This is a genomic window from Methanobrevibacter thaueri (assembly GCF_015062905.1).
Taxonomy (GTDB): Archaea; Methanobacteriota; Methanobacteria; order Methanobacteriales; family Methanobacteriaceae; genus Methanocatella; species Methanocatella thaueri_A.
Genome location: NZ_SUTK01000010.1, coordinates 1 through 45,719, shown reverse-complemented (window position 1 = coordinate 45,719; position 45,719 = coordinate 1). Strand labels below are relative to the sequence as shown.

29 protein-coding genes and 1 tRNA gene are annotated in these 45,719 nt (G+C 37.4%); 22 read left to right on the top strand and 8 right to left on the bottom strand.

Features of this window, described 5'->3' with window-relative positions; genetic code table 11:
• From E7Z79_RS03495 to E7Z79_RS03480, 4 genes are all read left to right on the top strand, one after another.
• Nucleotides 1-4,369: Ig-like domain-containing protein (locus tag E7Z79_RS03495; RefSeq protein ID WP_303738590.1), on the top strand; the 4,369-nt coding region annotated here is incomplete at its 5' end.
• 340 nt (nt 4,370-4,709) lie between these two features.
• Nucleotides 4,710-6,533 carry a threonine--tRNA ligase gene (locus E7Z79_RS03490; RefSeq protein WP_303738589.1) on the top strand — a complete coding sequence of 608 codons (1,824 nt, stop codon included), beginning with the start codon at nt 4,710-4,712 and terminating at the stop codon, nt 6,531-6,533.
• Nucleotides 6,534-6,585: 52 nt separating this feature from the next.
• On the top strand, nt 6,586-7,830 hold the full coding sequence (locus tag E7Z79_RS03485) for a bifunctional 5,6,7,8-tetrahydromethanopterin hydro-lyase/3-hexulose-6-phosphate synthase (RefSeq protein ID WP_303738591.1): 1,245 nt from the start codon (nt 6,586-6,588) through the stop codon (nt 7,828-7,830).
• 50 nt (nt 7,831-7,880) lie between these two features.
• Nucleotides 7,881-8,162: a zinc ribbon domain-containing protein gene (locus E7Z79_RS03480; RefSeq protein ID WP_303738588.1), complete on the top strand. Its 282-nt coding sequence runs from the start codon at nt 7,881-7,883 to the stop codon at nt 8,160-8,162.
• On the opposite strand, the gene E7Z79_RS03475 is transcribed toward E7Z79_RS03480, so the two are convergent.
• Nucleotides 8,159-9,010 carry a phosphoserine phosphatase gene (locus E7Z79_RS03475; protein WP_303738587.1) on the bottom strand — a complete coding sequence of 284 codons (852 nt, stop codon included), beginning with the start codon at nt 9,008-9,010 and terminating at the stop codon, nt 8,159-8,161. The two genes, E7Z79_RS03480 and E7Z79_RS03475, sit on opposite strands and share 4 nt — an antisense overlap.
• 174 nt (nt 9,011-9,184) lie before the next feature.
• Here E7Z79_RS03475 and E7Z79_RS03470 point away from each other — a divergent pair, with 174 nt between their 5' ends.
• The 11 genes from E7Z79_RS03470 (at nt 9,185) to hisB (ending at nt 31,492) form a co-directional block, all read left to right on the top strand.
• Complete coding sequence (locus E7Z79_RS03470; protein ID WP_303738586.1) at nt 9,185-14,329, top strand: cobaltochelatase subunit CobN; 5,145 nt, start codon at nt 9,185-9,187, stop codon at nt 14,327-14,329.
• 9 nt (nt 14,330-14,338) lie between these two features.
• A complete protein-coding gene (locus tag E7Z79_RS03465) occupies nt 14,339-15,046 on the top strand; it encodes a DUF2162 domain-containing protein (RefSeq protein WP_303738585.1) in 708 nt (235 codons plus the stop codon).
• A gap of 7 nt (nt 15,047-15,053) precedes the next feature.
• Entirely contained in the window at nt 15,054-15,695 is a 642-nt protein-coding gene (locus E7Z79_RS03460) for a MotA/TolQ/ExbB proton channel family protein (protein ID WP_303738584.1), read from the top strand.
• A gap of 8 nt (nt 15,696-15,703) precedes the next feature.
• Nucleotides 15,704-16,036: a DUF2149 domain-containing protein gene (locus E7Z79_RS03455; protein ID WP_303738583.1), complete on the top strand. Its 333-nt coding sequence runs from the start codon at nt 15,704-15,706 to the stop codon at nt 16,034-16,036.
• Nucleotides 16,037-16,272: 236 nt separating this feature from the next.
• Nucleotides 16,273-23,478 carry a DUF3344 domain-containing protein gene (locus tag E7Z79_RS03450; protein WP_303738582.1) on the top strand — a complete coding sequence of 2,402 codons (7,206 nt, stop codon included), beginning with the start codon at nt 16,273-16,275 and terminating at the stop codon, nt 23,476-23,478.
• Between the two features lie 140 nt (nt 23,479-23,618).
• Nucleotides 23,619-27,620: a DUF3344 domain-containing protein gene (locus tag E7Z79_RS03445; protein ID WP_303738581.1), complete on the top strand. Its 4,002-nt coding sequence runs from the start codon at nt 23,619-23,621 to the stop codon at nt 27,618-27,620.
• 91 nt (nt 27,621-27,711) lie between these two features.
• Entirely contained in the window at nt 27,712-28,296 is a 585-nt protein-coding gene (locus E7Z79_RS03440; RefSeq protein WP_303738580.1) for a flavodoxin family protein, read from the top strand.
• Nucleotides 28,297-28,347: 51 nt separating this feature from the next.
• Complete coding sequence (locus E7Z79_RS03435; protein WP_303738579.1) at nt 28,348-29,904, top strand: flippase; 1,557 nt, start codon at nt 28,348-28,350, stop codon at nt 29,902-29,904.
• A gap of 64 nt (nt 29,905-29,968) precedes the next feature.
• Nucleotides 29,969-30,661, top strand: a complete 693-nt coding sequence (locus tag E7Z79_RS03430) for a TOBE domain-containing protein (protein ID WP_303738578.1) — start codon at nt 29,969-29,971, stop codon at nt 30,659-30,661.
• Between the two features lie 9 nt (nt 30,662-30,670).
• Nucleotides 30,671-30,874 carry a 4Fe-4S binding protein gene (locus tag E7Z79_RS03425; RefSeq protein WP_292600098.1) on the top strand — a complete coding sequence of 68 codons (204 nt, stop codon included), beginning with the start codon at nt 30,671-30,673 and terminating at the stop codon, nt 30,872-30,874.
• A gap of 39 nt (nt 30,875-30,913) precedes the next feature.
• Nucleotides 30,914-31,492, top strand: a complete 579-nt coding sequence (gene hisB / locus E7Z79_RS03420; RefSeq protein ID WP_303738577.1) for an imidazoleglycerol-phosphate dehydratase HisB — start codon at nt 30,914-30,916, stop codon at nt 31,490-31,492.
• A 21-nt stretch (nt 31,493-31,513) separates the two neighbouring features.
• Here hisB and E7Z79_RS03415 read toward each other — a convergent pair whose 3' ends face one another.
• The 3 genes from E7Z79_RS03415 to E7Z79_RS03405 all read right to left on the bottom strand — a co-directional run bounded on the left by E7Z79_RS03415 (nt 31,514) and on the right by E7Z79_RS03405 (nt 36,182).
• Nucleotides 31,514-34,840 (bottom strand): collagen binding domain-containing protein, encoded by a 3,327-nt coding sequence (locus E7Z79_RS03415; protein WP_303738576.1) that lies wholly within the window; start codon nt 34,838-34,840, stop codon nt 31,514-31,516.
• 175 nt (nt 34,841-35,015) lie between these two features.
• Nucleotides 35,016-35,843 carry a F420-dependent methylenetetrahydromethanopterin dehydrogenase gene (locus E7Z79_RS03410; RefSeq protein WP_296786059.1) on the bottom strand — a complete coding sequence of 276 codons (828 nt, stop codon included), beginning with the start codon at nt 35,841-35,843 and terminating at the stop codon, nt 35,016-35,018.
• 267 nt (nt 35,844-36,110) lie between these two features.
• A tRNA-Val gene (locus E7Z79_RS03405) sits at nt 36,111-36,182 on the bottom strand.
• 124 nt (nt 36,183-36,306) lie between these two features.
• Between E7Z79_RS03405 and E7Z79_RS03400 the strand changes: the two genes are divergently transcribed.
• The gene (locus E7Z79_RS03400; protein ID WP_296786062.1) at nt 36,307-37,230 is read left to right on the top strand and encodes a branched-chain amino acid transaminase; all 924 of its coding nucleotides are present in this window, start codon (nt 36,307-36,309) and stop codon (nt 37,228-37,230) included.
• 13 nt (nt 37,231-37,243) lie between these two features.
• Nucleotides 37,244-38,077 carry an undecaprenyl-diphosphate phosphatase gene (locus tag E7Z79_RS03395; RefSeq protein WP_303738575.1) on the top strand — a complete coding sequence of 278 codons (834 nt, stop codon included), beginning with the start codon at nt 37,244-37,246 and terminating at the stop codon, nt 38,075-38,077.
• 32 nt (nt 38,078-38,109) lie between these two features.
• Here E7Z79_RS03395 and cobT read toward each other — a convergent pair whose 3' ends face one another.
• Together cobT and E7Z79_RS03385 are read right to left on the bottom strand one after the other, a co-directional pair.
• On the bottom strand, nt 38,110-39,174 hold the full coding sequence (cobT, locus tag E7Z79_RS03390; protein WP_303738574.1) for a nicotinate mononucleotide-dependent phosphoribosyltransferase CobT: 1,065 nt from the start codon (nt 39,172-39,174) through the stop codon (nt 38,110-38,112).
• Complete coding sequence (locus E7Z79_RS03385; protein ID WP_303738573.1) at nt 39,167-39,670, bottom strand: hypothetical protein; 504 nt, start codon at nt 39,668-39,670, stop codon at nt 39,167-39,169. The genes cobT and E7Z79_RS03385 overlap by 8 nt, the downstream gene beginning before the upstream one ends.
• An 81-nt stretch (nt 39,671-39,751) precedes the next feature.
• Here E7Z79_RS03385 and E7Z79_RS03380 point away from each other — a divergent pair, with 81 nt between their 5' ends.
• From E7Z79_RS03380 to E7Z79_RS03360, 5 genes are all read left to right on the top strand, one after another.
• On the top strand, nt 39,752-41,350 hold the full coding sequence (locus E7Z79_RS03380) for a bifunctional N(6)-L-threonylcarbamoyladenine synthase/serine/threonine protein kinase (RefSeq protein WP_303738572.1): 1,599 nt from the start codon (nt 39,752-39,754) through the stop codon (nt 41,348-41,350).
• 138 nt (nt 41,351-41,488) lie between these two features.
• A complete protein-coding gene (locus tag E7Z79_RS03375) occupies nt 41,489-42,040 on the top strand; it encodes an XTP/dITP diphosphatase (protein WP_303738571.1) in 552 nt (183 codons plus the stop codon).
• A 59-nt stretch (nt 42,041-42,099) separates the two neighbouring features.
• Nucleotides 42,100-42,498 carry a 30S ribosomal protein S15 gene (locus tag E7Z79_RS03370; protein ID WP_303738570.1) on the top strand — a complete coding sequence of 133 codons (399 nt, stop codon included), beginning with the start codon at nt 42,100-42,102 and terminating at the stop codon, nt 42,496-42,498.
• Complete coding sequence (locus E7Z79_RS03365) at nt 42,488-43,822, top strand: DHH family phosphoesterase (protein WP_303738569.1); 1,335 nt, start codon at nt 42,488-42,490, stop codon at nt 43,820-43,822. Before E7Z79_RS03370 ends, E7Z79_RS03365 begins: the two co-directional genes overlap by 11 nt.
• Nucleotide 43,823: 1 nt before the next feature.
• On the top strand, nt 43,824-45,011 hold the full coding sequence (locus E7Z79_RS03360; protein ID WP_303738568.1) for an aconitase X catalytic domain-containing protein: 1,188 nt from the start codon (nt 43,824-43,826) through the stop codon (nt 45,009-45,011).
• 193 nt (nt 45,012-45,204) lie between these two features.
• Here E7Z79_RS03360 and E7Z79_RS03355 read toward each other — a convergent pair whose 3' ends face one another.
• Together E7Z79_RS03355 and E7Z79_RS03350 are read right to left on the bottom strand one after the other, a co-directional pair.
• Nucleotides 45,205-45,540 carry a translation initiation factor IF-2 N-terminal domain-containing protein gene (locus E7Z79_RS03355; RefSeq protein WP_303738567.1) on the bottom strand — a complete coding sequence of 112 codons (336 nt, stop codon included), beginning with the start codon at nt 45,538-45,540 and terminating at the stop codon, nt 45,205-45,207.
• Nucleotides 45,441-45,719: hypothetical protein (locus E7Z79_RS03350; protein ID WP_303738566.1), on the bottom strand; the 279-nt coding region annotated here is incomplete at its 5' end. The genes E7Z79_RS03350 and E7Z79_RS03355, both read right to left, overlap by 100 nt.

The following is a 45,719-nucleotide window of genomic DNA, read 5'->3' as shown; positions in this document are numbered from 1 at the left end:
CATAGCCGGTTATGATGATGACGCTACTATTTCCAATTGTAACTTCTCCGATGACAATACCGCTGAAATTGGAGGTTCTCTCTATAATGGCGGTAATTTAAAATTAACTGGCAACACTGTTGAAGGTGATGCTTCAGGAATTTATTCTTCCGGCGCTGGTAAAATCGATACTCATGTATGGGTAATTGTTAATGATAATCAAGATGTTACTGTTGAGTATTATGATACCATTCCTATTGTTGTAAAAATCACTGATGATAATGGAAACTTGATTAGAATTGATGAACCTACTTTAACAATTGATTTAGGCGATTCCTGGACTCGTTATACTTTAACTCTTGATGAAGCAACAGGATTCTATACTATGGACAATTATCTTGTTAATCAAAAATCTGGTTTGCTTACTCCTTCTAGGACCACTATAGGAAAATACTTCGCTAGTTATAATGCAAATACTAACCTTAACTCTTCATATATTACTATGATTAAGGCAGATGCTTCATTGGAAGTTACCTATCAGAATGTTTCCAGACCTGATGATGTGGTTATAACTATTAATCTAACTGGTAAGCAAGGGGCTCCTAAGATTTCCTGGGCGGCCACTAGTGCTACTCCATTTAAAGTAACAGTTAATGATGTAGAATATAAGGTTAAAATTACAAATGGTATTGGTACTTTAACCATTCCTGATTTACCTGCTGGAGAGTATGTTGTTAATGCATCTTGGGACGGAAATACAAAATATAATCCTATAGAACCAACAACATTTATCTTAAAAGTTTCAAATTTAAACGTAACAGAATTCACAGTTAATACTAAAGGTAAATTTTTATCCGACGAAAATGTCACTATAAATGTAACCTTATTAGGTGTCAACGGTGAAGGATTAAACGAAACATTTAATGTAATCGTAAACAACGCTGAATACACTGTAACAGTTTCTAACGGAACCGGTTCATTCAACGTATCCGGATTGGCTCCTGGTCATTACTCCGCTTTAGGAATTTTCCCTGGAAATGACAATTACAATGGCGCTTACGCTACTGGATTGTTCACTGTATTATATCCTCTCCCAATCTTGAATGTGACTGTTGAGGACATTACCTACGGTGAAGATGCAGTCATCAATATTACTTTAACAGAAGCCGACGGCACTCCATTGGATGGCAGAATCGGCCTTAGTGTTGGTGGAATATTCTCATTGGACACTACTATTCTTGGTTTTGCCTCAATAAAAGTTCCTAATTTGCCTGCTAATGAAAACGGTTGGGCTATTACAGTATACTATCTGCCCGATGAAGAACATATAAATACAATGAATGACACTGAAATAGTTAAAGTGGCTAAAGCAGCTTCTACAATCGATCTTACCGGTCCGGATGACATTAACATCGGTGAAAATGCTGAATTTACCGCCACTATTGGTGCTAAATCTGATGTATTTGTTTTAAACATTTGGGTTGATGGCAAAGAATATATTTTAATGGGTCCTGCCGAATGGGATTCAAACGTTGCAAGCTTTATGATAACTCCAGAGTGGTTACCTGAAGCACGTGACTACAATATTACAGTTCAATTCAAAGGTAATGAAAACTACACTGCATCCGAAAACATTTCACAAATACTCACTGTAAACAAAATCGATGCGGGTAATGTTATCCAAATTTCAGGAAGCACCGTTATCTATGGCGAAAACGCTACTGTAACTGTTGAACTTCCAATGGATGCAGAAGGTAATGTGACCGTAACTATTCCAGGTGTAGGAACATTCAACGAAACTGTTGAAGGCGGAATTGCTGTTGTAGAAATCCCAGGATTAGGCGCGGGTCTTTATGAGTTGTTCGCTGTAGAATACTCCGGTGATAACAGATATACTTCTCACACTGGCATGGCCACTGTTGAAGTAAAAAAAGCCAAATCATCCGTTGAAATTAAACCTATTGCTGAAGTTACCTACGGAAATAATGTAACTATTGGATACACAGTTTTAAACGCAACTACTATAAAAATTAATGTTGCTTATGGAGGATTAGTACCAGTTTATTATGTTACTTTTGACGCTAATGTCAGTAAATACGATGGTTCCCTTGTATTGCCTAACTTAGCCGCTGGCGAATATTTTGTTGTAGTCGAAAATGATGTTAATGATAACTACACTTTCAGTGCTGCTCCTGCAGAATTCACTATCAATAAGGCAGAACCTACAATGCAAACCGAAATCAGCCCAAATATTAAGGCCGGTGATGCAAATGTTGTAGTTCAAGTGGTTTTACCTGAAAATGCTACCGGTAAAGTAATGCTTTTAATCGATGGCGAACCGACTAACCAAATGGGTTACGATTTAATCAATGGTACCGTAAACATTACCGTGCCTGCTGATTTTGTCAATGCTGGTAAACGCTCCTACTATGTAATCTACGATGGTGATAATAATTATACTTCAGCTTATGATCTCAAATCATTTGAAGTAAGCAAAGCTGATCCTATGGTTTTTATTGCGGTTATTCCAGATATAAATAATAAAGAACCTGCTGCTGTTTCAATTTTCGTAGGCAATATCACTGGAGGCCTAACAGTTGCTAGAGCAACCGGTCAAATCTTGATTGAAGGTTATGGTGTTGCACGCTTAGAAAATCTTGAAGATGGTATCAGCAATTTAAATTTAACCGATATCGTTCCTGGAGATTATGAAATCAAGGTAACCTACTTAGGTGATGATAACTTCAACAATGCAAGCAACAGTATCAAATTCACTGTGCCTAAACGTGCAGCAACTGTTGAAATCACTGATGTCACTGAAAACATTTTAGTCGGAGAGAACGCTACAATCACAGTTAATATGAATCCTGATTCCGCAAACGGTAATGTAACCATCTATATTGATGGTACTGAATATGCAACTGTCGTGCTTGATGATGAATACGCTAATGCAACAGTAAGCATCCCTGATTTAGGTGAAGGCGAACACAAAATTGGCGTAAAATACAATGGTAACGACCATTATAACGCATCTGAAGTTGTAAACACAACCGTAACTGTTGATAAAGCGGGTTCAAAAGTCACTATTGACCCTATTACCAATGTAACTTTCGGACACACAGTTGAAATTTCATACACAGTTGAAAATGAAACTACTGTAACATATTCTGTAGTGAATGAAAGCGGAGTTAAACAAACATATCAAATCAAAGACGGCAAACTTGTCTTATCAGGATTAAGTGTCGGCAACTACACCGTCACTATTACAAATGCTGAAAATAACATGTTTACCGGAGATTCAGCAACTGCCAAATTTACAGTATCTGAAAACCCAACATTTGATTTCAATGTCAACTTCCCAGAAAACAGTACTGATACCGTATTCTCAATCAGCGTGCCTGAAGATGCTGGCGGATATCTGTTAGTTGATATTGACGGTCAACATTATTACGCTCCAGTTAAAAACGGTACTGCAACCGTCGTTGTTCCTGGATTGGCTCCTGGAAACTACACTGCAACCGTTTCATACACTGGTGATGACAAATACGTCAACGCAACAACAACCAAGGAAGTTTCCATACCTTCAAATCTGCCTGAAGATGCATTGGCTATTCCTGAAAGCGGAGATACCGAAACACCTTCTACCTATTCAATTAGCCTGCCGGCAGATGCTGATGGTTTCCTCATAGTGGATGTTGACGGAACAAAATATGTTGCAGCTTTACAAAACGGATCCGCTAGTGTAACAGTACCTGCTTTGTCTGAAGGCGAACACAATGTAACTGTTACTTACACCGGTGACGGTAAATACTCCAGTGCTTCCAAATCAAGCAATTTTACTGTCAAAAAACCTGTTTACAAGATTACAAGCAACAAGAATGTAAATGTTATTTACTCATCCAATGCGTACTACAAAGTTCTTGTAACAAGAGACGGTAAGGCAGTTGGCGCTGGTGAAAAGGTTACTGTCAAATACAACGGCAAAACATACACAGTTACAACAGATAAGAATGGTTATGCAACCTTGAAACTTGACACTAAAGTGAAAGTTAAAAAATATGCTATCACAGCCAGTTACAAAGGCGTAACAGTTAAAAATACTGTTAATGTGAAACATTTGATTAAGGCTAAATACATAAAAGTTAAAAAATCTAAAGTCAATAAGATTAAAGTTAAAACCAATAAAGTGAATGGCAAATTCCTTAAAGGTAAAAAATTAACTTTAAAAGTCAATGGCAAAAAGATTAAAGCCAAAATCAATAAAAAAGGTGTTGCAACATTCAAAATCAAAAAGTATGTTCTCAAAAACCTTAAAGCAGGTAAAAAATACAAATACAGCATAAGCTACGGTAAAGACAAAATTACCAAAAGAATGAAAGTTAAAAAATAGGGATTTTTAATCTCTATTACTTTTTTTATTTTTTTCATATATACTTGCCAAAACGAAACACCGAATTACAACACACCAACCAATTAAAATTAAGATACGATTAATAATTCACCACACTACTGACATAACTATTTATTTAATCAGTCACATTTTTCATTAAATTGTAGTTGTATTCAATGCATTTTTTCCAATTCATGTGCAAGTCTTAAGCAGGGAGATCTCATTCTAGATGAAGTTCGAAAATCGAAATTTGAAATAAATTTCCAATAATTTTTTTAAAATTAACTATTTTTATATAATATTAAAATCAAAAATTTAATCACTAATATATGGTGATTAAATGAGAATACTTCTTATTCATTCTGATTATTTAAACTACAATGTGAAAAAAGAGACACCTGTAGCCGAGGATATTGAAGAAGCCAAAAAAGAAGGCTCCTTTGATGATTCTTTAGTAGTATTTACAGCTGTTGAAAAAGATGACGAAGATAATCCAGAAGGTATTGTTAAAAATCTAGTTAAAGAAGTCATAAAAACTAATGATCAAGTTAAAGCTGAAAACATAGTGTTATATCCATATGCTCACTTATCTTCTTCATTAGGTTCTCCAAAAGTCGCTGTTCAAATTTTGAAAGATGCAGAAGAAGCGCTTTTGGCTGAAAACTTGACCGTAAAAAGAGTACCTTTCGGATGGTATAAGGCGTTTGAAATCTCCTGTAAAGGACACCCTTTAAGTGAACTTTCAAGAACAATCACAGCCGATGCTGAAGAGGAAAAGGTTGAAAGAGAACCTTCCAAATGGCAAATTCTTGAAGGAAACAAAATTACTCAAATCGAAGATTTCGACTTCCAGAACAGGGCTTTCAAACAGCTTGTAGACTATGAGCTCGGATGCGGAGCATCTGATGAAGGCGAACCTCCTCACGTCAAACTGATGAGGGAAAAGGAAATCTGTGACTATGAACCTGCTTCCGATGTAGGTAACCTTAGATGGTACCCTAAAGGTAAACTGATCAGGGACCTTTTAGCCGATTACGTTTATGACCTTACCGTTGAACGTGGTGCAATGCCTGTTGAAACTCCGATCTTTTACGATTTGGACAATCAGGCAATATATGAGCATGCATACAAGTTTGGTGAAAGACAGTACAGGACAGACACCAAAAAGAAACTGATGCTCAGGTTTGCAGCATGTTTCGGAGCATTCAGACTGATGTCCGATTCATATCTCACATGGAAAAATTTCCCTGCAAAAATCTTCGAACTGACCAGATACAGTTTCCGTTACGAGAAAAAAGGGGAAGTTGTCGGACTTAAAAGATTAAGGGCATTCACAATGCCTGATTGCCACTCATTCTGTACCGACGTTCAGGCATCCCTTGAGGAATTCTCCCAACAGACCGACATGTGTATGCAAACCGGTGTGGACTTGAACTTGGACTTTGAAGTCATTTTCAGGGCAACCCAGGACTTCTTTGATGAAAACGAAGAATGGATGTATGAGATTGCCGACAAGTTCAAAAAACCGATTCTATTGGAGATTTTACCTGAAAGACACCATTACTGGGTATGTAAAATCGACCTTGCAAACATCGATGCATTAGGCCGTCCTATTGAAAACCCTACTGTTCAAATCGATGTTGAAAGCGGTAAAAGATTTGACATCACCTACCTCGGTGAAGACGGCGAGCAGCACAATCCTACAATATTGCACACCTCCCCAACCGGAAGTATCGAAAGGGTATTATGTGCAATGCTTGAAAAGACTGCACTGGAGATTAATGAACGCGCACCAATGCTTCCAACATGGTTAAGCCCTATTCAGGCAAGAATATTGACAGTCGGAGAGAATCACAAGGAATTTGCAGAAGAGCTATACTCAAAAATCAACGCTTCCAACATTCGTGTCGACATTGATGACAGGGATGAAAGCGTAGGTAAAAAGATCCGTAACGCTTCAAAAGAATGGATTCCATACATTTTTGTCGTTGGTGACAAGGAAGCTGAAACCGGTAAATTCCAGGTGACCGTACGTGAAACCGGTGAAAAAGTCGACATGACAGTTGACGAATTAATTGATGAAATTAATGCTAAATGTGAAGGAAAACCTTTCAGAAGATTGCCTTTACCTAAGGACATCTCAAGAAGGATTAACTTCCAATAGTTTATTAAAAATAAAAATTATAGTATAATATGGAGGAAATTTAATGGACCCAATGTATAAAATAGGAGAAGCTCTTATTGGAGATGGCCCTGAATTAGCACATATTGATTTATTAATTGGAGATAAGCAAGGACCAGTCGGTCAAGCATTTGCAAACGGTTTATCCAATTTATCTGTAGGCCACACTCCACTAACAAGTGTAATCAGACCTAACTTAATGACCAAACCAGCTACTTTAATCATTCCTAAAGTAACTGTTGGAGATTTAGATGATGCAAGCAAAATATTTGGACCTGCACAAACTGCAGTTGCAAGAGCAGTTGCTGATGCAGTAGAAGATGGATACATTCCAAAAGACATCGTTGAGGACATTGTAATCAACGTAAGCGTATTCATTGACCCTTCCGCAAAAGACTTCAGAAAAATCTATCAATACAACTATGGAGCAACTAAACTCGCAATCAGAAGAGCAATGGAAGGATATCCAGACATTGATAAAGTTCTTGCAGAAAAAGACCGTGGAACTCACCCAATCATGGGATTCAAAGTCAAAAAATTATGGAGTCCGCCATACCTGCAAGTTGCACTTGACCTCGACAATGAAGCTGCAATGGAAAGAATCATCAACGACTTGCCTGACAACGACAGAATCCTTTTAGAGGCTGGAACACCTTTAGTCAAAAAATTCGGTGTTGGAATCATCGGCAAAATCCGTGCTTTACGCCCAGATGCATTCATCATTGCTGATTTGAAAACTTTAGACGTTGGTCGTGTTGAAGTTAAAATGGCAGCAGATGAAACCGCTGACGCAGTGGCAATTTCAGGCCTCGGTACAATCGAATCAATTGCAAAAGCAATTCACGAAACCCAAAAACAAGGTATCTATTCCATCCTTGATATGATGAACGTCAAAGGATTTGAAGAAAAATTAGCACAACTTCCTGATGATTTAAAACCAGATATCGTTTTATTACACAGAAATGTTGACATGGAATCATACAGAGCCGAACACGGTGAAGATGTAAGTGACATGACTGAATGGGGTAATATTAAGGATATCAAAGCAATCCTCGGCAATAAAGGTCTTATCGCTGTTGCTGGTGGTATCAAACCTAATAATGTTGAAGAAGCTATCCAAAAAGGCGCAAACATCATTATTGCAGGCAGATACATTATCGGTTCAAGAGATGTAAGAAGAGCTGCACAAGACTTCTTAGAACACTTTGACCCAGATCCAGACAACATGAGACTTGCAATGGATGAGGATGAAAACATTGAAGTGAAAGACAAAGAGTAAATTAGATTCATTCTAATTTACAACTATTTTTTTTTTAAAGGAGTTTTTTTATGGGATTTTGTAATTCTTGCGGACAACCTATTGTAAAAGAAGATTACGGTACAAATAAGGACGGCAGTCTAAACCCTGAATTTTGTAAGGACTGCTATCAAAACGGTGAGTATACAGAACCGGACATAACTTTAGAAGAGATGATTGTTCGAAAAACAAAAGAGATGATGGAAAAAAATCCTAGACTTGCGGAAACTCAAGCGACTGGAATCACTGCATTTTTCATTCCAAGTCTAAAAAGGTGGAATCCAGAGTTTCAAGATGACTATAAAACTCTTTAGGATCTGTTTAGCATAAATTCTTTAACTCTGCTTGCGATATAGTCATCGCGGGATTGATGGGTTTTGAGGTTATACAGCTCATCCTGCACGTCATTGAATTTATCAACCAAATCGTTGTATTCATCTAAAAGTGAATCATAATCTTTTTCTAAACTTTCATTTATTTCATATATTTCAGCGTAGCTGGTTTTGGTGTTGAGATTTTCTTGTTTTAAATGGTCATATTTTATGGAAACCTGATTATAGCTTTCACGAATTGAGGAGTGCTCTTCTTTTAAATTGGAACATTTGGTTTTCAGGTTTTTATTTTCTTCCTTGATGCTGGAATATTTGGTTTTCAGGTTTTCATTTTCGGTTTTGATGTTGACAAACTTGGTTTTGAGGTTTTCGTTTTCGACGATTAATTTGGAATGTTTGTCTTTGATGTTTTCATTTTCTTTTTTAAGTGAATCAATATTGTCCTGATGTAAATTTTGGTATTTATTTTCCATTTCACTTAACGCTTCATCTTTACGTGCAATTTCAGCTTTAAGTTCATTAATTTCCTTTTCAAATTCCAAAGTAGGCGCCTGATTAGTATTTTTAAGTTGTTCTTCCAATTTTTTCACTTCCTCAACATGTAAATAATTAGCTATTCTCAATACTATTATCTCTTCCTCTCTACTTTTGAATTTTTCAATTTCTGAATTTGGGATAATAAGAACTTCTTCCTTGTTTTCATAGATGTCTTCATTTTTCGGCACTGTAATTTGTATCTGCTCTGTGGTATATTTCTTCCGTTCACCATTTTTCAGTGTTCGGTTATACTCTCTAGAATACTTTTTTACGATACCATTCCCTACTTTCATATTATCCCCTATTTCTGATAATATACTTTTGTTTTTTTGATTTAATAAATATTTTGTAGGCCTTAAATTTTTTGTATTACTTTTTTATATAAAATTCTCAAATTAGTAATACTTTAATAACATTTATTAATAAAATTAATGAAATATAATTATTATTAAAAGTAGGGGATTAAAATGTTTAAAAATAAAAGATTTTATTTGGCAATATTTGCAATTTTAATCATTATTTTATCTTCTCAAGTTGTTTTTGCTCTAGAAAATGATACAGATACAAGTATTGAGGACAACCAATTTATTGGAAGCGATAATGATTTAATTGATGATGATATTGTTGTTGAAGATTGTACTGAAAGCGGGGGTCATACTTCAGATGGGTTAAATTCAGATAATCTCCTCGAATCCACATCCGAGAACACAGTTTCTTCACAAAAAAATTATACATTGTTTTTTATTAGTGACAACCCCGGCACTAATATTTTAGATGCCGCCAGTCAGGAACTTTTCAATGGGAGCGATTTTAAAAATGTAAATATAATCGTCAGAAGTGGTGAACAGATAAAGACAATGGATGAATTGGAACTGGTAAATTTACTTTATAAATCTGATGCATTCATCGGTGAATGGATTAGTACCGATGTTGATGCAGTTTTGACAAGTGCTGTAGAGAAATATCCTGACGTTGCACAAAAGCAAGTGTTTTTAATATTGGAGCCACCTTCAGGAAATCTTAATTCCGGATCTTCTTCCATTAACTTGATTAAGCAAAATACAATTAATTACAATAAGATTTTTTCCTCATTCACAACAGAAGACATCATAACATATTTTTCAAATACCCAAAGAGGAACAAGTTATGAAGACATTGAAAGATATATAAGGGGCGATGGTGCAGTATTCAATAAGATGTTAAATGATTTGGTATTGTATAAGGATATCAATGACAAGAACAGCATGAAAAATCAAATTTTATATCTTTTGAATTATCTTGGGGCGGATGTTAATTATGAGGGACCGAATTTCACTGGTTCTTACCTATATGGAATCTACAGGGAAAGGTGGTTTTCCTTAGATGAATATATTGCGACTTATTTCAACTCTTCAAATACCCGCACGGTAGGAATATTGGAAAGTACGATGTATGTTTCATCCCAACAGCTGCATCCGACATATGCAATAATTAAATCATTGGAAGACAAGGGATATAATGTCATTCCAGTGTTTGCTGCAGGTGGTACTGCTGAACAGTTAAGGGTCATGGTTGAGTCTTTCACAAGTGCCGGCAGCAATATTTCAGGATTCTTAGCGAATTCCTCAAATTATGAAATGTATGTGGATGCCATTATCTCTATGGTGGCATATGGTGTTGGAGGAGAGAATTTCACTAAAACAATAGACTTTTTTGAAGAGCTTAATGTTCCAGTTTTCAGGGCGGTTCATTCAGATTATGTTTCTAATGAACAGTGGGAGCTTGGAAGCACAGGTTTGACTACAGAAAAAAGTGACAAATGGTGGCATGTTGCCATTGCAGAAGCTCAGGGTATCATTGACGCGACTTTCATCGGAGGAATATCATCATATATCTCTAATTTGACAGGTGCAAGAATCGTTACATATATTCCCCATGAAAGAAACATTGACCTGTTAACCGATAGGGTCGATTCATGGGTGGATTTGAAATATGCCGAAAATGGTGAAAAGGTATTGTCCATCATCTATTATAACTATCCTCCGGGAAAACAGAATATTGGATCAAGTTATTTGGATACAATTACCAGTATTTATAATATACTCTATACTTTAAAGGCCGCAGGCTACACTGTCGAAGACTTGCCGAACAACGTTTCAGAACTTGAAGACATGATTTTAAGATGTGGAATCAATGTCGCTAATTGGGCGCCTGGTGAACTTGAAAAACTGGCCAACCAATCTGGCGTAACATTGCTTCCTGTCAGTGAATACACAGAATGGTTCAATTCACTGGAGGACATCATTAAGCTTCAGGTTCGTGAAGGTCCGGTCGCATACATTGGAGAGCTGGCAAGAAGGTCAGTCGAGTTAAACTATACCGTGACTATCGGAGACACAATCGATGATTGGCTAAATCAGGTTACCTCATTGCTTCCGGATGATAAGGCGGCCGATGCGAAAATAGTTTTAAATAAGATTGTAGGGGCCCTGAAAAACTATACTAACACTCATGATATTAAATACTTCCAACTGTTCCAACAGTACTTTGCTGAATTCAAACAGTTGAATGTTTCAGGACTTAACGGATGGGGCGATTCACCGGGCACTGTAATGGTTGTCAACAGAAATGGAGTAGACTACTTTGTTATTCCGGGTTTGACATTTGGAAATATTTTCATTGCTCCAGAACCTCAGAGAGGTTGGGAAGCGGACATTTCAAATCTCTATCACTGTACAGCTGTCGCTCCAACACACCAGTATCTTGCTGCATATTACTATATGCAAAAATATTACTCAAATGCAATGGTTTTTGTTGGAAGACACGCAACTCATGAATGGTTGCCTGGAAAAGAAATCCTATTGTCAGCAACCGATTACGGATCTGTTGTTGTTGGAGATGTGCCTCAATTGTATTTCTACATTTCCGATGGTTTGGGAGAAGCTATTCAGGCTAAAAGGAGAGGATTTGCCGTATTGATTTCACATTTGACTTCTCCAATGTCTTATACTCATTTATATGGAAACTTGACAATTTCGGTTAATCTGGTTAATTATTATTACAATACAGAAAATGCAGAATTGAAAGCCGAATTTGCTCAGCAAATACGCAATTTTATCATTGACCAGGATTACTCAAGGAATTTGGGATTAAGTGTAGATGAAGTGGCAAATCTGACTGATGATGTCCTTGTCAAGAAGCTGGATACGTTTTTAAAATCGCTTCAGGATGTGTTGTATCCATTGGGTCTTCATGCTTTGGGACAATATTGGACTGAAAAAGACCTTGTAAGCACGGTTTCAGTAATGTTGTCATTCGATTTTGAAACCGAACTGGGTGAAACTAACTTATTCGATGAACTTTCCCACATTTATTATTCTAAAGATTATGATGCTTTATCCTCTTTTGAAAGAGAAGTTATCTTAAATAAGTCTTATGATATCTGCAGAGCCCTGATTTATTGGGATGTGGATGTTGTTTACAGTACATTGGTTGCAGAAAACAATTTATATGAGAATACAAAGGTTCTTGCCTGTTTGCAACTGGCCAAGAAATACATAGGTTTGATAAATGAAAGTGTAACCAATGAGTTGAATTCAATGCTCAACGGTTTAAATGGTAAATATATTCCGATTAGTGCCGGTGGAGAAGTAATTTTAAACCCGATTGTTCTTCCGACAGGTAGAAATATGTATCAGGATCAATCACAGGAACTTCCAACTCAGGATGCATGGAATTACGCAAAAACATTGGCGCTCTTGACATTATCAGGTTTGAATGATACTACCGAAAAGGTCATAATGGGTATCTGGTGTGTTGAAACCGCAAGGGATGACGGAGCTTTGGTTGCATCCGTTTTATATCTTCTTGGAATGAAACCAGTCTGGTCTGATTCCCCTAGTGCAGGTTATTTTATAGATGATGAAGATGATCCTGACCATGACCATGGGGAAATCGGTCAAAAAACCAAATCCATGCCCGAATATATTCTTTTGGAAGACTTAACCCGTCCTGAAGGTTGGGATAAGAAAAGAATTGATGTAACTGTGATTACTAGTGGTCTGTTTAGGGATTTATACTCTTCTCAATCTATTTTGTTAGATAATGCATTTAGGGTGGCACTTGCAAGATCCTACAATACCATTGTCCGAAACAGTACTCTTATGAGAAGTCAATACGGTAAGCAAATAAAAGAGGCCATTAATTTTGTCATGGAAGGCATTGGCTATTATGGTGTCAGTTCCGAATCGCTTGATGACAATTATGTTGCAAAGCATTGGGTCGAAGACTGCATATATTACTTGAGTCAGGGTTATAATGCCACAACTGCTGGAGAATATGCAATTACACGTATTTTTGCACCACCAAACGGTGATTACGGTGCGGGCATATCAAAATTGGTATCCATGTCATGGACCTGGAACGATACAAGCGAGCTTGCCGACTTTTACCTTGGAAGGATGGGAAACATGTACTCCAAAAACTATTGGGGGGATACAAATCCATTGGTATTCCTTAGGGCATTATCCAATTCTGATACAATTGTAACCAGCCGTAACACTAATCAATATGGTGTTCTTGACAACGATGACTTCTTCGATTACTGGGGAGGATTGTCCATGACCGTCGAGAAGATATCCGGCAAAACCCCTAACATGAACGTATTGATGTACGCAAATAAGGATAAGGCATACATTGCATCCTTAGAGGAAGTGATGTATCAGGAAATAGCTTCAAGATACGATAATCCTGAATGGATTAAGGGAATGATGGCTGAAGGATACAGCGGTGCAAGATACATGTCCAACAAGTTTGTAACTAATTTATATGGTTGGCAGGTGACCCGGCCTTCTGCTGTCAGTGATGCTTTATGGAACAGGGTTTATAATACTTACTATAATGATAAATACAATATTGGAGTTACTGATTGGTTGAAATCAGGAAATAATGCATATTCTCTTATTTCCATGAGTGGAACAATGCTGACTGCCATTCAGGAAGGCTATTGGAATGCAGATGAGGGCACAATAAGAAACATTGCAAACACATGGGCTCAGGCCACAGTTCAAAACGGTGTTGCATGCTGTGACTGCAGTTGCGGAAACATTGCAATGATGCAATGGGCGGTTCAGTATGTCAATCCAGATATATTGGCTCAGCTATTGCCTAAATTATACCAGGCAACCCAAAATCCTGTATTCTCAGATAATACTCAGTCAACCGTTCCTCCGGAAAATCCTGATAACAGTCAAAATCCAAAGGAGGCTTCATCGAACAATCCGGTTGAAGGTTCAACATCCTCAGCCACCATTGCAACAAATTCAAGTTCAACAACAACCAATCAGGCTACAGCACAAAACGGTGAAAATGCACAGGGAGAAGCATTTTCAAATGTGGGTGCAGGAAGTGAGTCAGTACAGGCGGGAAGTTCTTCCGTAGAAGGTGCCGACGTTAAAAAATCAGTTGAGATTAATCCAATCACTTCACAGTCTGCAAGTGAGGTGGGATTATCAATAATTGCAGTTATTGGAATATTATGCTTAATAGGAGTAATCGCATTAGGTTACTTTAGAAATAGGGATGAAGAAGAAGAAATTAAAGATTTGGATAAATTATATAACGAAAAAATTTAAGGTGTTAAAATGGATGCAATTAGTATATTATGGCAATTAGGAATTTTATCGGCTGTTTTAATCTTTGGAATTAAATTGGGATTGGCCACTGGTTTAGCAAATATGTCAAAGAGATATTTGGCTTTGGTTTCAATTGGATATGGAGCTGGAGTTTTAATATTGACTCAAATAGCTTCATTTTACACAACTCAAATTACAGATTTGATTTATACATACAATTTTGAATTCTTTTTGATAATGGCCGTTATAATGATATTGGCAGGAATTTTCACAATTAGAGAATATAAGGTATTTGAAAGGAATACTACTGCAGCAACATGCATGGCGATTGTTGCACCGTGTCCGTGCTGTTTTGGATCAATTCTTGTAAGCATATTGCTGGTTGCCCCTACTGTGGGATTAGGGCTTATGAATTTAAGCGTTATTGTTGCTTCAGCATTGGTTTTAACAATTGTATTGACCTATTTTGCATCAAATTATCTTGTTAGATTTATTAACAAACCATATCCTATAGTTTTAGGAAATTTCATGTTCTTTTTGGGAATTTATTTCCTACTGTCTGCATTATTCCTTCCAAACATAACTGCAATGATTCAAAATCCGATGGATGCTATTACAATCGCTTCTGTTGACTATGTAAGTATTGCCATAATTGTTATTTTGGCTATTATGGCGATAGGTGGAATTATTTCAAAAAGAAATACAAACTTTAGGTGATTATTAAATGACAACAGTTCCAGGTAGTGAATTTATAACCTCTGGGTTGAACATGATTTCCCAGAGCTTACAGATTCCAGTTATAATATTTTTAGTTATTTTCGCAATTTTTGCGGTAATTACTTTGGGAGGTCTCATATCTGAATACACTTCCCGAAGAAAGATTTCAGTTGATTCACTTGAAAAGATTATCTATTCGATTTCAAATGCTGGATCCTATGAAGAAATTCTAAACATAGTTAAGAATGCCAGAATATATGAATCCCAGAAGGTAATTCTGGTAAAGGTTTTACGTGCCAATGAATTGTCCAGCGAGGCCAGGCATACTTTGGCAAGAAAATTAATTGAAGCGGAAGAAAATAAGTTTACCAAAAAAATAGAAAAAACAGATATTGTAACTCGTATTGGTCCAACATTAGGATTGATGGGAACTTTAATACCGATGGGTCCGGGACTTGCCGCATTGGGTGCAGGAGATGTTAATACTCTTGCAAATGCGATTATTGTTGCATTTGATACTACTGTGGTCGGTATCGGTTCAGGTGCTGTTGCTTATGTTGTATCTAAAATAAGGCGCAGATGGTATGAGGAATATCTGTCAGATTTGGATGCCTTAACTGATGTAATCCTCGATAAATTAAATAATTAGGTGTTTTAATGGTTAGAAGGAAAAATAATAAGAGATTTTCTGAGGGTGAAGAGGACCCGATGGCCGGAACATCTAATCTTGTTGATGCGATGCTTGTTATTGCAGTAGGATTGCTGATATTTGTTGTGATAAGCTGGAATATGCAAAGTGTTGTCTTTCAGGATTCGCAAGATCAGCAAAAAGCTATTGAGGAATCTTCACCTGACGTGACTGAAGTTAGCGAAGGACAGGTTTTAAATGAAACCCCTGACACTTCCAATAGCTCAGGACAGGGATATATGGAAATGGGTAAAGTCTATAAAGACCCTTCAACGGGAAAATTGATAATGGTTGAAGGTTAATTTTTATCTAGCGATTTATTTAAAAAATCGCTGTATACTTTTTTTTACTTTTGATTTTATAGTTTTTTAAGTTAAATTTAATTTTGGTATTACTTTTTTACTTATTTTTCGAATTTAGTAATAAATTGGTTAGTTTTAAATATTCAATAATATATAGTAATAATTAAGGTTATAATTTTATTATTACCTTTAATAAATTTTTTAAAATTTATATTACAATTAAGGAGGAAATAATTTTGCAAATTAATAGAAAGAATTCGATATTATTGATTGCATTACTTTTAACATTATTGATATCTATTTCGTTTGTAAGCGCACAAGAATTAGATGATTCAAATAATGGCGAAGTAGCTATTGATAATGACGAATCTGTTGTAATTGAAAGTCAAGATGGGCCAGATGACCTATCTGGTGAAAGTAATAATGACGAACTAAAAGATTCAAGTCAAGTCGTCGAAACAATTCCTCAAGTTGATACGGGTGTTGTTTCAGGAGGAGTTGATTTAACTACATTTAATGGTAGAACTACAACTGGTAGTGTAGTTTATACAGTACCGGAAAATCAAACCAATCTTAAATCTGCAATAGTCGTTATAAATGTCTATTCTGGCAGTGGTAGTGAAAGTTATGGTCTTTATTCTAATGTCACATTAAACACAAATAATGGGCTGGAAGTTTTGGGATATGAAACATTAACATTCGATACAAATATCGCAAACGATCCAAATGTTTATTATGTAAATGACCACACTACCAAACAGTACTCCGACTATCAAATGATTTATGATATTACAGACAAGGTCAAAAACTTGAGCCCTGGAGATACCATCACTGTTGGTCTTGAAAACACTAAGATTCCAGACAAACAATTTGATGGTAGTATCAAGTTAATTGGGCTGTTTTATGCTTATGACGATGGAGACGAAGATAAATTTACTTATTGGCTACATTTAGGTCAGTTATGGAGATCTTCAAGTACTGGTAATTTTAATTTTGCAACTCAGAACTATGATGGTAGGAAAGATGGCATTTCTTTAAGAACAATCGCATTATCAAGTACACTTGCGGATTCTTATAAAATCAACAATGTTGAAATTGCCCCTACTACTGTAACTCCGGGTAGTTATTATTCTCAGGATATTAAATGGGACAATATCGCTTTTGCATTTGAATTGGGAAGCGATACCAATTTCTTATTTGAAAAAAGTTCCGGTTCCTATAAGACTAATCTTGCTCTTTTAGTTGCTAGTGAACAATATGAAGCTGAACCTTTAACAGAAGTTTATGTTAATTATGCTACCGGTTCTGATGATTATCCTGGAACAACTGCAGGAAATCCATTTAAAACAATTGAACATGCATTAAGCGTAATCGAACCAAATGGAATTATTCATTTAAGCGGTGTCAACTACTTGGATGGTATTGATGCTAATGGACTAACCATTGATAAAAACGTTTCTATTATAGGTATGGGTGATAATGCTGTAATCGATGCCGATAATAATGGTAGAATATTCAGTATTGGTGCCTACACTGTAAACTTCTCTAATATAGTATTCGCAAATGCTAATGTTGCCAGTGCTAGTGACAAACGTGGAGGAGCCTTATGGGTTAATGGAGCTACCTTAACAGTCGATAATTGTAAATTCATCAATAATACTGCAGGTGCAAGTTCATCCTACGGTGGAGCTATCAACTTAAAATCATCAACTGCAACCATAACAAATTCCTATTTCGATGGAAACTCTGCTTTTTACACCGGTGCCGCAATTAATGCTGAAAATAATAATATCTTATTAAATATTTCCAACACCGTATTTACTAATAATGAAGTTATAAATACCGGTTGGGCTACTGGAGGCGCCATTTGTTCATATGGAACTGTAATAATTGACAGATCCATGTTTTATGGAAATATATTGGCAAGCGGTAAAAATGGAAGAAGTATCAATCAATACACAACTGGAGCTTTAACCATAACCAATTCTATTTTACTTGATGGAGATCTCTCAGTTTATCATGCAACTCCTGCCAATGCCGTTTTAGCAAATAACTGGTGGGGAAACAATGATGCTAATAAGGCTACAACTCCTAAAGACTTAGGATACACAAATGCTGACGGATCATATTTATATCTTAACATGACAATGTATGCGACAGGTATGAATGTAGGAGATACTGCAACCGTTAACATTAACTTGCTTTCAAGTGATGGCAGCGAATTTGATATACCAGATCTCCCTGCAACCATTACAGCTACAGGCGGAACTGTCAGTGCTGAAAACATTAATCTTGTCAATGGTGCTGCTTCCCTTACATATACACTCACTGAAACTGAAAATAATGCTGTAACTGCTGATATTTTAGGATTTAAAGATACTGTATCATTATCTTCCGGAGATGTAGTTTCAACTGCAGTCGTTTATGTAAATGCAACTGGAGGTTCTGATTCAAATCCTGGAACTAGTTGGGATAAAGCTTTCAAAACAATTGAAAAAGCCGTAAGTGCTGTAGATGAAGACGGAACTATTTATGTTGCTGACGGTTTCTACACATTAGGCGATTCTGTCCCTGCAGCAGGTATTTCTATAGCTAAAAACATTGCTATCGTAGGTCAAAGTACAAATGCTGTAATTTCCGGTGAAAACACAAAAAGAATATTCACTATTGGTGTAGGTTATACATTAAACATTACCAAATTAACTTTAACCAATGGTAAAGGTTCTTACGGTGGTGCAATTCAGCTTGAAGACGGCGGAAATACAAATCCTGTCCGCCAAGGGTATTTAATCATCTCTGATTCTATTATTTCAAACTGTTATGCCGCTAATACTGGAGGAGCTATTGGAACAAATAGGGGAACTATTGATAACATTAATAATGTTACATTCATAGGCAATAGCGCTCCTACAGGTGGTGTTTTAGGTTCACAACAAAAAGGAACCATCACAATTGGGGATAATTGTAAATTCATAGAAAACACTGCTAACGGTCGTGGATCTGCCATTTATGCTCAAGGAAAAATAACCACAGGTAAAAACAATCTATTCTATGGAAATGTGGCAACCGGTAACTATGGTTATGGTACAGTAGGTGGTTATGGATTTGAAATAGGTCCTGCTAATGTATTCATTAATAACAAAGCAAAAACCGGCGGAGCATTATATCTGGGTGGAAACAGTTACTCAGGAACCGGTAGTTATTGTATATTCATCAATAACACAGATGATTCCGGCCATACAATCGGAAAACAAAATGCAAATCGTCCAGTAACCCTTAATAACTGTTATTGGGGAACAAACACTCCTAATTTCAGTACCTTGTCTAATGGAGCTATAACTTATACTAATTATTTGGTATTGGACATTACAGCACAAGGTAACGCTGTTGCCGGAGAACCTATTGTAATTAATGTTGATTTAACAAAACTTAATAATGGTGCAACTGCAGACATTGACTCACTTCCAACCACTCTTCCTTTAACATTCGCTGCTGTAAATGGTAATGTTAATCCTGTAGAGACCACTCTTGTAAACGGTATCGGAACAACCACATACACTCCTGCCGTAATGGGTGAAGGTTCCGTCACTGCTAATATTTATGCACCTGTTGGAACTTTAGACTTAAATGTCGCCCCTGAGGCTGGAACTGTATTTGTTAATTACAGTGGCGGTTTAGATACTAACGCTGGTGATAGTTGGGCTAATGCCGTAAAAACCATTGAACATGCGTTAAGCATTGTTGGAGAAGGTAAAACAATCTATATTGCAGAAGGTGTTAACTACTTGGATGCCGCTGATGTAAACGGTTTAACTATTGATAAAAACATTTCCATAATCGGTATTGGAAATGAAGTAGTTATTGATGCGAATAATAACGGAAGAATATTTTATATTAATGGATTAACTGTTAATTTCTCTAATTTAGTATTTACTAATGCAAATGTTGCCAGCGCTACTGATAAACGTGGAGGAGCAATATGGGCAAGTAATGCAATTTTAAATATTGATAATTGTCAATTTATAAATAACACTGCAGGCCATTCCAGCAGTTATGGTGGAGCCATTAACTTAAAATCATCAACTGCAACAATAGCAGATTCATCTTTCAGCGAAAACTCCGCATTCTATGGTGGTGGAGCCATCAACGCTGAAAACGGCAATGTTTTATTAGACATTTCAAATTGTATTTTCACTGAAAACACTGTCCTAAACAATGGATGGTCCACTGGAGGAGCTATCTGCTCATACGGTACTGTTATTATTGACCGTTCCATATTCTATAATAACAGATTAACCGATAGAAACAGAAATGGTGAATCAATCAATCAATATGACGGCAGTTTAACAATCACCAACTCCATTTTGTTAGGTGAAGACAGCTTATATGTCAAAACTCCAAGTGAAGCCACAGTTGAAAATAACTGGTGGGGAAATAATGACACTACCAAAGACACAAATCCTAAAGATTTAGGATTCACAAATGCAAATGTCGAATCTTATTTAGTATTGTCATCTACTTTAAGTCAAGAAACTGTTTATGCCGGCGATTTAGTGACTATCACAACTACATTAAATAATAATGTAGTCCAATTGCCTGTAATATTTGATGCTATTTTAGGTAAAATAACTCCTAATGAAACAGCTATAACTAATAGTGTTGTATCTACTTATAATGCTACTACCCTTGGTGATGAAGTAATTACCGTAGATGTACTTGGCGTTAAAAACGAAATTAAATTTACAGTAAAAGAAACATTGCCTGAAGTGGAAATTACTAATGTAAAAACTCCATGGAACGATGGAATATACCCTGCAGTCAACAATACCTTCACTATCACTTTAAATAGTGCTGAAGTTGATAGTGTTGAAGGATTAGTTCTTGAAGTTTATTCAAATGAAACTGGCGAATTGATTGCTAGTTATCCAATCGAATCATTAATCAGCGGATCTTCAACAATTGCTGTAACAGATCCTACAATCCGTCCGTTGACCGAACAGACCGTATGGCCTGCTGCAAGCAATAATAAAATTAAATTCACCTTTAATTTAATGAGAGGTGCAGATTTAGTTTCAACACGCAGTGTTGATAAGATACTTGCATATAATGGATATTTAAATAAGACATATGCATATGGTGGTCATGACAATATCATAAACAGGAATTTCACAGTTACTGGAGATATCATCATTGCTACACAAGATGAAAGCGTTTACATGGATCAATATTCTAGATTCAGAAATGAAACCTGGAACATTGTAACACCTGAAGATGCAGAAAATATCAGGGCATTCTTATACTTCAACTATAACTGGGACACTTCATTCTTCCCTAATGGATGGACTTTAATATTCAATGATGTTGAAATAACTTCCGATTATATCTCTTTTGAAAGAGATAGAGGTAACCTCGGTGGTTGGGGTGCATATGACTATGGTCTTCTAGTATTTGATGTAAGTGAGTATTATAAGGCAAATGAGGAAAATTATTTCTCCATTGAGAAAACAGGCAACTGTGCATTATATCCATCTACCTTGTATGTATTATATGATATGCCAAATAGCCACGTAACCAAAGAAGTTTACTTCAGCGATATTTGTGACGTATTTTATCCAAATTATAACATGGAAGGTTTTGATGACAAAATTAAATTTGTAGTAGATTATAATGGATTGAATTTAGAAAATATGACTGAAGCAACCTGGTATGTATTCACTGGTTCCTCTTCAATGTATAATAATCTTTTATTCAATGATAAGGAAGTAGAAAATGCATTCATAGGACGTACTTCTAACAGTTGTTATGCTTTAGAATTAGATGTAACTGACAGTATTTCTGAAAACAATAGGGTATGGTTTGTTTCAACCACCAGATCTTCAACTACTGTTGCTTATGAACAAGTCTTAGTTGTTACTAAAATGGAAACAGTGGAAACTTCTATAGAAATCACTTCAATCCAAGGTAACGGTACTATTTCAGGAATTTTAAAAGATAATGCTGGTTTAGGTTTAGCTGGTCAAACCATCAAATTAACTGTTGATGGTGCAGACTTTGCAACTGCCGTAACTAATGATGCTGGTGAATTTACAATAATCGGTAAAAACGGTGTAAACAACATAATTTTCGAAGCTAACGGTGAATTTTTAGCTTCAAGCAAATCAATCACTTTAAGTGATATTGCTTCAGATGAAGAAACCAACAAAACAATTTCTGATTTAGAGGTACAATTGGCTGAGGCTCAGGCTAATGCTACTGCTTTGGCTGATGAGCTTGCTGATGCAAAGGCTAATTTGACTGTTGCAAATGAAACTATTGCCGGTTTGGAAAGTGATCTTGCTGTAGCAAATGAAAAAGTTGCTAATTTAACTGCTCAATTAGCAGATATTACTGCTCAATTGGATAATAAAACTTCTAAAGTTGCTGATTTGACTGCTCAATTGGCTGAGGCTCAGGCTAATGCTACTGCTTTGGCTGATGAGCTTGCTGATGTTAAATCTAATTTAACTGCCGCGGAAGCTGAAATTGCTACATTGGAAGGTCAACTTGCTGATGCTCAACAACAAGTCACTGATTTGACTGCTCAATTGGCTAATGCTAACAGTAACATTACTAATTTAACTGAACAATTGGCTAATACAAATGCTCAATTGGCTGAGGCTCAGGCTAATGCTACTAGTTTGGCTAGTGAACTTGCTGATGCTAAGTCTAATTTAACTGCTGCGGAAGCTAAAGTTGCTGATTTAACTGCTCAATTGGCTGAGGCTCAAGCTAATGTGACTGCTGCGGAAGCTAAAGTTGCTGATTTAACTGCTCAATTGGCAAATGTTACTGCTCAATTGGAAGAAGCTCAAAAACAAATTCAGAACATGACTTCTGAATTAATTCCTACAAATATTGCGGTTAGTGCTTTGAAAATCAAAGCTTTAAACAGTGGAAACTTCCAAGTTACATTAACAGATAGTAAAGGTAATGTTTTAGCTAATAAAACAGTATCCATTATTATTAATGGCGTAACCAAAAAAGTGACCACTGATGATAAGGGTATTGCAAAATTGTCAGTCAAATACTCAACTGCAGGCACTTACAATGTTGTAGTCACATTTATGGGTGATAAAACATATGCAGCTACTGTAGCAACCGGTAAAATTACTGTAACTAAAAAGGCTACAAAAATCACCGCTCCTAAAAAGAAATTTAAAGTTAAAAAGAAAACCAAAAAAGTTAAAATAACTTTAAAATCTGAAGGAAAAGCTTTGGCTAAAAAGAAAGTTACTCTAACTGTCAAAGGTAAAACTTTCAAAGCTAAAACCAATTCAAAAGGTGTAGCTACCATTAAAGTTAAACTCAATAAACGAGGAACTTTTAAGTACAAGGTTAAATTTGCTGGTGATGGAGCTTACAAAGCAGTCAGTAAAAAAGGTAAAATTGTAATCAAAAAATAGAGATTAATTTCTCTATTTTTATCTATTTTTTTAAAATTTGCTCATTTTTTCAAACTTTTTGGAAAAACTTATATTATTATTTTTAATAAATATATTATCTGAATAATAAAATATTATTAAAAATTATTAAGGTAAAGACAATGTTTAATAAAAAATTTTTGCTGATTATTTTAACACTAATTATCATCGTTAATGCAGGTATTGTCTTTGCTGAAGACACTAATGATTTAAATCAAACCTGTAGTGATTCGGATATATTATCTATTGATGATAAGAGTGTTGACTTGCAGGAAGTTGAATCGTCTTCTGATGATGGAAAATTAGCTGGTTCTAATGAGGATATTTTAAAGGATACTGTCATAAGCGATGACATCCCTCTTGTTGAGAAGGGTGTTGTTTCAGGAGGTGTGGATCTAACAGCGACACACCCATGGGGACCTAGTGACAGTGTCAATGGTAATCGTGGAGGAATAACTTATTTAATACCGTCAGAAGCTACTGACATTAAGTTTGCATATGTTTATGTTAATGTTTATGCGGGAACTGCACAACCAACTTATGATATAATTGCAAATACTACTATAACCACTGTTAATGCCACTTCCACTCATTCAGAATATTTGTGGTATCCAAGTGGGGTAACTGATGGCACAAGATTTGTTTTGAATGATTATATAGACAAAGTCTATTCTGATTATATGATCTTTTATAATATAACGGACATGGTTCAAGGATTGAATGGGACTTCAGTGTCTGTTGATGTTCTTTCCCTGCCTGGAAACAGACAATTCGACGGCAGGATTAAATTGGTATCTCTAATTCTTGCATATGATGACGGTGATGATGATGAGGTATTCTACCAGTTTAATGCAGGTCAAGCATGGACAGATGCCAAGACCGGTGTTTCTTTTGATGCCGGCGAATTTGAACTTGGGGAAAATGGTAAAGCAACTCTTACAAATATTGGACTTTCAAGCAATGATGCGTTTTATGAGTTGAATGGTATGCCTCTAATTTCTCAGGAGGATTATGGGGATGTTTATATTGATGGAAGCTATTACCAATATCATGAATGGGATTTGACTGAATTGTTTGACTCTGAGTTGTATTTGGAATGCACAGCCAGTTCTTCCGGATGGGCTTCATTTAAAGAGGCCATGTCCCTTTTGGTCGTTGACAACAGTTATTATTCTAGAGAGTCTGTCGGCGGTGAGGAACTCTCATTCAGAACAGAGTATTCATCAGGAACAACTCCAATCATCCTTGTTTATGCAGGTACCAACAATACAGTAACCGCTTCCGTTAAAGTGAATAATGCAGGAAATTATAACCTTAAGTTATTGGCTGATGGTGTGGAAGTGGACAGCGTCAACGTTAATTTGCAAAAATTGGTGGCTACAACCGTTCATCTCACTGACCCTACAATCAGGGCTGTTGACAAAAACACTGATTATAAGGCAAATCATGATAAAACTAATTACACTTTATTATTGTATTATGATGGAGAAATGGTCAATTCGTTTTCCAGTCTAATTCCTATTCTTTACAATGGTCTTTTAAGTAAAGATTTTGCATATGAAACAGGTTATGACATTCCATTCTCATACAATGCTTCAATCACTGGGGATATTGTAGTTAAGGTTAAAGAAGAGACCTCTTACTTGGATAGAAAGGATTTAAACAGAACCGATGTTTGGAATCTGGAATTGCCTAGCGGGTCTAATCTCGTTAAGGCATTTATTTATGTTCCTTATAATTACTATATTCCAAATTATCTCAATAACATTACAGAAAATGAAAATCTGATTGAGGCCACATTCAACGGAAACAAATTGAACGTATGCGGATATTATAGGGATCAATCCAATATTCTTCATGCATTTACAACTGAATATCCTTATGCAGTATATGGATATGGTGTTTTCATTTATGATGTGACTGAATATCTTAGAAATGGTGATAATACATTGTTCCTCAAGAAATTTGACGAATATCCTGCATTAAATCCAAGTACTTTAATATATATGTATAACAAGACCGGTAGCGATACCTTAAAATTTATTTACATCGATAATACTGCGGATATTCTTGAAAATTCTTATAATGTAGCCAATAGGCCAGTCGAATTGAATACCAGATTCAATGTCAGTTCTGAATTGGTTCAATCTGCTGACTTTTACGTTTTTGCTGCAACAGATGATTCCGGAGACGATGCATACATTGTTTTTAATGGTGAAAGAACCAAATGGACAATTGAAGGCAGGCAAACCTCTTTGAAAAAGTTAGATATTAAAAGAACAGTTAAGGATATCAACAATGTCACTGTTGGCGCTTATTCAAATGTGCCTGGCTACAGACTCTTTGCATTGCAGCAAATAATGGTGTTGACTAAAAAAATACAGACTTCCGTTTCTTCAATAAACACTGAATATGATAATGTTGCCTTTGCGGGCACTTCTAACAAAGTATACGTTGAAATTAAAAACACAAGAAGTGGCGAATTTACAATTCATCTCTATGCTGATGGCGCATTCATAGGTTCACAAGACATTGTTCTAAATGGTAAAAGCACTATAATATCATTTGTAGACCCAACCATCAGGCCTATTGATGCAAATACAGTTTATGGTGGGGACAATGATAAAGTCAACTACACTGCTGAAATAATATTCAATGGAGAAAAGATTGGTTCATATTCAATTAGTGCTCCGATATTATATGATGGTTACTTGGGAAAAGATTTCTCTTATCCTTCAAATGCATTTAATCCTTTCTTTAATGGAACAATAACTGGGGATATTGTTATTGATGTCAAGGATTACACTTCCTATCTTGATAATTACGGCACTTCCAGAGCTGATGTGTGGGAGGTAACTCTACCTGCCAATTCCAACTTTGTAAAAGCATTAATTTATGTTCCTTATAGTTATTTCAATCCTTATGAAGGTTTAAATGAAGATTTAAACATGTTTTCAACAAGATTCAATGATGTTGAAATAAATCCTATTTTATTGTACAGGGATCAAATCAACTTTGGAAGCGAGGCAGATTATGGATACGGAGTATTGGTTTATGATGTAAGCCAATCAATTAAGGAGGGTTCCAATTCATTTGCTTTAAATAAGAAATCAAATATTCCATTTGTTTATCCGTCAACCTTAATTTACATGTACAATACAACTGGAAGCAAAACCATCAAGGAAGTTTACATTTCAAATGATGCTGATTTACTTTCTTTCACTGACTTCAATGAATTAAATAGGGAATCTAAAGTAAATTCAGTATTTAATGTTAATTCAAGTGGAAAAATGGACGCTAAACTATATCTCTTTGCTGCAGGAGCTCAAAAAGGCGAAGGTAATGTTATTTTCAATAATCAATTAAATGAAGACGTATGGGATGGAAATACCAATTCCACTAATCTGTATGCATTAGATATCACCAATTCAATTGCGGATACCAATTTGATTTCTTTTGTTTCAACAAACTCTTATTTATTGGCATTACAACAGATTATTGTAATCACTAAAGAAGCTCCTGGGGATAGTGGGGATGAGGTAATGAAAGCTACTGTAATTCCAACAGCAGTATCAACCACATATGGTTCCGGCAAAACCTTTGGTATCAAGGTTTTGGATGCTAATAAAAATCCTGTTGCTAATTTAAAACTAACAGTTAAAATTTTCACTGGCAGTAAATATGTAACCAAAACTTTGAAAACTAATGCTAAAGGTATTGCAACATTCACTGGAGCATCCACATTAGATATTGGTAATCATAAAGTTGAAATTACTTCAGCAAATGCTGAATACAGCATTTCAAAAACTGTTTCTTCAATTAAAGTTTCTAAAGCAAATACAATCGTTTCTGCTAAAAAATTAACTGCTAATTATAAAAAATCTAAATACTTTACAGTCACTGTTAAAAACAAGGCAACAAAAAAAGTAGTTAAGGGCATCATTGTTAAGGTTAAGGTTTTCACAGGTAAGAAGGCCAAAACTTATAAAATTAAAACAAATGCTAAAGGTATTGCTAAATTAAATACTAAAAAACTAAAAATTGGCAAACATAAAGTTGTGATTTCATCCGGAAACAATAAATATGCAATTAATAAAAAATCTACAATTAAAATTAAAAAATAGGGATTAATTTCTCTATTTTTCCATTTCTTTTTTCAAAACATTTTCAAGAAATTGCTAAAATATTTTTACTATCCAAACCAAAAATATTTTTATGAAAATCTTTGGAATTTGCGCAAGTCCAAGAAATGATACAACTCATTATGTGTTGACACATGCTTTGGACATACTGAAAAGCCATGATTTTGAAACTGAAATGTTTACCTGTCAGGCAAAGGACATCAAGCCCTGCATGCATTGCGACTACTGCCTGGAAAACAAGAAATGCATCATACAGGATGATATGGGAGAAGTCTATGAAAATCTTCAAAGTTCAGATGGAATCATTCTTGCAACTCCGGTCCAGTCAGGATCCGTTTCAGCAAACATGTCAATCATCATGGACAGGACAAGAGCTCTTGAGGCCATAGACTATAACATTTTAAGGGGAAAAATAGGAATGAGCATTGCCGTTGGTGGTGACCGCACAGGAGGACAGGATTTCGCCCACATGACAAATATTTCTTACTTCATGATACATGGCATAATCCCTGTCAGCGGTGGACCTTTCGGTTCAAATTTAGGCGCTTCCTTCTGGTCACAGGACTCCCTTGATGAAATAAAGAATGATACTTACGGCATGGAGTCATTGGACAGGACTTTGGTGGAATTTGAAAATTTCTTAAATAAATACATTTAAATATAATAATCAAGTTAAAATAGATTAAAAAACTTTTTTTAAGGTTATGTTATGGCAAATAAGTTAGTGAGGGGCAGTCTGATAATTTTCATCGGAAATATAATTTTCCGTATTGGAGGATATGTATATCGTTTTTTAATGGCTACCCTTTTAGGCCCATCCGCTTTTGGTATTTTGAATATTACCATGTCAAATCAGGGTATTTTCCAGACTTTGGCTTCAGGAGGTCTTCCTCCTGCGATATCCAAATATATTGCGGAATATGAGGCTGTAAATGACCATAATATGGCCAGACAGATAATCTACACTTCCCTGAAGATGATGGTATTTCTGGGACTGTTTTTGGGATTTCTGATGATTTTCGTCATAGGTCCGCTTATGGCAGTTTTTCTAAAGAAACCTGAAACCATGGTTCCCCTCCAGATTATAGGATGCATCACTCCATTCAGTGTTGTTCTGGGTGCATTTAGAGGGGCGTTCCAGGGTGTCTATAAGATGGAGTATATTGTTTATACCCGTGCCGTAGAGCAGATGTTCATGATTCTGTTTGCAACAGCATTTGTCCTTATCGGATTGTCCGCCGTCGGTGCAGTATGGGGTACCGTAATCGGTTATGCCCTTGCAGCATTGTCTGCAGTGTATATCTTCAAGGTTTACATGCCTAAATATATCCCCGAGTACACTGACGATTTTGTCTTTACGCATAAGGACGAGCTGAAGCTTGGAATCAAATTGGTCAAGTTTGCGATTCCTGTAATCATAACCGCAATTGCTGAAATGCTTATCTTCAACATCTGTACCATTGTGATGGGTAAGTTCCTGACACTTGCTGAGGTCGGATTCTTCGGTGCTGCAGATCCTATTGCACGGTTGCCGCTGATGATTTCCATTTCCGTTGCAACCACAATCCTGCCGGCATCTTCAGAGGCATTCAAGCTTCATGATGTCAAGGCTCTTCAGAAGTATGTCGAGCAATCCTATAAGATTTCCCTATTGTTCGTAATCCCGATGTGCATTGGTCTTGCCCTGTTTGCAGTTCCTATTCTGCAGCTTTTCTACTTTAAGAGTCCTTCTTATGTCAATGGTGCTTCCGCTTTGGCGTTGCTGTCTATTGGAATGGCATTCTATTCTATTTTTGCCATATCAACCAGTATTGTCCAGGGTGTAGGCAATCCTAGAATCCCGATGTATATTTTGGTGTTCGGTTCAATCGTGACTGGTGTCCTTTCCTGGGTCTTGGCTCCGATTCTGGGAATTGCAGGTGGAGCGACCGCTACAACAATCGCATGTTTCATGATGATGGTTCCATGTGTTTACTTTGCATTAAAATTAACTGAGACCAGGCCTCCAACATTATCCGTCATTAAGGTTATGGCTGCAACTGCCATCATGGGCATTTTCGGTTATTTCATTCCTAAGACAACCTTAATGTTGTTCCCTGGAATTATCCTGTGCATGATAGTTTACTTCTTTGCGCTGATTTTGGTTAAATTCTTCGCTAAAGAGGATATTGATACCTTGAGAGGATATTCTTCGAAATTAGGCCCTTTAGCCAAATTCATAAATAAGTTGTTAAACCTTGTTGAAAAATTGGAATTCAGAAATTAATAACGAAAACCTATTTAAATACAATTCGATAAAAATAGTATTATTATATTTCGGGGGATTTATAATGACTGATGTTAGTGCAGGTGTTGAATATAAAATTAATGTAGACGGCAACTCTTTTTTGCTTGACAGTAAAAAATACAATTTGCTGGTATCTATTTTAGAGACAGGTTCTCTGACAGCAGCTGCTAAGGAGATTAATGTTTCTTACAGGACTGCTTTGAATTATATTGATAAAATAGAGTCCACTCTTGATGTCAAGGTAGTGAGCACTACCAAAGGCGGAAAAGGTGGTGGTGGAGGAACTTCTTTGACTGAGGAAGGATACTCCATTTTAAAGGAATGTAAAAAGATCAATGCTATCATGGAGCTTCACAAGGATGTCAATGAAATCGAAGCCACAATTGTTGATATCAATGATGCCAAAGGCGTAATGACCATCAAGAATGATGAGTTCGAAATCAATGCTCCGCTGAACAGGAATTATAAAATCGGTGATGAGATATTGGCTTTGATCAGTTACGATAACATCTTTTTGATGCTGGAACCTCAAACCTCAAGCATTCGTAATATCCTAAAAGGACAAATAGTTGAAATGAGGCTTGAAGGCGAAATAATCCGCGTCAAGATCAATGTAGGTGGAGTTACATTGTGCAGTGATATTACAGTGTCTGCGGAAAAAGAATTAAGTTTAAACATAGGAAAGGAAGTTTATATAGGATTTAAAGCTATGTCTGTAGCTACTTTAAAGTTATAAGGTGATATTATGCCATTGCAGATTTTAGTTGATGAAGATAAATGTATTGGATGTGGAAATTGTGCTGAGATTTGTCCCAAATCTGCTAAAATTTGGAAAGTTGGCAGAGTTGCACGTATATTGGATTTAAGATATTGTCATGTTTGTACACTATGTGCCATGGAATGCCCTACAGACTGCATTAAAATTATACGTCCCGGCGAAGATGCCTAAATTATTGAAGCTAAAATTAATTATTTTGTAGGTTAGATTATGACTAGAATTTCAAATGTTTCAAGGAAAACATCAGAAACCGATATTGCAATAAGTATGAATTTGGATGGTGAAGGCAAATACGACATCGATACAGGCGTCAACTTTTTCAACCACATGCTGGAATCGTTTTCCAAACATTCAATGATAGATTTGGAAGTTAAGGCTTCCGGTGATATTGAAATAGACGACCACCACACAGTAGAGGATGTTGGAATCCTTTTGGGCGAAGCGTTTCTTGAAGCAATTGGCGATAAGAAAGGCATAAAAAGGATGGCACATGCCATAGTTCCTATGGATGAATCAGTTTCAACAGTTGCAATCGATATAAGCGGACGCAGCTACTGCAACATGAGCCTTGATTTTAAGAATGAAAAGATAGGGGACATGACCTGTGATGTCATAATTCACTTTTTCGAATCATTCTCATCCAGCGCAAAATTGAATATTTATGGAACTGTTGAAGGTGCAAACGACCACCACAAGGCCGAAGCTGTCTTCAAAGCGTTTGCAAAAGCTCTCAAAGAGGCAATTAAAATAGAGCACGACCAGATTCCATCTACTAAAGGAGTATTATAATCATAATACTTTTCTTTTTTTTTATTTTATTGTCACTCTAATTTTTTTACTCGCTTGCTTATAGTTTGAACTTCCTGAATATTTGAAAACCGCACTGTATTTTCCTTTTTTCGTTAACTTTTTAAGGTTAAATGTTGCTTTACCTTTGGCATTGGTGGTTGCCTTGTAGGTTTTGCCTTTAACTTTCAAGGTGAGTTTCACTTTTTTCATTGCCTTGCCCTTGTTGTTCTTAAATGTCACGGTTACCTTTTTACTTTTTGATTTGGCCTTAAATTTTTTGGAAGATGCTATAAGCTTTGGAGTTGCCTTCTTAACCGTTACTTTGATGGTTTTTGCTGATGATTTATAGATGTCGCTTCCTGCAAATGTGATTTTTGCGGAATATTCCTTGGCGGGCAGGCTTACGGATATTTTGATCTGTCCCTTTGCATCAGTTATTTTATTGTAAACCTTTCCGTTCAGATTAACAGTAACGGTTTTGCCTGATAAAACATTGCCTTTGTCATCTTTAAGTGTAACAACCAGGTTTTTGGCAACATTGTATGTGGTGCTTATGCTAGGGGCTATTAATTGACTGTCAATTTTATTTATGGTAATGCGGGCATTTGCCAATGAAGATAGATAGCCGCTGGCTCCGGAGAATGATATTTCTGCAGTGTACTCGCCCGGAATCAGGTCAATTGTTAATGTGGCCTTTCCCTCATCATCGGTAGTTGCAGTGTGATTCATTCCGTTCAAATTTACTGCAATCTCATTTCCTTTTAATGCATTGCCTTGGCTGTCTTTTAAATACATAACCAGTTTTTCATTTGAATTATAAGTAAAGGTCATGTTATTTGCCTCAATGACGGTTCCTGAACCTACATTGACCTTAAATGTATTGGAGTATGCCTCTCCTGATATTTGGTCATAGTATTTCAGTGAAATTTTATGATACCCTGCCGGAAGGTTTGAAATCGCCATTGTGAATTCGCCGTTTTCCACTTGATGGTAAGTAGGAAGGTTTCCATCAACTGAAATGGATAGGGAGTTTAATGGACTGTCAGGAGCTTTGAATGTAATATTCACGCTGGATCCTGTTTCAACTTCAGTTGGAAGATCGGCTGTGATGTTTTCTGAGTTTTCGATTACATAAACCCCTTCAATCAGGTGATATTCTCCGCCGGAAGTATCAAAGTCCAAGTAAAATTTGTTTAAACCTGTGGTTTTGCTTGACAATTCGACTGATGAGATTCCATTGGTTATTGCATCTGAAGCCAGCAATATTCCTTTTTCGCCATTGCTGTAGTCATATACATTTAAGGTACCGTTGACCCATTCGTTTGCATGGATTGCAATCCTGAATTTTTCGTCAACGCTCACATAATCCGGTGAAGTTACTGTTGGGGATGTTAAACCGCTTAATATTTTATCCTCATCATGGCCGATGATTTTATTGTCCCTTCGAACCTGCAGCCCTGCCCAGACAAAGACCTCTTCAAATCCCTTTTCCAGTGCATCGTCCATTGACTGATTTATCAGTTTCCAGTATTGATCCGCATATTCGGGATTTTCAACAAATCCTCCAAAATAATGCAGTCTGTCTGCACTGAATCCCAATTCCTGCCCTATGGTGTATGCCTCTTGGTGATGCGGATTTTCAGAGATTACCCAATCGTAATCCTCAATCTGGAGAATGTCCAGTTTGGAAGGTGAATATGCATCAACCAGGTAATTAGCATCTATCATCATTGGAGGAACTCTATCAGCATCAGTAACGCTTGGCGGGAAGAACAAGGCCATATATAATCCGTCGATATACTTTTCGCCCTTGACGACTTCACGAAGGGCATCGCTGTAATGTACCAGCTGCTGATTCAGCCAGTTCATGACTGACCGGTCATATTCGCTCTCCCAGACGTTGTAATATTCAGGTAGGGCAGTGCCGTGTTCGGCTAAATATTTGGCTTTTGTTGAATTGTCATAGAAGCATGGCGGCTGGTTTGGCTGTTGATTTTCACTCCACCACCACCAGGATTCGCCCATCTGCAGAATAGGTTTAAAGCCATTTCCTACAATAATGTCCAGACATGCTTCGCTTACCTTCTGCATATATGGAATGACATCCTCATGGCATGGGCTGTAAAAGAATGTTGACGGGCTCCATCCGGTCATGGCAAAATTGCCGTTTGCATCCATTTGCCTCCAGCTTTGAGGACATTGCATATTCTCCATGGAAAGGCTGATTATGAGGTTTTCAACTCCATTCTTTTTCAGTTCACGTGAATAACAATCCAGCCAAGCTCTAAATGCAGTGTTCAAAGGCACATCTTTATTCAAGACCATTTTTTCGGTTCTGTTATGGTTGAATCCCATATCGGTAATCACGTCTCCGGCAATGCCGCTTTTCTCATAGAAATATGAAGCGCCAATGTATAGGTCAACCCAGCCAACATAGCCTAATTTTCTCATTTCCTTGCTGATTCTCATCGGATTGAGATTATAGATATCGTCATAATCTTCACAGATTCTGTACTGGTGAGGGCTTAGCGGCAATTGTTCGTTGCTGATTTCACCATTGCCGACGGTTATGTTGGATATTTTGCAGGTGAAATTTTCATTTTCGGTAATTCTATATTGTGAGCCGCTTTCAACGAAATTTGAGGGAAGCAATGAAAGCATGATGGATTTCAGGTTTGTCACATCCAGTCTTGTTTCCCTGTCAACAATCACGCCTTGCCCGTTCCTGTCAATATAGGAATTTCCAGGCAGCAATGTTAAATTATCGAAATCAATGCTGATGTGATGGTTTTCAATAAAGCGGTTCATTGTGATGAAATATGTCTCTCCGGTATTGGCAGCAATTATGATGTTTATCCTGCTGTTTGAGAAATCCATGCATCCGGTCATCTCATAGTCAAAGTCCAGTGTCACGCCGGAATAGTCGCTGCGGTTTCCGTAGCTTATGTATGGATGCTGAATCGGATCTTCTGAATTCCAGTACAGTCCGACAATGTCATTTTCGGTACGGAAGGTTCCGGTAACGGTCAGGTCACTTGGTGTTTCGCTGGTGACTGATGCACTTGATTCAAAATTGTTGTTTGTGGTCCAGCAGTCGCCCCTGAAAAGATAGTATCTGTTGTCATATGTGGTTTCATCATTGTTTTCGATGCCGTTTGAATTCACTGCGTTTTCATCACTTTCATTTTGAGTTATATAAAAGTCATCTCCGTTGGATTCACTGTTTAATAGGTTAGATGAATCATCAAGGCTTTCAGTGTCATTTTGAACTGCATTATCCGCTGCATTTACTGTGCCAATCATCATTATCAGCAGAATGCAAACCATTAAGATTTTAAAAATTTTCAAAATAACACCTCAATCCCCAGGATTAATAGTATTTATTTAAGTTTTTAGTTATTAAATTAACTAAATGTTAATTTCAGATTGGGTGTAATATATTAAAAATCAGTTATTAGAGAATATGGGCTGTTTTCGGATGGTCGGTTAAAAAAAGAAAAAAATAAAGTAGTAATTAAACTACTTATTCTGGTTTTGAAATTAAGTCTGTTTTACAACCTGGGTTTCCTTCTTTCATGTGAGGGGTTCTTAAAACAGTATCATTTGCTTTTTCGATTTCTCTTGCTTCTTGTGCTAATTTAGCAGCACATGCAGCGATTTCGTGAGCAGCAGCTACTAATGGGATGAAGTTTTCGAAACCTTTGGTCATGAAACAACCTTTCATGTCTAAGTTAGCAACGGATCCTGCCATTTCGTATGCAGCGATAGCTTTTGCTTTTGCGTATGGGTTTGCGAATCCACCAGCTTCTGCAGCTTTTTCAGCAGTAATGATGAGTTTAGGTAATTCGATTGCACCAGCTTCTGCTTGTTCGATTACGGTGTCAATGGTTTTTTGGACTAATCTTAATGCACCAGTTTCAGCTAATACTTTTAAGATGTCAGAGTTGAAGATAGCCATTTCAGTTGGGTCTAACCATTCTCTTTTTGCACCGATCATTGGGTCAGACATAACGATGATGTATCCGAGACCTTGTTCGTCCATTTCATCTTTTTTACCTTTACCCGGTGCGTCACCGATGATAATAGCAGGAATGTCTTTTTCGGATAAGAGTTCTCTTGCTCTAGCTGGTCCAGGTGCTCCTGGGTTTGGGCTAATGAAGATTGCGAAATCAGGTTCGAAAGCGTCTATTTTTGGTACGACGTCTTCTACTTGTTCTGGGTTCATTTTTGCTCCAGATCCAAAGGTTCTTACATCGATGTTTGGTCTGTCTGCTCTTTCGTCTAACAATAGGTCAATTACTGGTGAAGTACCAATATTACCACTTTTAATAATAGCAATTTTAACTACCATAATTTTGTCTCCATATTTGATACTAATATTTTTCATTCAAAAACTATTTAAATTTTATTATTTAATGTTTTTAATCAGTATATTAAGATTTTATATGAAAACTATTCATTTTAGTAATTTATATATAAAAGATTATACAATTGAAGTATTTTATGGAATTTTTCTATTAAAAATAATCTAAAATATGCCAAATTTTTAGTTAAAAATTACCATTTTCAAAGAATGAAAAAGTAGACTAAATGTAAAATATTTAAAAAAAAATCAGAGTGGTTCCGACGAGACTCGAACTCGTGATCCCCTCCTTGTAAGGGAGGTATCATACCACTAGACCACGGAACCAACAAATATTATTATGATTTTACTATTATATATACTTTACTGTTTTTCCAAATTCTGTCTATGAATATATTTTAATAATGATAAAAACAATATTTATTATTGTAAAAAATTTTGAAGTGATAAAATGGCTTGGGATGACACAGCTAGTAAAATATGGTTTGATGGAAACATGGTAGACTGGAAAGACGCAAACATTCACGTACTCTCTCATGTTGTCCATTATGGTACAAGTGTTTTTGAAGGAATTCGTGCATATAAAAACGAAAACGGTGTAGGAGTATTCCGTTTAAAAGAGCACGTTCAACGTTTGTTTGATTCTGCAAAAATCTATAAGATTGAAATTCCATATACACAAGAAGAAATCGAAGAGGCAATCCTAGAAACAGTTCGTGTCAATGAATTAGACGGCTGTTACATACGCCCTATCGTATTCAAAGGCTATGGGGAACTTGGAGTTGACCCTTCAAACTGTCCTGTCAATGTGGTTATTGCCGCTTGGGAATGGGGATCATATTTAGGTGAAGAAGGAATGGCAAACGGTGTAGACATCGGGGTTTCATCCTGGAGAAAACCGGCACCTGACACCTTCCCTGCACTTGCAAAATGTGGTGCAAACTACATGAACTCTCAATTGGCTAAACTTGAAGCTATCGATAACGGTTATGACGAAGCTATCATGCTCGATTATGAAGGGCATGTTTCCGAAGGTAGTGGAGAAAACATATTCCTCGTTGAAGGCGAAAAACTGTTCACACCATCAATGTCCTCATCAAATCTCAAAGGTATTACAAGAGATTCAGTAATGACAATTGCACGTGATTTAGGCTATGAAGTTGTAGAGGAAGTAATTTCAAGAGAAAGATTATACGCTGCTGATGAAGTGTTCTTCACAGGAACTGCAGCTGAAGTTACTCCAATCCGTTCAATTGACCACAGAACCATTGGAATCGGTAAAAGAGGACCAATTTCAGAAAAGATACAAACCGCTTTCTTTGATATTGTAGAAGCTAAAACTGAAGATAAATACAACTGGTTATCTTACATTTAAATCGGTGTAGTCTATGGATATAATTCAGGGAATTATAATCGGTATCGTTCAGGGGCTGACCGAATTCCTGCCGGTTAGTAGTTCGGCACATTTAGTTTTCATTCAAAAGATTCTGGGAGTTGAAAGCTCCCTGGCTTTTGACACTTTTCTGCATTTGGGAACATTAATTGCGGTATTGTGGTTTTTCAGATATGATATCTACAAAATGTTATCGTCATGGTGGTTAAGCATTCAGGATATCATTCACGGAAGATTCAAGGAAGGATTCTATGAGGATCCATACAAGAGGCTTGCATGGTATGTTCTCTTAGCCACTGTTCCTGTTGGTATTGTGGGAGTGCTGTTTGAAGACTCTGTAGATGCTTTATTTTCAGGTGCACTGTACGTTCCGGCATTTTTCCTTTTTGTAACCGGTACAATTCTGTATCTTTCACAAAGGATGACAAGCGGAGAAATCAATTATAATACAATAACTAAAAAAGAAGCATTGTTCATGGGTTTAGGTCAAGCTTGTGCAATATTGCCTGGCCTTTCACGTTCAGGAACAACAATTGCCGCAGGTTTGACAATAGGTCTAAACAAAGAATTTGCAGCTAAATTCAGCTTCATATTATCAATACCAGCAATTCTAGGAGCTTTTGTATTGCAGCTTAAGGACATAGGCTCTGCAATGGATGCAAACTTCCTTCCAGTATTTTTAGGTTTTATAGCATCAATAATTGCAGGTTATATGGCTATCAAGTGGATGCTTGATTTGATACAAAACAAGAGCTTGGATATTTTCGCTTATTACTGTTGGTTGATGGGCTTATTGGTCTTTATGGGCTCAATCGCTCACATATTTTAAAATTTAAAAAAAGTAGAGATTGTAATTAATCTCTATTTACAAACTTTTTCTATTTTTCTTCTTAGTTTTTCAACGGAATTTCCTAAAACGAGTGCTGTAAACATTGCTCCGCCAGCTCCGGCACCTTCCTTGACGAATCCTTTCAGGTAGTTTTTCAATCCTTCATGTTCAGATTCCTCAAATCTAGGATCTACCGCATGGACTGTGATGTTGTCGTCAATTTGTTCTAAAATTCCGAAGAGGTCTGCAGTCTCGTCGCCTGCAACGAATACTGTGGTGGCCAGATTGATTCTTGAAAAGTCAAATGTTGGCTGAAGGGATTTTATTACGGCGCAGGTTGCGGCCATCTGTGTTCCTCCGGCCAGAATGATCGGGATGTCTGAACCCAATACTATTCCTGCGATTGCAGGGATTGTAGGATCTCCCACCGCACCGATTGCCTGGATTGCATCTGCTTCGCCAGGTGTTATTCCTGCATTTTCAAGGCCTTCATCCACTGTTTTTGATTTCAGGTCGTGAGGATTGTGAGGCATGCTTCCGCTGACCTTCTCATTTGCTTCATAGCCCAATGCCTTCAGGACACCAAGGGCTGTTGTAGTTCCTGCAGCTATGCTTTCACCGATAATTAGCATTTCATGCCTTTGTGACAGTTCATTGCCCAAATCCTTTGCATTTTCCAATATTTCCAATGGGTTTAAGACTCCTTTTCCGGTTCTTATGTCTCTACCGTAATCCTTTCCCAAATTGACATACTCGACATCGGGCTTGATTTTGGAACCTGCATCGACAATGACAAACGGAATGCTTGCAAGCTGGAGTGATGCCTTTGTGAGCCTTGCAGGTGTCGGTGCTGCAGCGTCTCCAACCACGGTTTCTGCAGGGGCTTCGCAACATCTAACTTCTCCGAGAACCATGAATTCGGCATCGCCTGCAGGTGTGTATTCGGTCAGGTCCGCAGATGGGCCGGCTCCTGAAATTCCGTCTATCAGTGAGGTTTCAGTTGTTCCTATTGTAAGCAAAAATACGGCTTCGTCTTCCGCTTCCTGAAGTTTTTCAATCAAATCGGTTGAGCCGTAGGTTGTAATTCCATCAATCATTATTCTCACCTTGCTTTTTTAATAAGTCAATTATAATCTTGTTTTGATTAATAATCTTTTTGTTCTGGAGCATGATTTTCTTCAACATTTCTTCCTGTGACAATTCATTGTCTGTCTTGAATGTCTGTCCGTCTCTTGCTCTTGGTGGGATTCTTATCTGATCTTTTGGAGGAAGTGAAGATTCTTCATCAGGCCTTTTAGGTATCACTCCCTTTGAAGCGCTGTCCTCTCTTGAGACAAAGTCAACATATCTGTGTGTCACCTTGTTTTTTCCTCTTTCGTCCAAAAGTTCCATCAGTCTTTCGTCCACTTGGTCAACGCCAACCAGCTGTTCCTGCTCCACTTCGTGTATCAGTCTCTTTTGAATGTTGTATGCATTGTAAATCGGTATTCCACGAGTGTTGCATTCGTTTTTGAACATATCGTTGATGTTGATATCTCCGGTCAATTGTTTTACTCTCTTCTGTTCTGGAGTATTTGCACTATAAAATCCCATACTTTCACTTATGTTTTTTGAAATTAAAAAATATTTTTATATTCATAAGTAGTAATATACTAATTAATTAAATTTTCCCAGATGATTATCTTGATATGTTTAGGAATTGAAGGAACAGCAGAAAAAACCGGTGTAGGCATTGTTGACAGCGATGGAAATATTCTTGCAATGGCTGGAAAGCAGCTATTTCCAGAAGAGGGTGGCATTCATCCCCGTTTGGCTGCCGAACATCATGCCGAATGGATTCCTAAACTTATACTTCAGGCAATTGAGGAATCCGGATTGTCATATGATGACCTTGATTTGATTTCCTTTTCACAGGGTCCGGGCCTGGGTCCTGCACTCAGAATCGTAGCCACTTCAGCAAGGTCTCTGGCACTGTCACTCAAAAAGCCGATAATCGGTGTCAATCACTGTATAGGACATGTTGAGGTCGGCAAGCTTGACACAGGTGCCGTCAACCCCGTATCACTTTACGTAAGTGGAGGCAACAGTCAGGTAATAGCTTATGAAAGTGGAAGATATCGTATTTTCGGTGAAACCCTGGACATTGCAGTCGGAAACTGCCTTGACCATTTCGGCCGTGAAACCGGTCTTGGACATCCTGGCGGACCGGTCATTGAAAAGCTTGCAAAGAAAGGATCTTATGTTGATTTGCCATATGTTGTCAAGGGAATGGATTTCTCCTTTTCAGGACTGCTTTCAGCGGCCATAAGGGAAGTGCAAAAGGGAACTCCAATTGAAGATGTATGCTTTTCACTTCAGGAAACTGCCTTTTCAATGCTTGTTGAGGTAACCGAGCGTGCCCTATCACACACCCAAAAGGATGAGGTCATGCTTTGCGGAGGAGTATCTGCAAACTCAAGATTGCGCGAAATGCTAAAGACAATGTCAGATGAGCATGGCGCCAAATTCTACATGCCGGAAATGAAGCTTTGCGGCGACAATGGGGTCATGATTGCATGGCTGGGCTTGTTGATGTGTAAGGAATTCGGACCGATGGATTTGACTGAAACGGGCATTATCCAAAAGTTCAGAACAGATGAGGTGGATATTCCTTGGATTGACAATACCAAAACTTATCTTACTCTTCCTGATGAGCTGATTGCAAAAGGAGCCGAATCCAACATTGTCAAAAGCGAATATTTGGGTGAAAAGGCTATAATCAAGGACAGGATTCCTAAAGGCTACAGAATTCCGGAAATTGATGACAAGATCAGAAAGGCAAGAACCAAGGAAGAGGCTAAACTATTGTCTGATGCCAAAAGGGCAGGCGTAAGGACTCCTGTTCTATATGATGTCGACTTGGACCGCAAAGCAATTGTGATGGAAGAGATTGACGGTGTCATGGTCAAGGATGTCATTGATGAGGATTTGTCATTCAGGATTGGTGAGGAAATTTCAAAATTGCACTCCTATGACATTATCCATGGAGACATCACATCATCCAACATAATGCTTCAGGATGACAATCTGGTTTTCATAGATTTCGGGCTTGGAAGATATTCACAGCTGAAAGAGGACAAAGCAGTTGATTTGCTTGTTTTGAAAAAGTCCCTGCAAAGTATTGATTATAATCTGGCCGTCAAATACTTTGATTGCGTGCTGGACGGTTATGGGGATAAGTCCATCTTGAATGTGATTTCAGATATTGAGTCTCGCGGACGTTATACCCACTAAAAATATCATTAATTTCTCAACTGGGCTATAAAAAAATAAGCTATATAATTAATAGTTACTTTTTTTGGGTCAGATTTAATTTTGTCTTGCATCAAAAAATCAACACATATAAAAAAAATCATCAATATAATTAAAAATATGATAACATTTATAACTGGTAACGAACATAAAGTAAAAGAAGCAGAGAATATTTTCAAAGATTACGGCATTGAAATTGAGCATATTGATTTAGGCTATGAAGAACCCCAAGGAACTCTTGAGGAAGTGGCCTTATCAGGCGCAAAATATGCCAGTCGTAAGCTTGACAAACCTGTGATTGTGGAAGATGCTGGTTTATTCATTAAGGCTTTGAATGGATTTCCGGGGACATATTCACATTATGTTCAAGATACCATTGGAAATCAGGGAATTTTGAAGCTATTAACCGATGTTTCTGACCGTTATGCCGAATTCAGGTCAGTTATTGGGTACTGCGCCCCCAATTCTGAGCCCAAGACTTTTTTAGGCAAGGTCGAAGGTGAAATCGCAGTTGAAGAAAGAGGAGATTTAGGATTCGCATTTGATCCTTTATTTTATGTTCCTAGTGAAGGCAAGACCTTCGGAGAACTCACAACTGATGAGAAAAACCAATTTTCACATAGGAAAAATTCATTAAAAAAATTTATTGAATGGTATTCCAGTCAAGAATAACATTATTTTCTGTTTATTGGGCTTATTTAAGATTTAAAAAATTTAAAGAGGTTTATATTATGGCAAGACCAGAATGGGTAACTTACAGTGACGAAGAAATTGAAGAGATGATTTTAAAATTTAACAGAGAAGGTAAAAGTACTTCCGAAATTGGTATTATCTTAAGAGACCAATACGGAATTCCATCAGTTAAAGATGTAACTGGTGAAAGAATCACTCAAATCTTAAAAAGAAACGGTCAAGCTGGTGAATACCCAGAAGATTTATTAAACTTAATCAGAAGAGCAGTTAACATCAGAGACCACTTAGAAGAAAATCCTAAGGACTTACACTCCAAAAGAGGATTAACTATCATCGAAGCAAGAATCAGAAAATTAGCATCTTACTATGTAAGTGAAGGTGCATTACCAGAAGGTTGGAGATATAATCCAAGAGAAGCAGCACTCCTTGTTAAATAGAGCTGACGAAGCTTGCAATATGCTTAAGGAGCATATTGAAAATGATAGCGTTATCAGAATAATTTCTCATAACGATGCTGATGGTATATCAGCCGCAGCAGTTATAGCGAATGCTTTAGCTGAAGAGGATGTTCAGTTCCACACAACAATTCTTCCCCGTCTAAAGGATGAAAACGTAAATCAGCTTAGAAGCGAAAAGTATGATTTGTTCATCTTTTCAGACATGGGAAGTCCATTCATCAAGGAATTCAACTCCTATAAGCATGATGTTATAGTTGCTGACCACCACCAGGTGGATGATACAGAGTCTGAAAGCAATGTAGTCCACTTGAACCCTCATCTGTTTGGAATTGATGGAAGCAGGGACTTGTGCGGTGCAGGTTCAGCTTATTTGACTGTCCGTGGCCTTGACAAAAAGCACCTGGCTTATTTTGCACTTGTTGGTGCATTTGGTGATATGCAGGGTCAAGACGGTTTTACAGGCATGAACAAGGAAATACTGAATGATGCACAGGAAAGCGGCGTAGTCGAAATCCATGAAGGATTGAAAATAGTTTCAAAAGCTACAGAGCCTATTTTCAAATCACTCGCCTACACTTTCTCACCGCCTTTGCCGGGAATCAGTGGGGATTTGGAAGGATCCCAGGAATTTCTGGAAAGGATGAACCTGTCCTACGGCATCAAATTCACAGACCTGGAGGATGAGGAAAAGGATCTTCTGAAGGATGCTTTGGTCGGTGTCAATCCAGATATCTTTGGCGATTGCTATACTGTTGCCAAGGAAACCCCATTGCTTCGTGACTTGGAAGAGTATTCCTATATTCTCGATGCATGCGGCAAAAACAAGAAACCGGGACTCGGATTGAGCATTGCGCTTGGTGAGAGAGGTCCGGCACTTGAGGCTGCACAAAGGCTCCAACGCCAATACAGGGACCAGATAGTCAAAGGCCTTGAATGGGTCAAAAAGAATGGTGCCGAACAGTTGAACTCAATTCAATACCTATATTCTGAGGATAAGGTATTGAAATCCGTGATGGGAACAATTGCAAGTATAGGATTGTCAGTGGAGCTTCTGGATGCATCAAAGCCTGTCATCGGAATGTCAAGACTTCACAGGGACATCAAGATTTCCGGACGTACAACCCGTGACATGGTTGCAAAAGGTGTAAACCTGGGTCAAGCCCTCAAGGATTCATCAAACAACTTCATGGGAACCGGTGGAGGACATGACATTGCTGCAGGTGCAATGATACCTTACGAGGCAAAAGACCAATTCCTGCACTTGGTGGATGAAATGGTCGAATATCAATTGAGTAATGATTAATATGTTTTTAACAAAAGAAGAACAGGAAATGTGTGACGGAGAGTATGGAGAGACCATCCGTAAAAGCATGGATATCCTAGTTGCGCTAGGAGACATTTACGGTGCTTCCGGACTGGTCGATATCACTTCCGCTCAGGTATCAGGCGTTTCCTATAAAACTATTGGAGATGCAGGTTTGGAATACTTGCAGGATCTGGCACGTGACGGAAGCGGAAAGGCTACAATCAACGCCTCACTCAACCCGCCGGGAACAGATTTGGATAACTGGGAAGAGCTGGGTTTTCCAAAGGATTTTGCAATAAAGCAGAATGAAATTGTCGATGCCTACGCCGATTTGGGAATTTCAAAGACATGCACTTGCACTCCGTATTTGGTTGGTAACGTTCCAAGATTCAGGGATCACGTATCATGGTCAGAATCATCTGCTGTAGCATATGTAAACTCAGTAATCGGTGCTCGCACAAACCGTGAAGGAGGACCTGCCGCACTCGCTGCGGCTATTGTCGGTAAAACTCCGCTTTACGGATTTCACTTGGATGAGAACAGAAAAGCCAACCTTGTTGTAAATGTTACAACTGACCTTAAAGGTGCTGATTTTGGAGCATTGGGCTACATTATCGGTAAGGTTGTTGGTGGAGGAGTTCCGTACTTCAAGTTACAGAATGCTCCAAACAACAATAATCTCAAAACCTTGGGAGCGGCTCTTGCATCATCAGGTTCAGTGGCGCTTTATCACATGGAAAACATCACTCCGGAATATCAGCTTGCCGGTGAAGAAGATGTCGAAGACATAATGTTCATTTCCGATAAGGAAATCGCTGAAACCCGTGAAAGCCTGACTACAACCGACAAAGAAATTGATCTGGTCTGTTTAGGCTGTCCTCACGCATCACTTGAAGAGATTAAGGAAGTCGCATCTATCGTTCAAGGTAAGACAATTAAAAACAAATTATGGATTTGCACATCAGTAAGCGTAAAGGCAACAGCTGACAGAATGGGTTACACTAAAATAATCGAATCTGCGGGCGGTAATGTCGTATGCGACACCTGTATGGTCGTAGCTCCTATCGAGGATATGGGCTTTGAGGTCATTGGTGTAAATTCCGCAAAGGCAGCAAACTATGTTCCGTCAATGTGCGGACTTGATGTTGTCTATGATGATGTTGAAAATCTTGTTAAATTCCAATGAGCATTCTTTTAATGCTCTTAACTATTTTTTTTTGAAACTTTTTGCACTGATTTATTTTTTTCTTCCAATTCCAAACTATTAAATTAAATAACATAAATAAATTATTATAATAGAAATTGTGAGGAAGACCACTTATGAATTATTTAGTTGTTGGTGCCGGAAATGCAAGCAGGCCTGTTGCAAGGCTGCTTAATTATTTAGGACATAAGGTTATTATTACCGATTTAAAGGAAATTTCAGAGTTCAAGGTCACAATCTGTCCCTGCAAAAAGAGCTTCTTAATAATAACAGAAGGTTGCATTTTCATCTTGTCGGCAAGGTCTTTAATGGTAAGAGATTCCGGAATGGTGATTACCTTAATCTGTTCTTCCACTACCGTCTCTACCTTCTTTTCCGGCTTAATAAATTTACCGGGTTTATTCTTTCCCTTTAATGCGCCATCCTCTTCCTCGTAGAAGAAGTCTTTTCTTGACTTCTTGTCACGTTCCTGATTGCTTCTGCGCTTTTCGTCGGTTCTGGGCTTTTCCATATCCTTAACGGGAGCTTCCGGAACGAAACTCTTACCCGGCTTTTCAGGCTTTTTGAATCGAGCGTCCTGCCCGCTGTTTCCTCTTTCAGGACGACCGCCACCTTGCGCAGGTCTGCTGCCGCCTTGATGATTGCCGCCACTGCGGAAATCATTCCGACCGCCTTGGTTACCCTGACGAT

Coding starts and splice junctions, on each gene's coding strand:
- E7Z79_RS03490 (WP_303738589.1), top strand. CDS start 4,710: ATGAGAATACTTCTTATTCATTCTGATTATTTAAACTACAATGTGAAA.
- E7Z79_RS03485 (WP_303738591.1), top strand. CDS start 6,586: ATGTATAAAATAGGAGAAGCTCTTATTGGAGATGGCCCTGAATTAGCA.
- E7Z79_RS03480 (WP_303738588.1), top strand. CDS start 7,881: ATGGGATTTTGTAATTCTTGCGGACAACCTATTGTAAAAGAAGATTAC.
- E7Z79_RS03475 (WP_303738587.1), bottom strand. CDS start 9,010: ATGAAAGTAGGGAATGGTATCGTAAAAAAGTATTCTAGAGAGTATAAC.
- E7Z79_RS03470 (WP_303738586.1), top strand. CDS start 9,185: ATGTTTAAAAATAAAAGATTTTATTTGGCAATATTTGCAATTTTAATC.
- E7Z79_RS03465 (WP_303738585.1), top strand. CDS start 14,339: ATGGATGCAATTAGTATATTATGGCAATTAGGAATTTTATCGGCTGTT.
- E7Z79_RS03460 (WP_303738584.1), top strand. CDS start 15,054: ATGACAACAGTTCCAGGTAGTGAATTTATAACCTCTGGGTTGAACATG.
- E7Z79_RS03455 (WP_303738583.1), top strand. CDS start 15,704: ATGGTTAGAAGGAAAAATAATAAGAGATTTTCTGAGGGTGAAGAGGAC.
- E7Z79_RS03445 (WP_303738581.1), top strand. CDS start 23,619: ATGTTTAATAAAAAATTTTTGCTGATTATTTTAACACTAATTATCATC.
- E7Z79_RS03440 (WP_303738580.1), top strand. CDS start 27,712: ATGAAAATCTTTGGAATTTGCGCAAGTCCAAGAAATGATACAACTCAT.
- E7Z79_RS03435 (WP_303738579.1), top strand. CDS start 28,348: ATGGCAAATAAGTTAGTGAGGGGCAGTCTGATAATTTTCATCGGAAAT.
- E7Z79_RS03430 (WP_303738578.1), top strand. CDS start 29,969: ATGACTGATGTTAGTGCAGGTGTTGAATATAAAATTAATGTAGACGGC.
- E7Z79_RS03425 (WP_292600098.1), top strand. CDS start 30,671: ATGCCATTGCAGATTTTAGTTGATGAAGATAAATGTATTGGATGTGGA.
- hisB (WP_303738577.1), top strand. CDS start 30,914: ATGACTAGAATTTCAAATGTTTCAAGGAAAACATCAGAAACCGATATT.
- E7Z79_RS03410 (WP_296786059.1), bottom strand. CDS start 35,843: ATGGTAGTTAAAATTGCTATTATTAAAAGTGGTAATATTGGTACTTCA.
- E7Z79_RS03400 (WP_296786062.1), top strand. CDS start 36,307: ATGGCTTGGGATGACACAGCTAGTAAAATATGGTTTGATGGAAACATG.
- E7Z79_RS03395 (WP_303738575.1), top strand. CDS start 37,244: ATGGATATAATTCAGGGAATTATAATCGGTATCGTTCAGGGGCTGACC.
- cobT (WP_303738574.1), bottom strand. CDS start 39,174: ATGATTGATGGAATTACAACCTACGGCTCAACCGATTTGATTGAAAAA.
- E7Z79_RS03385 (WP_303738573.1), bottom strand. CDS start 39,670: ATGGGATTTTATAGTGCAAATACTCCAGAACAGAAGAGAGTAAAACAA.
- E7Z79_RS03380 (WP_303738572.1), top strand. CDS start 39,752: ATGATTATCTTGATATGTTTAGGAATTGAAGGAACAGCAGAAAAAACC.
- E7Z79_RS03375 (WP_303738571.1), top strand. CDS start 41,489: ATGATAACATTTATAACTGGTAACGAACATAAAGTAAAAGAAGCAGAG.
- E7Z79_RS03370 (WP_303738570.1), top strand. CDS start 42,100: ATGGCAAGACCAGAATGGGTAACTTACAGTGACGAAGAAATTGAAGAG.
- E7Z79_RS03360 (WP_303738568.1), top strand. CDS start 43,824: ATGTTTTTAACAAAAGAAGAACAGGAAATGTGTGACGGAGAGTATGGA.
- E7Z79_RS03355 (WP_303738567.1), bottom strand. CDS start 45,540: ATGGAAAAGCCCAGAACCGACGAAAAGCGCAGAAGCAATCAGGAACGT.